This is a genomic window from Bacillus mycoides, from assembly GCF_018742245.1.
Classification (GTDB): Bacteria; Bacillota; Bacilli; order Bacillales; family Bacillaceae_G; genus Bacillus_A; species Bacillus_A cereus_U.
Window position 1 is genome coordinate 305,001 of the sequence record NZ_CP036132.1, and the last position, 57,671, is coordinate 362,671.

Here is a 57,671-nt window from a genome sequence, read left to right on the forward strand (position 1 = left end):
AAGCGACCTGGAAAGGTCCGTCACAGAGGGTAACAACCCCGTAGTCGAAACTTCGTTCTCTCTTGAATGTATCCTGAGTACGGCGGAACACGTGAAATTCCGTCGGAATCTGGGAGGACCATCTCCCAAGGCTAAATACTCCCTAGTGATCGATAGTGAACCAGTACCGTGAGGGAAAGGTGAAAAGCACCCCGGAAGGGGAGTGAAAGAGATCCTGAAACCGTGTGCCTACAAATAGTCAGAGCCCGTTAATGGGTGATGGCGTGCCTTTTGTAGAATGAACCGGCGAGTTACGATCCCGTGCGAGGTTAAGCTGAAGAGGCGGAGCCGCAGCGAAAGCGAGTCTGAATAGGGCGTTTAGTACGTGGTCGTAGACCCGAAACCAGGTGATCTACCCATGTCCAGGGTGAAGTTCAGGTAACACTGAATGGAGGCCCGAACCCACGCACGTTGAAAAGTGCGGGGATGAGGTGTGGGTAGCGGAGAAATTCCAATCGAACCTGGAGATAGCTGGTTCTCCCCGAAATAGCTTTAGGGCTAGCCTTAAGTGTAAGAGTCTTGGAGGTAGAGCACTGATTGAACTAGGGGTCCTCATCGGATTACCGAATTCAGTCAAACTCCGAATGCCAATGACTTATCCTTAGGAGTCAGACTGCGAGTGATAAGATCCGTAGTCAAGAGGGAAACAGCCCAGATCGCCAGCTAAGGTCCCAAAGTGTGTATTAAGTGGAAAAGGATGTGGAGTTGCTTAGACAACTAGGATGTTGGCTCAGAAGCAGCCACCATTTAAAGAGTGCGTAATAGCTCACTAGTCGAGTGACTCTGCGCCGAAAATGTACCGGGGCTAAATACACCACCGAAGCTGCGAATTGATACCAATGGTATCAGTGGTAGGGGAGCGTTCTAAGTGCAGTGAAGTCAGACCGGAAGGACTGGTGGAGCGCTTAGAAGTGAGAATGCCGGTATGAGTAGCGAAAGACGGGTGAGAATCCCGTCCACCGAATGCCTAAGGTTTCCTGAGGAAGGCTCGTCCGCTCAGGGTTAGTCAGGACCTAAGCCGAGGCCGACAGGCGTAGGCGATGGACAACAGGTTGATATTCCTGTACCACCTCTTTATCGTTTGAGCAATGGAGGGACGCAGAAGGATAGAAGAAGCGTGCGATTGGTTGTGCACGTCCAAGCAGTTAGGCTGATAAGTAGGCAAATCCGCTTATCGTGAAGGCTGAGCTGTGATGGGGAAGCTCCTTATGGAGCGAAGTCTTTGATTCCCCGCTGCCAAGAAAAGCTTCTAGCGAGATAAAAGGTGCCTGTACCGCAAACCGACACAGGTAGGCGAGGAGAGAATCCTAAGGTGTGCGAGAGAACTCTGGTTAAGGAACTCGGCAAAATGACCCCGTAACTTCGGGAGAAGGGGTGCTTTCTTAACGGAAAGCCGCAGTGAATAGGCCCAAGCGACTGTTTAGCAAAAACACAGGTCTCTGCGAAGCCGTAAGGCGAAGTATAGGGGCTGACACCTGCCCGGTGCTGGAAGGTTAAGGAGAGGGGTTAGCGTAAGCGAAGCTCTGAACTGAAGCCCCAGTAAACGGCGGCCGTAACTATAACGGTCCTAAGGTAGCGAAATTCCTTGTCGGGTAAGTTCCGACCCGCACGAAAGGTGTAACGATTTGGGCACTGTCTCAACCAGAGACTCGGTGAAATTATAGTACCTGTGAAGATGCAGGTTACCCGCGACAGGACGGAAAGACCCCGTGGAGCTTTACTGTAGCCTGATATTGAATTTTGGTACAGTTTGTACAGGATAGGCGGGAGCCATTGAAACCGGAGCGCTAGCTTCGGTGGAGGCGCTGGTGGGATACCGCCCTGACTGTATTGAAATTCTAACCTACGGGTCTTATCGACCCGGGAGACAGTGTCAGGTGGGCAGTTTGACTGGGGCGGTCGCCTCCTAAAGTGTAACGGAGGCGCCCAAAGGTTCCCTCAGAATGGTTGGAAATCATTCGTAGAGTGCAAAGGCATAAGGGAGCTTGACTGCGAGACCTACAAGTCGAGCAGGGACGAAAGTCGGGCTTAGTGATCCGGTGGTTCCGCATGGAAGGGCCATCGCTCAACGGATAAAAGCTACCCCGGGGATAACAGGCTTATCTCCCCCAAGAGTCCACATCGACGGGGAGGTTTGGCACCTCGATGTCGGCTCATCGCATCCTGGGGCTGTAGTCGGTCCCAAGGGTTGGGCTGTTCGCCCATTAAAGCGGTACGCGAGCTGGGTTCAGAACGTCGTGAGACAGTTCGGTCCCTATCCGTCGTGGGCGCAGGAAATTTGAGAGGAGCTGTCCTTAGTACGAGAGGACCGGGATGGACGCACCGCTGGTGTACCAGTTGTTCTGCCAAGGGCATAGCTGGGTAGCTATGTGCGGAAGGGATAAGTGCTGAAAGCATCTAAGCATGAAGCCCCCCTCAAGATGAGATTTCCCATAGCGTAAGCTAGTAAGATCCCTGAAAGATGATCAGGTTGATAGGTTCGAGGTGGAAGCATGGTGACATGTGGAGCTGACGAATACTAATAGATCGAGGACTTAACCATATAATATGAAGCAAATGTTATCTAGTTTTGAAGGAATATACCTTCATCAGTTTGGTGATGATGGCAGAGAGGTCACACCCGTTCCCATACCGAACACGGAAGTTAAGCTCTCTAGCGCCGATGGTAGTTGGGACCTTGTCCCTGTGAGAGTAGGACGTCGCCAAGCAACTTTAAGACGAGTCAGAATGACTCGTCTTTTTTGTGTTTAATAAAATAAGCTTGTTATCTATGGGTTTCTTTAGTCATAGATGACAAGCTTATTTGCGTAAAAGTAAAGGTATTACTTCTATTTATTATAGTTTCACTTTATTTTTTATATCGATAAGCTCAAAACGTTCACAAACGAGTAGTATATCTTCAGAAAAACCAAGGCCAAGCTCATGTAGTTCCTTTGTAAAGAACTGTATATGGGTGTCTCTCCAGTAATTATAAGTAAGATCGCCTTCACCCTCAGCTATAGCAAATGCTTCAGTTACTTCATTCATTGGTGTTACAGTTACTTCTATTGTTTTAATTATAGCTACAGGTTCATCTTGACTATTGAGTACAATACTATAATCATTGGTTGTTGGTAGCGGTTCGTTTTCTAATTCATAAAAAATATGGCAGGAGCATGTTGCGGTTTTCACACCATCAATGACTAGTTTAGCGAGATAATCAGGAGAATCACCAAATTGCCAAGCTGTAACAGATTTCGGTTTTTCATTGTTCCCCCAATAAGTATCCCAATATGTTTGTGCTAATGGATTCATTTGTATTTTTACCTCACTTTAGCTAAAGTTGATTTTCTTTATAAACCCTGGACAATTTGCTTATTTGTAATAGCTTTGTAGTCATTTGAAATTTGTATTACGGATTAATAAAGGTAATAGGCTGAATGAATAGGGTTTGTAAATACGTTCTGTCCATTTATGGCCATCATTCTCGTAGACGCCCATAGTAATAGACGGGATGTTTAATTTGCGGATTATTTCATATGGTAATGGATATAGTTGTTATGTAGTCTATTTGTGATTTGTGCTGCAATAAAATTAGGGTTAATGCCAGACAATGTATCGCCTACGTGTACTTCTCTTACGTAAATATAGAAACAAGGAAGAAGCTTGCTAGCAGTACCTGTATAAATGTAGCGCTGAGTATCTCCATCATATAAAAGTGTTATAAAATCATTGTTAATGGCCAAACGATACTGTAATTGTTTTTCTTGCTTTAGTCTTTCGAATTCGGTTAAGGCAGAGATAATCCCACGATGTTCTCCTTCTTCATCTCCAATGAATAAGAGTAGTAGATTTCCTATATGTTCTGAGAAGTATAGTATATTGGCTAGATGAATGGTAGCACCGCTTTTCATATCAAGAGAACCACGGCCAAACAACCACTCTCCAGATTTTGCGTCGGCTTGAACATTTGTATCACTTTTGTAGGTTTGAAAATATTGTTTTAGTGTTTCGGGAGAGAAAGCATGTTCTTTTAACGATCCGAAATCTTCAATGCTGACTGTATCTAGGTGTGAATGATAAATGATAGTAGAGGGGGGAGGCGTTTTTCTTTTAAAAATGCAAATATATTTTTTCTACCTATTGTATCATGAGGTACATATTGAATCCATACGTGTTCAGAGTGCTTTTTAAAATACTATATAGTTCATCTATAATACTGACCTTGCCATTGGTACCGTTAATACTATTAAATGAAACTAAATGCTTCGTCAACAATTCGATCTGCTTTTCTAATGGTAAAGCTTGCAGTTGTTTGTATATAGACATAGGATGAAACTTCCTTAAATCTTATAATGGGGAGTCTTTCGTAGAGAAGATAAGTGCAAGTGAAAAAACTATAGTACGATTACTTAAATACAAGGAAGTAGCGGTACAGAACATTCGTTCTATAGTGGTGTAATGGGCATATTCAATCAATTGAGGTGTTTATTTTTAATTCAGTATATGTGTTTAAAGAAGAAATGCTATTACTAGGTTCGGATTTCAAGTATAGCTTTTGATCTTATATATTTTAATAATTAGTTCAAAGAATATTTGGATTATTAATGGTGGTGTATTACCACTATGCCATATTGAAGTGAGTAATACTAGAGGTGAAATAGATAAAAACCGATATTCCTTGAATATCGGTTTAATAATATGTGGCTTATATGAAGCTATAGCAATACGAAAAGTGTAAATAAGATGGCTAACAAAATACGATAATATGCAAAAGGTTTTAAACCTATCTTTTCTAAAAGCTTCAGGAAAGTTACTACCGCTAGCATTGCTACTATAAAAGAGGTAATGAATCCTATAGCAAACATAGGAATATCATCCACACTTAAATACTTCCAACTTTTTAATAAGTCTAAGCCTGTAGCTCCAACCATTACAGGAAGGGCGATGAGAAAAGAGAACTCAGATGCAGCCTTATAATTTACTTTCGCTAATAGCCCTCCAGAAATAGTAGAGCCAGCTCTAGAGAAGCCAGGATATACTGCTAAGCATTGAAATAATCCAATTGTTAATGCTTGACGGTATGTTAAATCATCTAGTAAAAAAGCGGTTGCCTCTACCTTTTTTACTTCTGTAAAAATCATAAGAATTGCTCCTGCTACAAGTCCGATTACGACAGTATACGGCTGGAATAAGTATGTTTTAATAACATCATGTAATAATAAGCCAACAACTACTGCTGGGAATACACCGAGAAAAACATGTAATGCATTGAATTTTTTCTCTTTCCGTAGAAGGGGTTTAATATTACATAAAGAAACAAGGCGTTTATGATATAAAATCGCGATAGCTAAAATTGCCCCTAACTGTATGACAATTTCAAACGTTTTTGCCCTTTCTCCTTCAAAACCTAATAAATGTCCGACTAATATAAGATGGCCAGTAGAAGAGATGGGTAAAAATTCAGCTAACCCTTCTACAATGCCAAGTATGAAGGCATTGATAAGATCGCTCATAGTTTCACTCCTATAAATTAATGAATATCTACTCTTTTAAAATAGAATAGTGTTGTAATAAATCCGAAAATAGCTGTTACTGCAATGATGATATAAGAATACTCTGGTGGATAAGTCGGTTGTAATTCGTTATTTGCTATATCTAGAGTAGCGGTCCATGGGAATAGGTCTTTATGTTTTGAATTTACGATCATAAGGTTAGTCATTGTAATAATGATTGTTAATATAATAGGCGGTACATAGGTTTTCATTACAGCTTTTCCCGAACAAGAAAGCCCATTGCCTTTAGGCATGGGATGAAAGTGAGGTTGGATGCGGAGTACCACTAAAAATAGCAAGGTTCGTGGTACTTTAAGTATCCAAAGTATAGGTAGTTTCTTCAGGTATTTTTGTTGGAATATTCCGAAAATAAATGATATAACTAGAATAAATGATGATAGAAGAATGTTTCAAAGTGTTTGAGAGGAAAACCTCCTCGTTTCATACAGTTGTAAAGTTTATAAACACGTTCTGATTTTGTTCTGATTGCTAGAAATGTATCAAATGAACACGATGTTGAAAATCAAAAAACAAGGGGATGAAACGTATGTCACAGACCCTAACAGTGAAAGTGAAATTGATTCCAACAAAAGGACAAATCCGTTTATTGGAACAAAGCAGTCACGAATATATCAAAGTTATAAATACACTTGTATCGGAAATGGTGGAAGCAAAGAAAAGTACGAAAAAAAGCACAAAAGATATTGATGCAAATATCCCAAGTGCAGTGAAGAATCAAGCGATTAAAGACGCGAAAAGTTTGTTTGCTACAAAAGTAAAGAAAAGCCATTATACAATCATCCCGATTCTAAAGAGACCTGTTTGTGTATGGAACAATCAAAATTATTCATTTGATCCTACTTATATTTCAATCCCATTGAAGGTAAATGGAAAATCGACTCGTGTAAAAATCCGAGCTTTATTAAGCGATAAAAACAATCGTAATCTGAATCTGTTAAAACATAAATTAGGTACACTTCGCATCATAAAGAAATCGAATAAGTGGATAGCCCAAATATCTGTCACACTTTCTATCAATAAAAGGACAGGAATGAAAATTTTAGGAGTAGACTTAGGTCTCAAAGTCCCTGCGGTAGCAATCACAGATGATGATAAGGTTCGTTTCTTTGGGAGTGGTAGGCACAATAAATATAAGAAGCGTAAGTTTCGTAGTGTTCGTAAGAAGTTAGGAAAAGACAAAAAAGTGAAAGCCATTCGGCGAATGGATGATAAAGAGCAAAGATGGATGCAAGATAAAGATCACAAAATAAGTCGTGCAATTATTAATTTTGCGATTGCAAATCGTATTTCTGTCATTCGATTAGAACAATTAACGAATATAAGACAGACGGCAAGAACAAGCCGTAAAAACGAAAAAAATCTACACACTTGGTCATTCTATCGTTTGGCACAATTTATTGCCTATAAAGCAACGATAGCTGGTATTCAGATTGAATATGTGAATCCAGCTTATACAAGTCAAAGTTGTCCGAAATGTGCTGAAAAGAATAAGGCTCTAGATAGAAAATACAAGTGTCCATGTGGGTTTAAGACACATCGTGATATCGTTGGAGCGATGAATATTCGCTACGCAACTGTGATTGATGGTAACAGTCAATCAGCCTAAGCACCTTTATGGTCTGGTTTAGGAGGGGCAATGAGATACCCTTATCTTGAAGGCTGTTCAAAACAGAAATGGATTGCGAACGCTTAGTCATTCAAGAATCCCACCCGTAAATCCGTAAGGATTCGGGCTTGCGACTTTAGTCGTGGGAGTCTCAAAAGAGTTAGTAGTACAATAGGTGAAGATAAAAGAAAGAGAAGTCCACCACATATTAGAAATTTCACAAGAGAGCATAAAAGTAAGGCAGTGCTAAATCCAGGGAAGCTACCTATTAGCCCTAATAATAAAGTTAGCGCCCAAGCAACTAAAGTTAGCATCATAATCCAAAGGAATAGAAGGATAAACTTACTTATAATAAAGCTAATACGTGATACTGGGATAGTTAGCAAATTTTTTAATGTATCTTCCGTGTATTCGCGGGTAAATAGATAAGCGATTACAACTCCATATAAGGGGAATCCTATAACTAAAGTAGTATGCAAGTTAACTTCAGTGAATAATTGATGAAACAAAATAATGGGGGTAGGCTGTTTTGTTTTTATATGTATATAAGATGCTACAATTACTAGAAAAGGCGCGACACCTGCTCCGATAATACTAATCAAAAACATATTGGATCGTTTCAATTTTAATAGTTCTGTATAAAGCAGATTAACCAATTGTGCCACCCCCAACTAGTTTGGTGAAATAATCTTCTAGTCTATCTTCGCTCATCACAATTTTTAATACTTCAATATCGTTGCGAACTAGCGTTCTATTAATGTGTCCTTGCTGTCCAAAGTGGGAATAAACACGAATATTTCCTTCATCATGTACCTCATAATCAAAAATTTGAAAATGATTTTCTAATAGCATCGCAGCTTTATTATCATTATTTACTTGGAATTCTATGTACTTACGATTGGCTTTACGCAGTGTATCAAGAGAAACTTCTTCTAATAACCTTCCTTCATGAATAATTCCCATACGATCGACTAGTTGTTCCACCTCAGCTAATATATGACTAGAAATGAGTATCGTTATATTTCTGTCTTGAGCTAAAGATTTAATGAGTTTTCGCATTTCTTTAATACCGATTGGATCTAGTCCGTTAGTTGGTTCATCTAGTATGAGTAGTTCAGGATAATGGAGGAGAGCACGTGCAATTCCTAAGCGTTGCTTCATTCCTAAAGAGTATTTTCCTACTAATTTTTTTGTTTCGTGCTGCAAGCCTACAATTTCTAATGCTTCTTCAATTGCATTCCTTTTATGAACTCCAATTATCTTTGCATTAATTAATAAGTTCTCTCTTGCAGTTAAGTTTTCATAAAATCCTGGGACTTCAACGATAGAACCAATTCTTCTTAAAATGTCTTTTGGATTCCGAAGTAAATCCTCACCGAATATTTCTATATTTCCACTTGTAGGTTTTATAAGACTAAGCAGCATACGGATTGTAGTTGTTTTACCAGCACCGTTACGCCCTATGAATCCATAAATCTCTCCTTGCTGTACATTTATATTTAGATTATCTACTGACTTTTGGGTCCCATAAACTTTAGTAAGGTTTGTCGTTTTTATAATTGTATTTATAGGGGGCACCTACTTTCTATAAGTTCTTAATTACATAATAAAAAGGAAGGTTTAACTGCATATTAATCATTTCTTAACTATTTCTTAAAAGTAGTGTGTTTTGGGACGGAAAAACCAAAAGTAGTTCGGTCCCAGGGAATACTGTCAACCCATATATGCCCACCATTTTTTTCAACGAGCGCTTTAGAAATAGAAAGTCCGAGGCCACTACCACCATAAGAAGGATTTCTTGATTGTTCGCTTCGGTACATCCGCTTAAATACGTTTTGTAAATCATGTTTTGGAATACCAGGTCCCTTGTCCCAAATAAGAAGCTCATATTCTGTATTGGTTTCTAGTAGTTCGACTCCTACTATTTTCCCAGGTTTTCCGTAATGGATAGCATTTTTAATTAGATTACCTATAATTCGTATAAGGCTAAGGTGATCTGCAATAATAGGAGAAGTAGATTCTGGTATGAGAACTTGTAGTTCAATGTTATGTTTTGATAGCTCGGGTAAAAATTCGATTAATACTTCTCTAGTAACTTCAGAAAAATCGAGTTCTTCTTCTTTTAATGGAAATTCATCAGCATCTAGCTTGGCCATATTAAAGATTTCATCGACCAGATGTTTTAAGTCATTAGATTTCTTATAAAGTATTTCAAGATATTCTTGCTTTTCTACTTCAGAAGTAGCGACATCATCTTTTAAAGCATCAATATATCCAATAATAGAAGTGAGTGGTGTCCGGATATCATGTGAGATATTAGATAAAAGTTGTTTTCTAGCTTCTTGGGATTTCCTTGCTTCGATCTGACCCTTTTCTAATGCAGCTATTAATTCGTTTATTGAAAACACGATATTATTTAATGAACGGTCGTTATTTGTGAATAGCCTCGTTTGTAAATTCCCTTTAAGTGCACGGCTTAATTTAGTAACCATCGATTCGTTGCTTTGAATAAAGTGAACTCTTGAAAAGAAAAGGTATATTGTGATTATGATAAGAGCAATAAATAAAGATACTTTTACATGGTATCCCATATCTATATTTAAAAGTCCGCAAATGATAAGTTGTAATGAAATAAGAAAGAGGACCTTATCAATTTTCAACCTTTTCACCTACAAACTTATAACCGATTCCCCATACAGTCTGAATAAATTTTGGATTGGAAGAATCGATTTCTATTTTCCTTCTAAGCTTTCTAATATGCACCATAACGGTATTATCATCTTCTATATAATTATCGTCCCATACATTTCGAAAGAGTTGTGTTTTTGTAAATACTTGCTCTGGGTTTGAAGCGAAGAATTTTAATAGTTCAAGTTTTTTTCCAGTTAAGTTGATTTCTTTTCCGTTCGTATGGACTGTGTATTTTTTAAAATCGATAGTTAGTCCTTTAAATGTGAAAGCTGTTTTCTCTTGTACGTTAGTATTACTTCCAAGAACTAAAAAACGTCGCATAAGAGCTTTTACTCTTGCAACCACTTCGTGAATACTGAAAGGTTTCGTAATATAATCATCAGCACCTATGCTTAAGCCCAGAATTTTATCAACTTCGTGATCTTTAGCAGTTAGCATTAATATAGGAATGTTAGTTGTATCTCTAAGCTTTCTACATACTTCGATCCCATCTACTTTCGGCATCATAAGATCTAATATAAGGAGGTTATAGTTGTTTTGATTAAATAAGCGCAGACACAGTATCTACTATGTATAACTCTCGTTCTAAATATCTTTTTAATAAATCTCGGATTTCTTTATCATCGTCTGGTATAAGAATACATATATCTTTCGTATCGTCACCTGATTCTAATAGAATGGTTATTGATAGTACAATTTGATAAACAAAGGGGAATCGGGAGCAGTAATGAAAAATAAAGCAACTTTCTACTTATATACTATTAATCATTAAAATAAAGTTGCCAGTTTAGCTGAAAAGAATCAATCGTATAAGTTCGGTAAGATGGGGGAGCGAGTCCTTTGTAATAGAGAAGTGTCTAAATTGAATAGTATTTAGAAGAATAGATTAGTAAAGAAAAGTAGACGATGGTTTCTATTTTAATGAAATCTTTATAGGTCCTTATCTAGAGCTAAAAGAGTACGAAGGTATTAAATTAAATATCTTTATAAAAAGGTGTTGACGATTAGAGTATAGAGGTGTAATATAGAACAAGTCGCCGATAGCAACAACGCAGAAAGCGACAAAAGAAATAAAAAAACTTGGTTGACATTGAAATATGAAAATGTTAACATAAGGGAGTCGCAAATGAGCGGCAGACAAGTTCTTTGAAAACTGAACGAAACAAACAACGTGAACGTCAATTTTTATTTTTAGATGCTAGACAAACTAACTTTATTGGAGAGTTTGATCCTGGCTCAGGATGAACGCTGGCGGCGTGCCTAATACATGCAAGTCGAGCGAATGGATTAAGAGCTTGCTCTTATGAAGTTAGCGGCGGACGGGTGAGTAACACGTGGGTAACCTGCCCATAAGACTGGGATAACTCCGGGAAACCGGGGCTAATACCGGATAATATTTTGAACTGCATAGTTCGAAATTGAAAGGCGGCTTCGGCTGTCACTTATGGATGGACCCGCGTCGCATTAGCTAGTTGGTGAGGTAACGGCTCACCAAGGCAACGATGCGTAGCCGACCTGAGAGGGTGATCGGCCACACTGGGACTGAGACACGGCCCAGACTCCTACGGGAGGCAGCAGTAGGGAATCTTCCGCAATGGACGAAAGTCTGACGGAGCAACGCCGCGTGAGTGATGAAGGCTTTCGGGTCGTAAAACTCTGTTGTTAGGGAAGAACAAGTGCTAGTTGAATAAGCTGGCACCTTGACGGTACCTAACCAGAAAGCCACGGCTAACTACGTGCCAGCAGCCGCGGTAATACGTAGGTGGCAAGCGTTATCCGGAATTATTGGGCGTAAAGCGCGCGCAGGTGGTTTCTTAAGTCTGATGTGAAAGCCCACGGCTCAACCGTGGAGGGTCATTGGAAACTGGGAGACTTGAGTGCAGAAGAGGAAAGTGGAATTCCATGTGTAGCGGTGAAATGCGTAGAGATATGGAGGAACACCAGTGGCGAAGGCGACTTTCTGGTCTGTAACTGACACTGAGGCGCGAAAGCGTGGGGAGCAAACAGGATTAGATACCCTGGTAGTCCACGCCGTAAACGATGAGTGCTAAGTGTTAGAGGGTTTCCGCCCTTTAGTGCTGAAGTTAACGCATTAAGCACTCCGCCTGGGGAGTACGGCCGCAAGGCTGAAACTCAAAGGAATTGACGGGGGCCCGCACAAGCGGTGGAGCATGTGGTTTAATTCGAAGCAACGCGAAGAACCTTACCAGGTCTTGACATCCTCTGAAAACTCTAGAGATAGAGCTTCTCCTTCGGGAGCAGAGTGACAGGTGGTGCATGGTTGTCGTCAGCTCGTGTCGTGAGATGTTGGGTTAAGTCCCGCAACGAGCGCAACCCTTGATCTTAGTTGCCATCATTAAGTTGGGCACTCTAAGGTGACTGCCGGTGACAAACCGGAGGAAGGTGGGGATGACGTCAAATCATCATGCCCCTTATGACCTGGGCTACACACGTGCTACAATGGACGGTACAAAGAGCTGCAAGACCGCGAGGTGGAGCTAATCTCATAAAACCGTTCTCAGTTCGGATTGTAGGCTGCAACTCGCCTACATGAAGCTGGAATCGCTAGTAATCGCGGATCAGCATGCCGCGGTGAATACGTTCCCGGGCCTTGTACACACCGCCCGTCACACCACGAGAGTTTGTAACACCCGAAGTCGGTGGGGTAACCTTTATGGAGCCAGCCGCCTAAGGTGGGACAGATGATTGGGGTGAAGTCGTAACAAGGTAGCCGTATCGGAAGGTGCGGCTGGATCACCTCCTTTCTATGGAGAATTGATGAACGCAGTTCATCAATAAACGTTGACTTGTTTTGTTTCGTTCAGTTTTGAGAGAACTATCTCTCAAGTTTAAATGTATGTTCTTTGAAAACTAGATAACAGTGTAGCTCATATTTTTTTAATTTTAGTTTGGTTAAGTTAGAAAGGGCGCACGGTGGATGCCTTGACACTAGGAGTCGATGAAGGACGGGACTAACGCCGATATGCTTCGGGGAGCTGTAAGTAAGCTTTGATCCGAAGATTTCCGAATGGGGAAACCCACTATACGTAATGGTATGGTATCCTTACCTGAATACATAGGGTATGGAAGACAGACCCAGGGAACTGAAACATCTAAGTACCTGGAGGAAGAGAAAGCAAATGCGATTTCCTGAGTAGCGGCGAGCGAAACGGAATCTAGCCCAAACCAAGAGGCTTGCCTCTTGGGGTTGTAGGACATTCTATACGGAGTTACAAAGGAACGAGGTAGACGAAGCGACCTGGAAAGGTCCGTCACAGAGGGTAACAACCCCGTAGTCGAAACTTCGTTCTCTCTTGAATGTATCCTGAGTACGGCGGAACACGTGAAATTCCGTCGGAATCTGGGAGGACCATCTCCCAAGGCTAAATACTCCCTAGTGATCGATAGTGAACCAGTACCGTGAGGGAAAGGTGAAAAGCACCCCGGAAGGGGAGTGAAAGAGATCCTGAAACCGTGTGCCTACAAATAGTCAGAGCCCGTTAATGGGTGATGGCGTGCCTTTTGTAGAATGAACCGGCGAGTTACGATCCCGTGCGAGGTTAAGCTGAAGAGGCGGAGCCGCAGCGAAAGCGAGTCTGAATAGGGCGTTTAGTACGTGGTCGTAGACCCGAAACCAGGTGATCTACCCATGTCCAGGGTGAAGTTCAGGTAACACTGAATGGAGGCCCGAACCCACGCACGTTGAAAAGTGCGGGGATGAGGTGTGGGTAGCGGAGAAATTCCAATCGAACCTGGAGATAGCTGGTTCTCCCCGAAATAGCTTTAGGGCTAGCCTTAAGTGTAAGAGTCTTGGAGGTAGAGCACTGATTGAACTAGGGGTCCTCATCGGATTACCGAATTCAGTCAAACTCCGAATGCCAATGACTTATCCTTAGGAGTCAGACTGCGAGTGATAAGATCCGTAGTCAAGAGGGAAACAGCCCAGATCGCCAGCTAAGGTCCCAAAGTGTGTATTAAGTGGAAAAGGATGTGGAGTTGCTTAGACAACTAGGATGTTGGCTCAGAAGCAGCCACCATTTAAAGAGTGCGTAATAGCTCACTAGTCGAGTGACTCTGCGCCGAAAATGTACCGGGGCTAAATACACCACCGAAGCTGCGAATTGATACCAATGGTATCAGTGGTAGGGGAGCGTTCTAAGTGCAGTGAAGTCAGACCGGAAGGACTGGTGGAGCGCTTAGAAGTGAGAATGCCGGTATGAGTAGCGAAAGACGGGTGAGAATCCCGTCCACCGAATGCCTAAGGTTTCCTGAGGAAGGCTCGTCCGCTCAGGGTTAGTCAGGACCTAAGCCGAGGCCGACAGGCGTAGGCGATGGACAACAGGTTGATATTCCTGTACCACCTCTTTATCGTTTGAGCAATGGAGGGACGCAGAAGGATAGAAGAAGCGTGCGATTGGTTGTGCACGTCCAAGCAGTTAGGCTGATAAGTAGGCAAATCCGCTTATCGTGAAGGCTGAGCTGTGATGGGGAAGCTCCTTATGGAGCGAAGTCTTTGATTCCCCGCTGCCAAGAAAAGCTTCTAGCGAGATAAAAGGTGCCTGTACCGCAAACCGACACAGGTAGGCGAGGAGAGAATCCTAAGGTGTGCGAGAGAACTCTGGTTAAGGAACTCGGCAAAATGACCCCGTAACTTCGGGAGAAGGGGTGCTTTCTTAACGGAAAGCCGCAGTGAATAGGCCCAAGCGACTGTTTAGCAAAAACACAGGTCTCTGCGAAGCCGTAAGGCGAAGTATAGGGGCTGACACCTGCCCGGTGCTGGAAGGTTAAGGAGAGGGGTTAGCGTAAGCGAAGCTCTGAACTGAAGCCCCAGTAAACGGCGGCCGTAACTATAACGGTCCTAAGGTAGCGAAATTCCTTGTCGGGTAAGTTCCGACCCGCACGAAAGGTGTAACGATTTGGGCACTGTCTCAACCAGAGACTCGGTGAAATTATAGTACCTGTGAAGATGCAGGTTACCCGCGACAGGACGGAAAGACCCCGTGGAGCTTTACTGTAGCCTGATATTGAATTTTGGTACAGTTTGTACAGGATAGGCGGGAGCCATTGAAACCGGAGCGCTAGCTTCGGTGGAGGCGCTGGTGGGATACCGCCCTGACTGTATTGAAATTCTAACCTACGGGTCTTATCGACCCGGGAGACAGTGTCAGGTGGGCAGTTTGACTGGGGCGGTCGCCTCCTAAAGTGTAACGGAGGCGCCCAAAGGTTCCCTCAGAATGGTTGGAAATCATTCGTAGAGTGCAAAGGCATAAGGGAGCTTGACTGCGAGACCTACAAGTCGAGCAGGGACGAAAGTCGGGCTTAGTGATCCGGTGGTTCCGCATGGAAGGGCCATCGCTCAACGGATAAAAGCTACCCCGGGGATAACAGGCTTATCTCCCCCAAGAGTCCACATCGACGGGGAGGTTTGGCACCTCGATGTCGGCTCATCGCATCCTGGGGCTGTAGTCGGTCCCAAGGGTTGGGCTGTTCGCCCATTAAAGCGGTACGCGAGCTGGGTTCAGAACGTCGTGAGACAGTTCGGTCCCTATCCGTCGTGGGCGCAGGAAATTTGAGAGGAGCTGTCCTTAGTACGAGAGGACCGGGATGGACGCACCGCTGGTGTACCAGTTGTTCTGCCAAGGGCATAGCTGGGTAGCTATGTGCGGAAGGGATAAGTGCTGAAAGCATCTAAGCATGAAGCCCCCCTCAAGATGAGATTTCCCATAGCGTAAGCTAGTAAGATCCCTGAAAGATGATCAGGTTGATAGGTTCGAGGTGGAAGCATGGTGACATGTGGAGCTGACGAATACTAATAGATCGAGGACTTAACCATATAATATGAAGCAAATGTTATCTAGTTTTGAAGGAATATACCTTCATCAGTTTGGTGATGATGGCAGAGAGGTCACACCCGTTCCCATACCGAACACGGAAGTTAAGCTCTCTAGCGCCGATGGTAGTTGGGACCTTGTCCCTGTGAGAGTAGGACGTCGCCAAGCAAAAACCTAAGTCGTTTCGACTTAGGTTTTTTTGTGTATATTTTTATTTACTGAATGTTAAAATCCATAAATTTAATAAGCCTAAAAACGAAAAAATAATGAAATAGAAACGGTATAAATAAAATTTGGATATTAAAGTGATAAGAAGGTTATAAAGTAATACGTTTAAATATTAATTGAAGGTAAGGATTACCTTTTTATGTTAATTTAGTTGTAGAATAAACAATAATGTTTTTGATCTAATATGAAAAGGTTATGCGAAAAATGGCTGGATGGCTATTTTTCGCATAACCTTTTTGTGGTTTTAAAGGATTTTACTTAAGAAAAAATCTATAATTAAGGTAGTTAACATATATTTTTTGATGGGTGTGGGGGATTATGAAAGAAATATGCATGTTATTAGTGGCTGTTATATTATGGGGGACGGCAATTGCGCCAACGAAATGGGCATTAGAATCTATTCAACCATTTACTTTGTTATTTATTCGTCTTTTCTTCGCAGGGGGAATTTGTATGCTTTTTTCATATGTCCAACTTCAAAAAGCGATCGTACATAAACATATTCCATGGAAAAGAATGAGTTTGCTATCTTTTACTGGTGTAGCTGGGTATTTTATGTTCACATCTTACGGGATTTCTTTAACAAGTGGATTACATGTTAGTATCATTGATGCTGCATTGCCATTAGTTACAATTCTTTTTTCAACGTTCTTTTTGAGAGAGAAAATTCAGCCGAATTATTGGATTGGGATTATATTTGGGGCTATAGGGGTACTTCTTATTACAATTTCATCTAATAATGCTGATCAAGAGGTATCTTTAATAGGAGATATCCTTATTTTATTAAGCACCTTCTTGTTTGCTTTCTATACAGTATTGTTAAAACAGCCGAAACAGGAACAGTATCTATCAAACAAGGTTTTTACAACATTAACTTTAATTATTGGATCGGTTATTTTATTGCCATTTGCAATGGTAGAAACTTTTTATTACGGTTTCCCAAAGATTGAAACCTGGAAGACTGGACTTAGTGTAATGTATCTTGTTATTGGAGCGACAATTTTAGCATATTGGTTTTGGAATAAAGCACTAGAGAGAGTTTCAGCATCAGTAAGTGGATTATATTTAAATGCATTGCCGCTAATAAGTATTGTTGCTTCAATTGTTCTATTAAATGAATCTTTAACGTGGAGAATAGTAATGGGCGGCGGCTTAGTTTTATTTGGAGTGGTATGGGCGGATAAAAGTAAATTAATTGATCTATTTATCATTTCCCGACAGAAAAGTTCCGCCTCAAGGAATGAGTAGGACGATAGTTTAAATGGAGTTCAAAAGTTTAAAGAGTGCATGTATATAATGTGTAATTAAAAGGACGTCTTGTATGTAATGGGACGTCCTTTTTTATTATTTTCATTGAAATAGAGAAATAGGATAACTGAAATTAATATAGAAAATACCTTTGGGAATTATTTTTATTATTAATTGAATAAAAGGTGTTGACGATTAGCCTATAGAGGTGTAGTATAGAACAAGTCGCCGATAGCAATAACGCAGAAAGCGACAAAAGAAATAAAAAAACTTGGTTGACATTGAAATATGAAAATGTTAACATAAGGGAGTCGCAAATGAGCGGCAGACAAGTTCTTTGAAAACTGAACGAAACAAACAACGTGAACGTCAATTTTTATTTTTAGATGCTAGACAAACTAACTTTATTGGAGAGTTTGATCCTGGCTCAGGATGAACGCTGGCGGCGTGCCTAATACATGCAAGTCGAGCGAATGGATTAAGAGCTTGCTCTTATGAAGTTAGCGGCGGACGGGTGAGTAACACGTGGGTAACCTGCCCATAAGACTGGGATAACTCCGGGAAACCGGGGCTAATACCGGATAATATTTTGAACTGCATAGTTCGAAATTGAAAGGCGGCTTCGGCTGTCACTTATGGATGGACCCGCGTCGCATTAGCTAGTTGGTGAGGTAACGGCTCACCAAGGCAACGATGCGTAGCCGACCTGAGAGGGTGATCGGCCACACTGGGACTGAGACACGGCCCAGACTCCTACGGGAGGCAGCAGTAGGGAATCTTCCGCAATGGACGAAAGTCTGACGGAGCAACGCCGCGTGAGTGATGAAGGCTTTCGGGTCGTAAAACTCTGTTGTTAGGGAAGAACAAGTGCTAGTTGAATAAGCTGGCACCTTGACGGTACCTAACCAGAAAGCCACGGCTAACTACGTGCCAGCAGCCGCGGTAATACGTAGGTGGCAAGCGTTATCCGGAATTATTGGGCGTAAAGCGCGCGCAGGTGGTTTCTTAAGTCTGATGTGAAAGCCCACGGCTCAACCGTGGAGGGTCATTGGAAACTGGGAGACTTGAGTGCAGAAGAGGAAAGTGGAATTCCATGTGTAGCGGTGAAATGCGTAGAGATATGGAGGAACACCAGTGGCGAAGGCGACTTTCTGGTCTGTAACTGACACTGAGGCGCGAAAGCGTGGGGAGCAAACAGGATTAGATACCCTGGTAGTCCACGCCGTAAACGATGAGTGCTAAGTGTTAGAGGGTTTCCGCCCTTTAGTGCTGAAGTTAACGCATTAAGCACTCCGCCTGGGGAGTACGGCCGCAAGGCTGAAACTCAAAGGAATTGACGGGGGCCCGCACAAGCGGTGGAGCATGTGGTTTAATTCGAAGCAACGCGAAGAACCTTACCAGGTCTTGACATCCTCTGAAAACTCTAGAGATAGAGCTTCTCCTTCGGGAGCAGAGTGACAGGTGGTGCATGGTTGTCGTCAGCTCGTGTCGTGAGATGTTGGGTTAAGTCCCGCAACGAGCGCAACCCTTGATCTTAGTTGCCATCATTAAGTTGGGCACTCTAAGGTGACTGCCGGTGACAAACCGGAGGAAGGTGGGGATGACGTCAAATCATCATGCCCCTTATGACCTGGGCTACACACGTGCTACAATGGACGGTACAAAGAGCTGCAAGACCGCGAGGTGGAGCTAATCTCATAAAACCGTTCTCAGTTCGGATTGTAGGCTGCAACTCGCCTACATGAAGCTGGAATCGCTAGTAATCGCGGATCAGCATGCCGCGGTGAATACGTTCCCGGGCCTTGTACACACCGCCCGTCACACCACGAGAGTTTGTAACACCCGAAGTCGGTGGGGTAACCTTTATGGAGCCAGCCGCCTAAGGTGGGACAGATGATTGGGGTGAAGTCGTAACAAGGTAGCCGTATCGGAAGGTGCGGCTGGATCACCTCCTTTCTATGGAGAATTGATGAACGCAGTTCATCAATAAACGTTGACTTGTTTTGTTTCGTTCAGTTTTGAGAGAACTATCTCTCAAGTTTAAATGTATGTTCTTTGAAAACTAGATAACAGTGTAGCTCATATTTTTTTAATTTTAGTTTGGTTAAGTTAGAAAGGGCGCACGGTGGATGCCTTGACACTAGGAGTCGATGAAGGACGGGACTAACGCCGATATGCTTCGGGGAGCTGTAAGTAAGCTTTGATCCGAAGATTTCCGAATGGGGAAACCCACTATACGTAATGGTATGGTATCCTTACCTGAATACATAGGGTATGGAAGACAGACCCAGGGAACTGAAACATCTAAGTACCTGGAGGAAGAGAAAGCAAATGCGATTTCCTGAGTAGCGGCGAGCGAAACGGAATCTAGCCCAAACCAAGAGGCTTGCCTCTTGGGGTTGTAGGACATTCTATACGGAGTTACAAAGGAACGAGGTAGACGAAGCGACCTGGAAAGGTCCGTCACAGAGGGTAACAACCCCGTAGTCGAAACTTCGTTCTCTCTTGAATGTATCCTGAGTACGGCGGAACACGTGAAATTCCGTCGGAATCTGGGAGGACCATCTCCCAAGGCTAAATACTCCCTAGTGATCGATAGTGAACCAGTACCGTGAGGGAAAGGTGAAAAGCACCCCGGAAGGGGAGTGAAAGAGATCCTGAAACCGTGTGCCTACAAATAGTCAGAGCCCGTTAATGGGTGATGGCGTGCCTTTTGTAGAATGAACCGGCGAGTTACGATCCCGTGCGAGGTTAAGCTGAAGAGGCGGAGCCGCAGCGAAAGCGAGTCTGAATAGGGCGTTTAGTACGTGGTCGTAGACCCGAAACCAGGTGATCTACCCATGTCCAGGGTGAAGTTCAGGTAACACTGAATGGAGGCCCGAACCCACGCACGTTGAAAAGTGCGGGGATGAGGTGTGGGTAGCGGAGAAATTCCAATCGAACCTGGAGATAGCTGGTTCTCCCCGAAATAGCTTTAGGGCTAGCCTTAAGTGTAAGAGTCTTGGAGGTAGAGCACTGATTGAACTAGGGGTCCTCATCGGATTACCGAATTCAGTCAAACTCCGAATGCCAATGACTTATCCTTAGGAGTCAGACTGCGAGTGATAAGATCCGTAGTCAAGAGGGAAACAGCCCAGATCGCCAGCTAAGGTCCCAAAGTGTGTATTAAGTGGAAAAGGATGTGGAGTTGCTTAGACAACTAGGATGTTGGCTCAGAAGCAGCCACCATTTAAAGAGTGCGTAATAGCTCACTAGTCGAGTGACTCTGCGCCGAAAATGTACCGGGGCTAAATACACCACCGAAGCTGCGAATTGATACCAATGGTATCAGTGGTAGGGGAGCGTTCTAAGTGCAGTGAAGTCAGACCGGAAGGACTGGTGGAGCGCTTAGAAGTGAGAATGCCGGTATGAGTAGCGAAAGACGGGTGAGAATCCCGTCCACCGAATGCCTAAGGTTTCCTGAGGAAGGCTCGTCCGCTCAGGGTTAGTCAGGACCTAAGCCGAGGCCGACAGGCGTAGGCGATGGACAACAGGTTGATATTCCTGTACCACCTCTTTATCGTTTGAGCAATGGAGGGACGCAGAAGGATAGAAGAAGCGTGCGATTGGTTGTGCACGTCCAAGCAGTTAGGCTGATAAGTAGGCAAATCCGCTTATCGTGAAGGCTGAGCTGTGATGGGGAAGCTCCTTATGGAGCGAAGTCTTTGATTCCCCGCTGCCAAGAAAAGCTTCTAGCGAGATAAAAGGTGCCTGTACCGCAAACCGACACAGGTAGGCGAGGAGAGAATCCTAAGGTGTGCGAGAGAACTCTGGTTAAGGAACTCGGCAAAATGACCCCGTAACTTCGGGAGAAGGGGTGCTTTCTTAACGGAAAGCCGCAGTGAATAGGCCCAAGCGACTGTTTAGCAAAAACACAGGTCTCTGCGAAGCCGTAAGGCGAAGTATAGGGGCTGACACCTGCCCGGTGCTGGAAGGTTAAGGAGAGGGGTTAGCGTAAGCGAAGCTCTGAACTGAAGCCCCAGTAAACGGCGGCCGTAACTATAACGGTCCTAAGGTAGCGAAATTCCTTGTCGGGTAAGTTCCGACCCGCACGAAAGGTGTAACGATTTGGGCACTGTCTCAACCAGAGACTCGGTGAAATTATAGTACCTGTGAAGATGCAGGTTACCCGCGACAGGACGGAAAGACCCCGTGGAGCTTTACTGTAGCCTGATATTGAATTTTGGTACAGTTTGTACAGGATAGGCGGGAGCCATTGAAACCGGAGCGCTAGCTTCGGTGGAGGCGCTGGTGGGATACCGCCCTGACTGTATTGAAATTCTAACCTACGGGTCTTATCGACCCGGGAGACAGTGTCAGGTGGGCAGTTTGACTGGGGCGGTCGCCTCCTAAAGTGTAACGGAGGCGCCCAAAGGTTCCCTCAGAATGGTTGGAAATCATTCGTAGAGTGCAAAGGCATAAGGGAGCTTGACTGCGAGACCTACAAGTCGAGCAGGGACGAAAGTCGGGCTTAGTGATCCGGTGGTTCCGCATGGAAGGGCCATCGCTCAACGGATAAAAGCTACCCCGGGGATAACAGGCTTATCTCCCCCAAGAGTCCACATCGACGGGGAGGTTTGGCACCTCGATGTCGGCTCATCGCATCCTGGGGCTGTAGTCGGTCCCAAGGGTTGGGCTGTTCGCCCATTAAAGCGGTACGCGAGCTGGGTTCAGAACGTCGTGAGACAGTTCGGTCCCTATCCGTCGTGGGCGCAGGAAATTTGAGAGGAGCTGTCCTTAGTACGAGAGGACCGGGATGGACGCACCGCTGGTGTACCAGTTGTTCTGCCAAGGGCATAGCTGGGTAGCTATGTGCGGAAGGGATAAGTGCTGAAAGCATCTAAGCATGAAGCCCCCCTCAAGATGAGATTTCCCATAGCGTAAGCTAGTAAGATCCCTGAAAGATGATCAGGTTGATAGGTTCGAGGTGGAAGCATGGTGACATGTGGAGCTGACGAATACTAATAGATCGAGGACTTAACCATATAATATGAAGCAAATGTTATCTAGTTTTGAAGGAATATACCTTCATCAGTTTGGTGATGATGGCAGAGAGGTCACACCCGTTCCCATACCGAACACGGAAGTTAAGCTCTCTAGCGCCGATGGTAGTTGGGACCTTGTCCCTGTGAGAGTAGGACGTCGCCAAGCAAAAACCTAAGTCGTTTCGACTTAGGTTTTTTTGTGCTTATTTTTATTTACCGAAGGTTAAAATCCATAAATTTAATAACGCTAAAGACGAAAAAAGAATGAAATAGAGGCTGTTTAAAATAATGGCAATGATTTTTTGTACTCCTGATTTTCCGAATGCTCCTAAAATAATCCCTAAGATAGGAAAGATTATTTCTATCATAAGTGTATATTTTAAATAATGAGAGTAGAAAAAATGGGATGATATAAATAAGTATTCAATAATTACAGCAATTACTGCGATGGAGAAAAATAAATAGGAAAATAACACAGTTATTTTTTTCACGGTTATTCCTCCTTAGAAATTAAATCGTTATAATATAAGTTCTATTGATGTATAGAACACAAGAGTGTATATATTTTAATTAAAACATTCTGAAGTACCATATAAACAGTTATACGTAAAATAGATCTCTAGAAATATATATTCTAATTCCCTTTCCTTCTTGTATATAGTTGCAATTCTTCTTTTGAATATAACTAAAACACGAACGTTATCGATGACTAATAAAAAAACATTCGATTATTTATTGACATTGTTTATGAAATATTGTTAATATAGCCATAGAAACAATAATATATAAGACCTCATATAATCGCGGGGATATGGCCTGCAAGTCTCTACCTAACGACCGTTATTCGTTAGACTATGAGGGAAAGTCACTCGGTATTTTTCTATTCACAAGGGATACGTATGCCTGAGTAGAGCGCTTTCTCTCATAGTAAAAGAGAAACTGTTCTATTTCAGGCTTTTTTTATTTGAATCGGGGGGATTCTAATATGAAATCACTAGTTGGAGTCATAATGGGAAGCACGTCAGACTGGGAAACAATGAAATATGCTTGTGACATTTTAGATGAATTAAATATACCGTATGAGAAAAAAGTTGTATCCGCTCATCGGACTCCAGATTATATGTTTGAATATGCAGAAACAGCTCGTGAACGTGGATTAAAAGTTATTATTGCTGGAGCTGGTGGAGCAGCACATTTACCAGGAATGGTTGCAGCGAAGACAAATCTTCCTGTAATCGGTGTCCCAGTTCAATCAAAAGCGTTAAACGGCCTAGATTCGTTATTATCCATTGTCCAAATGCCAGGAGGAGTTCCAGTTGCAACTGTTGCAATTGGTAAGGCTGGTTCAACAAATGCTGGATTGCTTGCTGCACAAATACTTGGATCATTTCATGATGACATACATGATGCATTAGAATTGAGACGAGAGGCTATTGAGAAAACTGTGCGTGAAGGTAGTGAGCTAGTATGACGAGAATCATCTTACCTGGAAAAACAATCGGCATTATTGGAGGCGGCCAGCTTGGAAGAATGATGGCACTGGCAGCTAAGGAGATGGGTTATAAAATTGCTGTTTTAGATCCTACAAAGCATTCACCATGTGCACAAGTTGCTGATATTGAGATTGTTGCATCTTATGACGATCTAAAAGCAATTCAGCATTTAGCAGAGATAAGCGACGTTGTCACATATGAATTTGAGAATATTGATTATAGATGTTTACAATGGCTTGAGAAACATGCGTATTTACCACAAGGTAGTCAATTATTAAATAAAACGCAAAATCGTTTTACTGAAAAGAATGCAATTGAAAAAGCGGGGTTACCGGTAGCATCGTATAGATTGGTTCAAAATCAAGATCAACTTACAGAAGCAATTAAAGAGTTATCTTTCCCTTCTGTCTTAAAAACAACGACAGGTGGATACGATGGTAAAGGGCAAGTGGTTTTAAAGAGTGCAGCTGATGTTGTGAGAGCAAAAGAGCTTACTAATAAAGCAGAATGCATTCTTGAAAAATGGGTACCTTTTGAAAAAGAAATATCAGTTATTGTAACTCGTAGTGTAAGTGGTGAAACGAAAGTATTTCCCGTAGCGGAAAATATTCATGTAAATAACATTTTGCATGAATCTATCGTTCCAGCTCGCATTACAGAGGAACTTTCTCAAAAAGCAATTGCTTATGCAAAAGTGCTCGCGGATGAACTAGAACTTGTGGGAACACTAGCGGTAGAGATGTTTGCTACAGCTGACGGTGAGATTTACATTAATGAATTAGCACCAAGACCTCACAATTCAGGACACTATACACAGGATGCATGTGAAACGAGTCAATTTGGTCAACATATTCGAGCAATCTGTAATTTACCTCTTGGAGAAACAAATTTGTTAAAACCAGTTGTCATGGTAAACATTTTAGGCGAACATATAGAAGGGGTCCTAGGACAAGTGAATAGACTAACCGGGTGCTATTTACACTTGTATGGAAAAGAAGAAGCAAAAGCGCAGCGGAAAATGGGGCATGTTAATATTTTAAATGATAATATTGAAGTCGCTCTAGAAAAAGCGAAGAGTTTGCATATTTGGGACCATCAAGAACAACTGTTGGAGGGAAAAAGATGATTAATCGTTATACACGCCCTGAAATGGGTGCGATTTGGACGGAAGAGAACAAATTTAAAGCGTGGTTAGAAGTTGAGATTTTAGCTTGTGAAGCATGGGCTGAGCTTGGCGATATTCCAAAAGAAGATGTTAAAAAAATTCGGGAGCATGCATCATTTGATATTGATCGTATTTATGAAATTGAAAAAGAAACACGTCATGACGTAGTTGCTTTCACTCGTGCTGTATCAGAAACACCAACATTAGGTGAAGAACGTAAATGGGTTCATTACGGTCTAACATCTACAGACGTAGTAGATACAGCTTTATCTTACATCTTAAAACAAGCAAATGAAATCTTGTTAAAAGACTTAGAAAACTTCGTTAGCATTTTAGCTAACAAAGCGAAAGAGCATAAATACACGATTATGATGGGAAGAACGCACGGTGTTCATGCAGAACCAACGACATTTGGTTTAAAACTTGGTCTTTGGTATGAAGAAATGAAACGTAACGTAGAGCGTTTCAAACAAGCTGCTGATACAGTTCGCGTTGGTAAATTATCTGGTGCGGTTGGTACATATGCAAATATTGATCCATTCGTAGAAAAGTATGTTTGTGAAAACTTAGGATTAGAAGCAGCACCAATTTCAACACAAACATTGCAACGTGATCGTCATGCACATTACATGTCAACACTTGCACTAATCGCAACATCTGTTGAGAAGATGGCAGTTGAGATTCGTGGTTTACAAAAGAGTGAAACACGTGAAGTTGAAGAGGCTTTCGCAAAAGGTCAAAAAGGTTCTTCTGCAATGCCGCATAAACGTAATCCAATTGGATCTGAAAATATGACTGGTTTAGCTCGTGTTATCCGCGGTTATATGATGACAGCTTACGAGAATGTTCCGTTATGGCATGAGCGTGATATCTCTCACTCTTCTGCAGAACGCGTAATTTTACCAGATGCTACAATCGCGTTAAATTACATGTTAAATCGCTTTGGTAATATCGTTAAAAATTTAACTGTATTCCCAGAGAATATGAAACGCAATATGACAAGAACATACGGATTAATTTACTCTCAACGCGTAATGCTTACACTAATTGACAAAGGTCTGGTACGTGAAGAAGCTTATGATATCGTACAGCCTAAAGCAATGGAAGCTTGGGAAACACAAGTGCAATTTAAAGAGCTTGTAGAAGCTGACGAGCGTATTACAAGTAAGTTAACGCAAGAGGAAATTAACGAATGTTTCAATTATGAACATCATATGCAACACGTTGATACAATCTTTGAACGCCTTGGATTAAACGAAGCGTAAAATTTTATATGGCACAGAATAGAGTCATTCTGTGCCATTCTTTATAAAAATATTATTCACATTTTTCAAACTACAGGGGGCTTGCGAAATGCAAAAGCTAGAATTGCTGTATGAAGGTAAGGCAAAAAGAATTTATCGTACAGAATCAGCAGATATGGTTTGGGTAGAGTACAAAGATAGTGCGACTGCTTTCAATGGGGAGAAAAAAGAGACGATTACAGGAAAAGGTCGTTTGAACAATGAGATTACAACTTTATTGTTCAGAATGTTACAAGAAGTAGGAATAAAAACACATTTTGTTGAGAAGTTATCTGAAACAGAGCAACTTGTAAAAAAAGTGAGTATTATTCCTTTAGAAGTTGTCACAAGAAATGTAATTGCAGGAAGCCTTTCAAAACGATTAGGAATGGAAGAGGGAACTGTACTTGCAGAACCAATCGTAGAATTTTACTTCAAAGATGATGATTTAGGAGATCCGCTTGTAACGGAAGATCATATTCGTGTATTAAACGTTGCGTCACCAGAGCAAGTAAGCGTATTAAGAGATATGGCTCTACAAATCAATCAAGTATTGATTGAGCATTTCGCAAGCTGTCGTGTAAGATTAATAGATTTTAAATTAGAGTTTGGTGTAACGGAAGAAGGAGAAATCATATTAGCGGATGAGATTTCACCAGATACTTGCCGTTTATGGGATGAAACGAGCAATGAAAAGTTTGATAAAGACGTATTCCGTCGCGATCTTGGAAATTTAACAGAAGCTTATGAAGAGATTTTAAAACGTTTAGGGGGAATTTCACATGTATAAAGTTAAGGTATATGTAACGTTAAGAGAAAGCGTATTAGATCCACAAGGAACAGCAGTAAAAGGGGCACTTCATAGTCTTTCGTTCACAGAAGTACAAGACGTTCGAATCGGAAAATATATGGAATTAACAATTGATAAATCAGTATCTGACCTTGACGCAAAGGTAAAAGAAATGTGTGAAAAACTATTAACAAACGTTGTAATGGAAGACTTCCGTTATGAAGTTGAGGAGGTTGTCGCACAGTGAAATTTGCAGTCATAGTATTCCCAGGTTCGAACTGTGATGTCGATATGTTCCATGCAATTAAAGATGAGCTTGGTGAAGAAGTAGATTACGTTTGGCACGATAGAGAGAATTTAGATGAGTACGATGCGATTCTACTACCAGGTGGATTCTCTTACGGTGACTACTTACGATGTGGGGCTATTTCTCGCTTTGCTAATGCAATGAAAGCAGTGCAAAAAGCTGCTGAGCAAGGAAAACCAATTTTAGGGGTGTGTAATGGATTCCAGATTCTTGTTGAATCAGGATTACTACCAGGAGCACTAATGAGAAATGAAAATTTAAAATTTATGTGTCGCACTGTTCAGTTACGTGTTGAAAATAACGAAACGATGTTTACATCACAATATGAAAAAGATGAAGTAATCAATATTCCAATTGCACATGGTGAAGGGAATTACTATTGTGATGAAGCGACTCTTAAACAATTAGAAGAGAATAATCAAATCGCATTCCGTTATGTAGAAAATCCGAACGGTAGCGTTTCAGATATTGCTGGTATTGTAAATGAAAAGGGAAATGTACTTGGTATGATGCCACACCCAGAGCGTGCTGTAGATGAATTGCTTGGTGGTGCTGAAGGGTTAAAAGTCTTTCAATCTATCTTAAAACAGTGGAGGGAAACATATGTCGTTAATGCTTGAACCAAATCCAACACAAATTAAAGAAGAGCGTATATATGCGGAAATGGGGCTAACAGACGAAGAGTTTGCCATGGTTGAAAAGATTCTAGGCCGTTTGCCGAATTATACAGAAACGGGACTATTCTCTGTTATGTGGTCTGAACATTGTAGTTATAAAAATTCAAAGCCAGTTCTTCGTAAGTTTCCAACGACAGGTGAGCGTGTCTTACAAGGACCTGGAGAAGGCGCTGGAATTGTAGATATCGGTGATAATCAAGCGGTTGTATTTAAAATGGAAAGTCATAACCATCCTTCTGCAATTGAGCCATATCAAGGGGCGGCAACAGGTGTCGGCGGTATTATTCGCGATGTATTCTCTATGGGCGCACGTCCGGTAGCTCTATTAAACTCACTTCGTTTCGGTGAATTACAATCACCACGTGTGAAATATTTATTCGAAGAAGTAGTAGCAGGAATAGCAGGATACGGTAACTGCATCGGGATTCCTACTGTTGGTGGAGAAGTACAGTTTGATCCATGTTATGAAGGAAATCCACTTGTAAATGCAATGTGCGTAGGTTTAATTAACCATGAAGATATTAAAAAAGGGCAAGCGCATGGTGCTGGTAATACAGTAATGTACGTAGGAGCATCAACTGGTCGTGATGGTATTCACGGTGCAACATTCGCATCTGAAGAGCTATCTGAAAGCTCAGAAGCGAAACGTCCGGCAGTTCAAGTAGGAGATCCATTTATGGAGAAACTTCTTATTGAAGCTTGCTTAGAACTTATTCAGTCGGATGCACTTGTTGGAATTCAAGATATGGGAGCTGCTGGTTTAACTTCATCTTCTGCAGAAATGGCAAGTAAAGCAGGTATGGGTATTGAAATGTACTTAGATGATGTACCACAGCGTGAAACGGGAATGACACCATATGAAATGATGCTATCTGAATCACAAGAGCGTATGTTAATTGTTATAAAAAAAGGTAGAGAGCAAGAAATAGTAGATTTATTTGAGAAGTATGGTCTTGCAGCAGTTACGATGGGGAAAGTAACGGAAGACAAAATGCTTCGTTTATTCCATAAAGATGTAATGGTAGCTGAAGTACCAGCAGATGCTCTTGCAGAAGAAGCACCAATTTATTATAAGCCATCAAAAGAAGCAGCATACTTTGCTGAGTTCCAGCAGATGAAAATGGAAACACCAAAAGTAGAAGACTATAAAGAAACGTTATTCGCTTTGCTACAACAACCGACAATTGCAAGTAAAGAGTGGGTATATGATCAATATGATTATCAAGTACGCACAAGCACAGTTGTTACACCAGGTTCAGATGCAGCGGTTGTACGTGTACGCGGTACAGAAAAAGGATTAGCAATGACGACGGATTGTAACTCTCGCTACATTTATTTAGATCCAGAAGTGGGCGGTAAAATTGCAGTAGCAGAGGCAGCACGTAATATCGTATGTTCTGGCGGAGAACCACTTGCAATTACAGATTGCTTAAACTTTGGTAACCCAGAAAAACCAGAAATCTTCTGGCAAATTGAGAAATCAGTAGACGGTATGAGTGAAGCATGTCGCACACTACAAACGCCAGTTATCGGCGGGAATGTATCAATGTATAACGAGCGTAGCGGTGAAGCTGTATATCCAACACCAACTGTTGGGATGGTTGGTCTTGTACATGATTTAAAACACGTAACAACACAAGAATTTAAGCAAGCTGGCGATTTAGTTTACGTAATCGGAGAGACGAAAGCTGAGTTTGGTGGAAGTGAATTACAGAAAATGGTCCACGGCAAAATTTTCGGCCAATCACCAAGTATCGATCTAGATGTAGAATTAAAACGTCAAAAACAAGTATTAGAAGCAATTCAAGCTGGCCTTGTTCAATCTGCACATGATGTTGCTGAAGGTGGTTTAGCAGTTGCAATTTCTGAAAGTGCAATTGGTGCTAACGGTTTAGGTGCTACTGTGAAATTAGACGGAGAAGCAACGGCGGTATTATTTGCGGAATCACAATCTCGCTTCGTTCTAACTGTAAAACGTGAAAATAAAGAAGCGTTCGAGAAAGTCGTTGAAGCAATTCAAGTTGGAGAAGTAACAAATACAAATGAAGTAACAATTCATAATGAAGAAAATGAAGTATTACTTACAGCAAATGTAGATGAAATGAGAAAGGCTTGGAAAGGGGCAATCCCATGCTTGCTGAAATAAAGGGGTTAAATGAAGAATGTGGCGTTTTCGGAATTTGGGGGCATGAAAATGCAGCACAAGTTTCGTACTACGGATTGCACAGTTTGCAGCATCGTGGACAAGAGGGCGCAGGCATTGTTGTAAATAATGGGGAAAAGATCATCGGTCACAAGGGGTTAGGTTTAATATCAGAAGTGTTTTCAAGAGGTGAGCTAGAAGGATTAAACGGAAAATCAGCAATCGGACACGTACGATATGCGACAGCTGGTGGAAGTGAAGTTGCTAACGTTCAGCCATTATTATTCCGTTTTTCTGATCACAGTATGGCGCTAGCTCATAACGGAAATTTAATTAACGCAAAAATGCTTCGCCGTGAATTAGAGGCAGAGGGAAGTATTTTTCAAACAAGTTCAGATACAGAAGTACTTTTACATCTCATTAAACGTAGTACGAAAGATTCTTTAATTGAAAGTGTAAAAGAAGCTCTAAATAAAGTGAAAGGTGCGTTCGCATATCTTTTACTAACTGGAAATGAAATGATTGTTGCGCTAGATCCGAACGGGTTCCGTCCTCTTTCAATTGGAAAGATGGGGGATGCTTACGTTGTAGCATCAGAAACATGTGCTTTCGATGTAGTAGGTGCAACATTCATTCGTGATGTAGAACCTGGTGAATTACTTATCATCAATGATGAAGGAATTCACGTAGATCGTTTTACAAATGAAGTAGATCATGCAATTTGTAGTATGGAGTATATTTACTTTGCACGTCCGGATTCTAATATTGCAGGTATTAACGTTCATGCAGCACGTAAAAACATGGGGAAACGCTTAGCGGCAGAAGCTCCTATTGAAGCTGATGTTGTTACTGGTGTACCAGACTCTAGTATTTCAGCTGCGATCGGCTATGCGGAGGCAACAGGCATTCCGTATGAGTTAGGATTAATTAAAAATCGTTACGTTGGACGTACATTTATTCAACCTTCTCAAGAACTGCGCGAGCAAGGGGTAAAGATGAAGCTTTCCGCAGTAAGAGGTGTAGTTGAAGGGAAACGAGTTGTTATGATTGACGACTCTATCGTAAGAGGAACGACAAGTAAACGAATTGTTCGTATGCTTCGTGAGGCTGGAGCGACAGAGGTTCATGTAAGAATTGCTTCACCGCCTCTTAAGTATCCATGTTTCTATGGCATTGATATTCAAACGAGAAAAGAATTAATTGCAGCAAATAATACAGTAGAAGAAATCCGTGAAATAATCGGAGCAGACTCTTTAACATTTTTAAGCGAAGATGGATTAGTAGATGCAATTGGACGTCCATATGAAGGGAAATATGGCGGTCTATGTATGGCTTACTTCAATGGAGACTATCCAACAGCTCTTTATGATTATGAGCAAGAGCTTTTAGAAAGTATGAAATAAGAAAGTGAAAAAAGCTTCTACTTCTTTTGATGTAGAAGCTAGCTTCTTTCTTAAAACGGCCGCCCTGGATGGGGAGAAATTAAAAGACGAGGTGTAAATAACGATGGCGAATGCATATAAGCAAGCAGGAGTAGATATTGAAGCTGGATATGAAGCGGTATCTCGCATGAAAAAACACGTACAAACAACAATGAGAAAAGAAGTACTAGGCGGTTTAGGCGGTTTTGGGGGTATGTTTGATCTATCAAAATTTGCATTAGAAGAACCTGTATTAGTATCTGGAACAGATGGCGTGGGAACGAAATTGATGCTCGCTTTTATGGCAGATAAACATGACACTATTGGTATTGATGCAGTAGCAATGTGTGTAAATGATATTGTTGTCCAAGGGGCAGAGCCGCTTTTCTTCCTTGATTATATTGCTTGTGGTAAAGCTGAACCTAGTAAAATTGAAAACATCGTCAAAGGTATATCAGAGGGCTGTCGCCAAGCTGGTTGTGCATTAATTGGTGGAGAAACAGCTGAAATGCCAGGTATGTATTCTACGGAAGAATACGATTTAGCTGGTTTTACAGTTGGGATTGTTGATAAAAAGAAAATTGTAACGGGTGAAAAGATTGAAGCTGGTCACGTATTAATTGGCTTAGCATCTAGCGGTATTCATAGTAATGGTTACTCTTTAGTACGAAAAGTGTTACTAGAAGATGGAGAACTATCTTTAGATCGTATTTATGGACGCTTAGAACTACCTCTTGGTGAGGAGTTATTAAAACCAACGAAAATTTATGTCAAACCTATTTTAGAACTATTGAAAAAACATGAAGTATACGGTATGGCGCATATTACAGGTGGCGGATTCATTGAAAATATTCCACGTATGTTGCCAGAAGGAATCGGTGCGGAAATTGAACTAGGAGCTTGGGAAATTCAGCCGATCTTCAGTTTACTTCAAGAAGTTGGGAAACTAGAAGAGAAAGAAATGTTCAATATTTTTAACATGGGTATTGGTATGGTAGTAGCGGTGAAGGAAGAAGATGCAAAAGATATTGTTCGTCTTCTTGAAGAGCAAGGAGAAACAGCTCGTATTATTGGACGTACTGTACAAGGGGCTGGCGTTACCTTCAATGGGGGCACAGCACTATGAGTAGATTAGCAGTTTTTGCTTCTGGAAGCGGATCTAACTTTCAATCTCTCGTTAATGCGGTAGAAGAAAAAAGATTGGATGCAGATATTAGTTTATTAGTATGTGATAAACCAGAGGCGCGCGTTATTGGACGGGCACATTATCATCATGTTCCGTGTTTCGCTTTTTCAGCGAAAGCATATGATTCAAAAGAATCATTTGAAAAAGAGATATTAAAGAAGCTAGAAGAGTATGAAATTGATTATGTTATTTTAGCTGGATATATGCGTTTAATTGGGCCAACTTTACTAGAAGCGTACGGCGGGAAGATTATTAACATTCATCCATCATTACTACCGAGTTTCCCAGGTAAAGATGCTGTTGGTCAAGCGTTAGAAGCGGGTGTGAAAGTAACTGGAGTAACGATTCATTATGTAGATGCAGGTATGGATACAGGTCCAATTATTGCGCAAGAAGCAGTAGTTGTTTCTGAAGGGGATACGAGAGAAAGCTTACAAAAGAAAATTCAACAAGTTGAACATAAATTATACGTAAATACAGTGAATCAAATTGTTCAGTCTGTGAAAAAAACAACTGTTAACTAACATACAACCAGGGGTGAAGGATAAATGAAAAAGCGTGCATTAGTAAGTGTTTCAGATAAAACAGGAGTAGTAGAATTTGTTAAAGGTTTACTTGAACAAGGGATTGAAGTTATTTCAACAGGTGGTACGAAAAAATTATTAGAAGAAAACGGCTTACAAGTAATTGGTATTTCTGAAGTAACTGGTTTCCCGGAAATTATGGATGGCCGTGTAAAAACATTACATCCAAATATTCATGGTGGTCTATTAGCAGTTCGTGATAATGAAACGCATGTAGCGCAAATGAATGAATTAGGTATTCAACCAATTGACTTTGTTGTTGTTAACTTATACCCATTTAAAGAAACAATCGCTAAGCCTGATGTAACATTTGCTGATGCAATTGAAAATATTGATATCGGTGGCCCAACAATGATTCGCTCTGCTGCGAAAAATCATAAATTTGTATCGGTAATTGTAGATCCAGTAGATTATGATGTTGTATTAGCAGAACTGAAAGAGAATGGTGAAGTAACAGAGGACACGAAACGTAAATTAGCAGCGAAAGTATTCCGTCATACAGCGGCATATGATGCGTTAATTTCTAACTACTTAACAGAGCAAATGGGCGAAGAAAGCCCAGAAACATTAACGGTGACATTTGAGAAAAAACAAGATTTACGCTATGGCGAAAATCCACATCAAAAAGCAACGTTCTATAAAGCGCCATTCGCAGCAACTTCTTCTGTTGCATATGCAGAACAATTGCACGGTAAAGAATTATCTTACAACAATATCAACGATGCGGATGCAGCGCTTAGCATCGTGAAAGAATTTACAGAACCGGCAGTAGTAGCGGTAAAACATATGAATCCATGTGGCGTTGGGGTAGGCACGGATATTCATGAAGCATACACACGTGCTTATGAAGCGGATCCAGTATCAATCTTCGGCGGTATTATTGCAGCAAATCGTGAAATTGATAAAGCTACAGCTGAAAAGTTACATGAAATTTTCTTAGAAATTATTATTGCACCTTCGTTTTCACAAGAAGCTTTAGACGTGTTGCAAAGTAAGAAAAACTTGCGCATACTAACTGTAAATATTGAAAAGGCAACGACTGCAAGCAAAAAGCTAACTTCTGTACAAGGTGGTCTTCTTGTTCAAGAGGAAGATACGTTATCATTAGATGAAAGTGCAATTTCAATTCCAACGAAACGTGAACCATCAGAACAAGAATGGAAAGATTTAAAGCTAGCTTGGAAAGTTGTAAAACATGTGAAATCAAATGCAATTGTTTTAGCGAATGATAACATGACAGTTGGTGTAGGCGCGGGACAGATGAACCGTGTAGGTTCTGCAAAAATCGCAATTACACAAGCTGGCGAAAAAGCACAAGGTAGCGCACTTGCATCTGATGCTTTCTTCCCAATGCCAGATACAGTAGAAGAAGCAGCAAAAGCTGGAATTACAGCGATCATTCAACCAGGCGGATCGATTCGTGATGAAGATTCTATTAAAATGGCAGACGCGTATGGGATTACGATGGTGTTCACTGGCGTACGTCATTTTAAACATTAATAGAGTAATTTTAGAAATAACAAACTAGGAGCATAGCTTCTAGTTTGTACTTATTTAATTATTGGGGGATGAAATATGAATGTTTTAGTAATCGGCCGCGGTGGACGTGAGCATGCTTTAGCTTGGAAGTTTGCACAATCTGAAAAGGTAGAAAAAGTATATGTAGCGCCAGGTAATGAAGGTATGCGAGATGTTGCAACACCAGTTGATATTGATGAGAATGATTTTGATGCACTAGTCTTATTTGCAAAAGAGAATAATGTAGGCTTAACTTTCGTTGGACCAGAAATTCCACTTATGAATGGGATCGTTGATCGTTTTAAGGAAGAGGGACTTCGTGTATTTGGGCCTAATAAAGCGGCTGCTGTTATTGAAGGTAGTAAAGCTTTTACAAAAGAATTGATGAAAAAGTATGATATTCCAACTGCGGCATATGAAACTTTTACAGACTATGAAGAGGCAGTAAAGTACATTCAAAAAGTTGGTGCGCCGATCGTAATTAAGGCAGATGGGTTAGCTGCTGGTAAAGGTGTAACGGTAGCAATGACGCTTGAAGAGGCATTGCAAGCTGTGAAAGAAATGCTACAAGATGTGAAATTCGGCGCAGCAAGCAAGAAGGTCGTTATTGAAGAGTTTTTAGATGGACAAGAGTTTTCATTAATGGCATTTGTAAATGGAACAACTGTACATCCGATGGTAATTGCTCAAGATCATAAACGAGCTTTTGACGGTGATAAAGGTCCTAATACAGGCGGAATGGGCGCATATTCTTCAGTACCGCAAATTCCGGAGTCAGCGGTTCAAGAAGCGATTCAAACAGTATTACATCCAACTGCTAAAGCGATGATCCAAGAAAATCGTTCGTTTACAGGAATTTTATATGCGGGGCTTATTTTAACGAATGATGGTCCAAAGGTAATTGAGTTCAATGCACGCTTTGGTGATCCTGAAACGGAAGTTGTATTACCACGCTTAGAAAATGATTTAGTTGATGTATGTAACGCTGTATTAGATGAAAGTGAATTAACGTTACAATGGTCAAAGGAAGCAGTTATTGGTGTCGTACTTGCTTCGAAAGGATATCCAGAAGCATATAAAAAAGGTGAAATTATTAACGGATTAGATGCACTGCAAGATGTGATTGTTTTCCATGCGGGTACAGCGATGAAACATGGTGACTTTGTAACAAACGGTGGCCGTGTATTATTTGTTGCTTGTAAGGCGAATAGTTTACAAGAAGCGAAAGATAAGGTCTATAAAGAAATCGGTAAAATTGAGAGCGATGGTTTATTTTACCGAAGTGATATAGGATATCGTGCAATTGGTCATGAGATGACGAGAAGCTAATGTATAAAAAATCCCGCTGATTTCTCAGCGGGATTTTTATGCATCTTTATCTTTTTTTAATTTCCCTTTTTGCTTTGCCATTTCTCGAAGTAAATACTCGATGTGTGCATTGACGCTACGAAACTCATCATTCGCCCATTTTTCGATGACTGCGTGTAATTCAGGATCAATACGTAATGGAAAGCTTTTCTTTTTGGCCATAATCACTTACAACCTTTAGTATAGGCTTCCTGTATTAATAACTGGTTGCGCACCTTTATCTGAAACGATGGCAACTAATAAATTGTTCACCATATTTGCTTTACGCTCGTCATCGAGTTCCAGTACGCCTTCTTCATCTAACATATGGATTGAATCTTTCGCCATCTTCACAGCACCTTCAACAATCTCTTTTCTAGCAGCTAATACTGCTTTTGCTTGTTGACGTTGGAGCATTGCATGGGCAATTTCTGTTGCGTAAGCTAAATGTGTTAAACGAGTTTCTAATACTTCTACGCCAGCGATTTCAAGGCGTGCTTCTAACTCACGCTTTAATTCTTCAGAGATTTCTTCAGTATTTCCTCGTAACGTGATACAAGTTTCATCTTGGAAATTATCATAAGGATATTTTGTAGCAACGTGGCGAATTGCTGTTTCACTTTGAATTTCTACGAATCGATCGTAATGCTCAACACCAAACATTGCTTTTGCAGAATCAACAACTTTATATACGATAACAGCTGCAATTTCAATTGGATTTCCCTCAACATCGTTTACTTTTAATTTTTTACTGTTAAAGTTTTCTACACGTAAAGATACAGTTTGACGAAACGCGAATGGAATTGTTAAAAATAAACCATTTTGACGAATTGTTCCTAAATAACTACCGAAAAACGTAATTACTTTTGCTTGGTTGGGTTGAACGATACCAATACCTGTCGCGAGAACCGCGGCTAAAATAATAGTTAATGCTGCTACTATGAAAATTTCTTGTACAAGGCAAAATGCACCGATAGCGGCTAAAATTAAAATCCCGATAATACCGAGAAAACCATTTACATAAAATACTTGTTTTTCTTTCATATGATCGCCTCCTGATATAAAAATGATATCACTTTTATATCATTACATGCAAGGTTTTTATACCTAATTTTCTGAATTTTATTAATTGATTTATGTACGTTTTAGGGATGAAACTCCAAAAAGATAAGAATATACGTTCTGTTTTGTGATAAAATAAAGAAGACTTAGCCGCCCACTGCAGCAGCTAAGTCTCTTTGAGAGCATCTTGCATCGTGACAAATGATTCAAAGCGGTTTTGCCAGGATTAATTCTTCAATCGCTGACTCAATCTCTTTGTCAGAAGTGTCATAACTTCCATTTGACTTTGGTTTGTCATGACTGGAAGCTTGCTTAACTTCCTCTTTATTATGGCCTTTTTCAGTAAAGTTCATGCTAGGCATTTTAAATGCGCTCATATTCATATATTTTCCAAACTTACAGGCTTGAACAATAGGGCAGAAACGAACGATTCCCTCCGCAATTTTCATGGCACCAATCCATAGCAAAACTTTAGACCAAGTGCACCAAGGTTTACGTACGAGTTTAGCTGTACTACAACCGAAGAGGATAAGTCCGAGTGTAATTCGAATTAGAGCACTAATTGTGCCGATGTTTTGCTTCATTAGAAAAACACTCCTTTTTGATGAACTTCGAAATAGAAATACTATTTCATTTGTTAGTATTCCGTATAAGCTTTTTGATATGTAATCCAACATTTGACGTTGAAAAAGATGTTGGATTAGGCGTGTGTGTAGGTAGCTTTTTTTGTTATAATGAAAGAATGCGTAAAAGGAAGTTCAAAAAGTCCGGTAAAGATAGCTGTCGCATTTCATCGTTGCATGCGCCAGTCCGGTACTCATGTAGGAAAAACTACATTCCGTTCCTCCTGGCGAATGCGCCTCGACCTGCTCGGCTCTCTATATCCTCCTTTTTGAACAAATATAGTAAGGAAGTTCAAAAAGTCCGGTAAAGATAGCCATCGCATTTCATCGTTGCATGCGCCAGTCCGGTAAAGATATAGCAAGGAATTTAAAAACTCCTGATAAAAATTAACTGTTATTTTGAACAGAAATATAGATATAACTAGAGAAAAGAAAGGGTGTTTTCATGTACGATATTTCCAAATGGAAACATGTATTTAAGCTTGATCCAAATAAGGAGTTAAGTGACGAACATTTAGAAATGATTTGTGAATCTGGAACGGATGCTGTTATTGTCGGCGGAAGTGATGGAGTTACAATTGATAACGTATTACACATGCTAGTTAGCATTCGTAGATATGCAGTTCCTTGTGTGTTAGAGGTTTCTGATTTGGAAGCAATTACACCGGGATTTGATTTTTATTACATCCCAAGTGTTTTAAATAGCCGAAAAGTAGAATGGGTAACAGGTGTTCATCATGAGGCATTGAAAGAATTTGGGGATATTATGGACTGGGACGAGATTTTCATGGAAGGGTATTGTGTTTTAAATCCAGAAGCGAAAGTAGCCCAGCTTACAGATGCAAAATGTGATTTAACAGAAGATGATGTTATTGCATATGCACGTTTAGCAGACAAGTTATTACATTTGCCTATATTCTATTTAGAATATAGCGGGACGTATGGAGATATTGAACTTGTTAAAAATGTAAAAGCAGAATTGAAGCAAGCTAAGCTATATTATGGCGGTGGTATTTCAAATGCAGAACAAGCGAAAGAAATGGCACAGTATGCTGATACAGTAGTTGTTGGAAATGTTATTTATGATGATATAAAAGCTGCGTTAAAAACAGTTAAAGCAGTAAAAGGAGAGTAGGTGCAGGCGCATATGAGTACGACAGATAGGTTATTAAATGGTTTAAATCCGCAGCAACAAAAAGCAGTACAAACAACAAATGGACCACTTCTATTAATGGCAGGCGCAGGTAGTGGGAAAACACGTGTGTTAACACACCGTATTGCGTATTTACTTGGTGAAAAAGGTGTGGCGCCATGGAATGTACTAGCAATTACATTTACAAATAAAGCTGCTCGTGAAATGCGTGAGCGTATTGATAAACTTGTTGGACCAGAGGCAGAAGATATTTGGATTTCTACGTTCCACTCTATGTGTGTACGTATTTTACGACGTGATATTGACCGCATTGGGATTAATCGTAACTTCACGATTTTAGATGCAGGTGATCAGTTAACTGTAGTAAAGAAAATTATGAAGGAGCGCAATATTGACCCGAAGAAGTTTGAGCCGCGCTCTATTTTAGCGGGTATTAGTAATGCGAAAAATGAACTGTTATCTGCAGATAAATATGCAAAAAAAATTACAATGGCTGATCCATATGAAAAATTAACGAGCGATGTATATACAGAATATCAAAAACGTCTTTTGAAAAATAACTCATTAGATTTTGATGATTTAATTATGACGACGATTCAGCTATTTGAACGTGTTCCAGAAGTACTAGAGTTCTATCAGCGTAAGTTCCAATATATTCACGTTGATGAGTATCAAGATACGAACAAAGCCCAGTACCTTCTTGTTAAACATTTGGCATCACGTTTTAAAAACCTTTGTGTTGTTGGTGATTCGGATCAGTCTATTTACCGCTGGCGCGGGGCTGACATTTCTAACATTTTGTCATTCGAAAAAGACTATGAGAATGCACAAGTTATTCTGTTAGAACAAAACTATCGTTCATCACAAAATATTTTAAATGCAGCTAATGCCGTAATTGAAAAAAATTCAAACCGTAAACCGAAGAAATTATGGACAGACAATCAAATTGGAAGCAAAATCTCGTATTATCGTGCTGCAACCGAAAAGGACGAAGCGTATTTTGTTGCGAAAAAAATTCGTGACGATATTCAAATGGGGAACCGAAAATATACTGATTTTGCAGTGTTATATCGTACAAATGCCCAGTCTCGTATGATTGAGGAGATTTTCCTAAAATCTAATATCCCTTACAAAATTGTCGGCGGTACTAAGTTCTATGATCGTAAAGAGATTAAAGACATTTTGGCGTACTTACGTTTAATTGGGAATCCAGATGATGAGATTAGTTTCGCGCGTATTATTAACATGCCAAAGCGCGGGATTGGTGCGACTTCTATCGATAAAATTATTAATTATGGTGTGCAAAACGGAATCTCATTAACTGCTGTATTTGATGAGATTGAGCATGTTGGTGTAAGTGCAAAAATAACAAAAGCAGTAAAAGAATTCGCAAGTTTATTACACAACTGGGTAAATATGCAAGAGTATTTATCTGTTACAGAATTAGTAGAAGAAGTTATTGAAAAGACAGGCTATCGCGATATGCTGAAAAATGAGCGTTCTTTAGAAGCAGAAGGTCGTTTAGAAAACTTAGACGAGTTTTTATCTGTTACACAAACATTTGAATCTCAAAGCGAAGATAAGAGCCTTGTTGCATTCTTAACAGACTTAGCTCTTGTTGCTGATATTGATCGTGTAGATGAAGATCCAACTGCTGGTGAAGAAGTTATTTTAATGACTATGCACTCAGCAAAAGGGTTAGAGTTCCCAGTTGTCTTTATTGTTGGCTTAGAGGAAGGGATATTCCCGCATACTCGTTCTCTTATGGAAGAGGATGAAATGCAAGAAGAGCGTCGTCTTGCCTATGTAGGTATTACTCGTGCAGAGGAAGAATTATATTTATCCAATGCGCAAATGCGTACTTTATTTGGTAGAACAAGTATGAATGCAGCATCCCGATTTATTACAGAAATCCCGGCAGAACTAGTAGAACCATTAAATGAAACAGCACCGAAGCGTGAAACTTCGTTTGGTGCAAAAGGAAGAACGACAAGCGCAACGACAACACGTTCTCGCTCAGCTTTCGTGCGTCCGGCTGTTAAGACGACAGGTGGCGAGCAAATTGGATGGGCAGTAGGCGATAAAGCTTCCCACCAAAAATGGGGAGTCGGTACAGTTGTAAGTGTGAAAGGTGAAGGTGATGCAAAGGAATTAGATATTGCGTTCCCAAGCCCAATTGGTGTTAAACGTTTATTAGCAAAATTTGCACCTGTGACGAAACAATAGGAAAGGACTGAGGATATGTCAAAAGAGATAACCAAAAAACGTATAGAAGAACTGCGTGATTTGTTAAATACATTTAACTATCAATATCACGTATTAGACAATCCTTCTGTTTCTGATGCGGAATATGACCGTGATATGCAGGAGCTTATGAAATTAGAAGCAGAGAACCCTGAATTTGTAACGGAAGACTCCCCCTCTATTCGAGTTGGGGGAGCTGTACTTGATATATTTGAAAAGGTAACGCATAAATCACCGATGTTAAGTTTAGGTAACGCATTTAATGAAGGAGATTTGCGTGATTTTGACCGAAGAGTACGTCAAGGAATTGATGATACGAATGTAAGATATATATGCGAATTAAAAATTGACGGACTTGCTGTTTCACTTCATTATGAAAAAGGACGCTTTATTCAAGGTGCAACACGTGGTGATGGTGTAACGGGTGAAGATATTACCCAGAACTTGAAAACGATTAAAGCGATTCCACTTCGATTAAATGAAGAAGTAACGTTAGAAGCGCGAGGCGAGGCTTATATGCCGAAGCGTTCATTCGTTAAATTAAATGAGGAAAAAGAGCAAAATGGTGAAGATGTATTTGCGAATCCACGTAATGCGGCAGCAGGATCGATACGCCAACTTGATCCGAAAATTGCAGCGAAGCGTAACTTATCTATGTTTGTGTATGGTCTTGCTAATGTAGAAGAAAAAACAATTCCATCCCACAGTGAATCGCTGGATTTCTTAGGTGAGCTTGGATTTAAGACGAATCCAAATCGTCGTACATGTGAAACAATTGAGGATGTAATAACGTATGTAGCAGAGTGGCAAGAAAAACGTCCGCATCTTGATTATGAGATTGATGGAATCGTTATAAAAGTAGACGATGTTGCTATTCAAGAAAGCTTAGGAACTACAGCAAAGAGTCCAAGATGGGCAATAGCTTATAAATTCCCAGCTGAAGAAGTTTTGACGAGATTAACAGGGATTGAATTAAGTGTCGGCCGCACAGGGGTTGTAACACCAACTGCGGAGCTCGAGCCAGTTAGAGTGGCTGGTACTATCGTTCGTCGTGCTTCTTTACATAACGAAGATTTAATTCGTGAAAAGGATATTCGAATTGGTGACTACGTTGTTGTGAAAAAGGCTGGCGATATCATTCCTGAAGTTGTGAACGTTATTTTTGATAAGCGTACTGGTGAGGAAGAAGAATATCATATGCCAACGCATTGTCCAGCATGTGAGAGTGAACTTGTTCGTTTAGAAGAAGAAGTAGCACTTCGATGTATAAATCCGACTTGTCCAGCTCAAATTCGTGAAGGATTAATCCATTTCGTTTCAAGAAATGCAATGAATATTGATGGACTTGGAGAACGTGTAATTACACAACTCTTTGATGCGGATTATATTCGTACGTTTGCTGATTTATATTCATTGACGAAAGAGCAATTATTACAACTAGAACGTTTCGGTGAAAAATCAGCAACAAATTTAGTACAAGCAATTGAGAATTCTAAGGAAAACTCATTAGAGCGATTATTATTCGGTCTTGGTATTCGCCACGTCGGTGCGAAAGCCGCACGTACATTTGCTGAGCATTTCGAAACGATGGATGAGCTTGTGAAAGCAACGGAAGAAGAACTAAAAACAATTAACGAGATTGGTGAAAAAATGGCTCAATCCGTTGTAACGTATTTCGATAATGAAGACGTATTAGAGCTATTACAACAATTTAAAGAGTATGGCGTGAACATGGCATACAAAGGTATAAAAGTTACTGATCTACAAAATGTTGAATCGTACTTTGCAGGAAAAACTGTCGTCTTAACAGGGAAATTAGAAGTTATGGGACGCAGTGAAGCAAAGAAGAAGATTGAGGCATTAGGTGGAAAAGTAACAGGAAGTGTTAGTAAAAGTACGGATTTAGTTGTTGCTGGTGAAGCTGCTGGTTCGAAATTAGTGCAAGCAGAGAAGCACAATGTTGAAGTTTGGAATGAAGAGAGGTTCTTACAAGAGCTGAATAAGTAAGAGGTGCAAACTTACGATGAAAAAAATAGCGTTAGCGGTATTAAGTCTTAGCCTACTTGTAAGTGGGTGTAGTATGGGTTCCAATAAAGATGAAAAAGCAGTTGAGAAATCGGGGAAAGCGAAAGAACAAGCAGTTATCCCGAAATACTCCATTTCGGATGAATATTATAAGACAACGGTTCCGTTTGATCCAGGTAAAGCACGTGGTTTAGTTGTACAAGGTTTAAATAGTCGTCTAGATATAGATGAATTTGAAACAGGACTAATGCGCATTGCCAAAGAATCATTTAGTACGAAAGATTATTTCTTTAAAGGCGGAAAGGTTCTAGATGCTCAAACTATACAAATGCTTGTAAAAAGGAAGCGTACAGATGCTGAACAAAAAGAGCTAGAGGATAAGTTGAAAAAAGATGCAGTTAAATTTCCGAATATCGGACTGAATCCAGCCTTAAGTGAAGGTTCGGAGTCACTAGAAGTGAAAAATAAAAAAAATCCAATGTATATCTCAAATATTTTAGAGCATGATTACTACGTACAAAAAGGTGGGAACGATGTTGAACCTGATGGCATTGTAATTGGATTAGCGATGAATTCTATTCAATATTATGAGGAAGAGCATGGGTATCCACGTGAAGCTGCAATCCCAGATGAAAAAATGTTAGCTGAAGGGAAAAGAATGGCACAAGAAATCTTGAAAGTCATGCATCAAAAAAACGCTAACACAAAAAATGTTCCGATAACATTTGCAATTTATCGTCAAGGTCCAAAGTCTTCACTTGTGCCAGGGAATTTTGTTTCTTATGCTAAGGTAGAAAAAGGTAGTGAAACGGTTGAGGATTGGAAAGCAATCAATGAGAAATATTATTTGTTCCCGTCTGAACAAGCAAAAGCGGATAATAAACGTGAAGACCTTGCAAGGGTGTCAAACTTTAAAGCGAAGTTAAGTGAGTATTTCCAAGGTGATTATACAGCTGTTATCGGTACTGGAATGTATAGAGATGATGAATTAAAAGAAATGAAGCTCGATATTCCTGTCCAATTCAATGGGAAAGCTGAAGTAATTGGTTTTACACAATATGTAGCTGGACTTGTTATGGAATACTTCCCGAATTATATGAAAGTACAAGTAACAATTAAATCTGTAGAACGTCCAGAAGCAATTATTATACGTGAAGCGAAGCAAGATGAACCATTTGTGAAAATTTTAGATTAAAGATGAGAGCTGTCCATAAAGGAACAGCTTTTTTTTCTGAAAAATTTTGTTATAATTTTAAATGTTATAAATAAAGGGGTAAGGGGCAAAATCATGGAAGAACTAAGCTTTCAAGTCATTATTTTATTAATTGCATTCGGGTTTTTAGCTGCTTTTATTGATTCGGTTGTTGGAGGGGGAGGGCTAATTTCGCTTCCTGCACTTATGTTTGTTGGTTTATCACCAGCTTCGGCAATCGCAACGAATAAATTAGCTGCAACGATGGGGACGCTTACGAGTACAATTTATTTTATTCGATCAGGCAAGGTGGATTTTCGGATTGTAGGAAAGTTAATCCCGTTAACTATTATTGGAGCAGTCGCAGGTGCTTTAGTAGTAAAGTTTATTCCGCCTGATATTTTGCGTCCACTAGTACTCGTAATGTTGGTTTTTATTGCTATTTTTATTATTGCAAAAAAAGATTGGGGAAGTGCATCTACCTATAAAAAGATGACAAAAGGAAAAACATTAATATTTTTCTTAGTTATTTTAATGATAGGGTTTTATGATGGTTTTTTTGGACCGGGGACAGGATCCTTTTTAATTTTTGCATTTTTATTAATTGGTTTGGATTTTATTCAAGCGGCAGCATCTGGAAAACTTTTGAACTTCGTTAGTAATATCGTATCTTTAATTACTTTTTTATTTTTAGATGTGATTCATTTTGAATACGGTATTATTATGGGGTTATCAATGATTTTAGGTGCTTATTTTGGATCGAAGTTTGCGGTTCAAAAAGGTGTTGGATATGTAAGGACTTTATTTTTATTAGTTACTATTTTATTAATCGGGAAAAATGTTTTGGAATATACTCATATTTTGTAGATTCATACGTATGTATGAATCTCTTTTTTTTATTATATTTTAAAAATTTATTAATTTTTAAAATATAAGTCTAGGAATATTTGAATAAATCTAAATTATCGTGTAGAATAATGTTGTAAAATGTAAACGTTTTTCTAAGGGGAGGCTAAAAAGATGGTAGTAGCATACAAACATGAGCCATTTACAGATTTTTCAGTAGAGGCTAACAAATTAGCGTTTGAAGAGGGTTTAAAGAAAGTAGAATCTTATCTTGGACAAGACTATCCATTAATTATCGGGGGAGAAAAAATCACTACAGAAGACAAAATTGTTTCTGTAAACCCTGCAAATAAAGAGGAACTTGTTGGTCGCGTTTCAAAAGCAAGCCGTGAATTAGCTGAAAAAGCAATGCAAGTAGCGGATGCAACATTCCAAACTTGGAGAAAGTCAAAACCAGAAATGCGTGCAGACATTTTATTCCGTGCTGCAGCAATCGTTCGTCGTAGAAAACATGAATTCTCTGCTATTCTTGTAAAAGAAGCAGGTAAACCATGGAATGAGGCAGATGCTGATACAGCAGAAGCAATCGATTTTATGGAATATTATGCTCGTCAAATGTTGAAATTAAAAGACGGTATGCCAGTAGAAAGCCGTCCAATTGAATATAATCGTTTCTCTTACATTCCATTAGGAGTAGGTGTTATCATTTCTCCTTGGAACTTCCCATTCGCAATTATGGCAGGTATGACAACAGCTGCTTTGGTTTCTGGTAACACAGTATTACTAAAACCAGCTAGTACAACTCCTGTAGTAGCAGCGAAATTTATGGAAGTATTAGAAGAAGCTGGTTTACCAGCTGGCGTAGTAAACTTCGTTCCAGGTAATGGTTCTGAAGTTGGTGACTACTTAGTAGATCACCCTCGTACACGTTTCGTTAGCTTCACTGGATCTCGCGATGTAGGTATTCGTATTTACGAACGTGCAGCAAAAGTAAATCCAGGACAAATTTGGTTAAAACGTGTTATCGCTGAAATGGGCGGTAAAGATACAATCGTTGTTGATAAAGAGGCAGATCTTGAATTAGCAGCTAAATCTATCGTTGCATCAGCATTCGGATTCTCAGGACAAAAATGTTCTGCATGTTCTCGTGCAGTAATCCATGAAGATGTATACGATCATGTATTAAATCGTGCTGTTGAATTAACAAAAGAATTAACAGTAGGTAACCCAGATGCAAAAGATATCAACATGGGACCTGTTAATGACCAAGCTGCATTCGATAAAGTAATGAGCTATGTTGCAATTGGTAAAGAAGAAGGTAAAATCGTATCAGGTGGCGAAGGAGACGATTCTAAAGGCTGGTTCATCCAACCAACAATCGTTGCTGACGTTGCAGAAGATGCTCGTTTAATGAAAGAAGAAATCTTCGGACCAGTAGTAGCATTCTGTAAAGCAAAAGACTTTGATCATGCACTTGCAATTGCAAACAATACAGAATACGGTTTAACAGGAGCAGTTGTTACTAACAACCGTGACCATATTGAAAAAGCACGCGAAGACTTCCACGTTGGTAACTTATACTTCAACCGTGGATGTACTGGTGCAATCGTAGGTTACCAACCATTCGGTGGCTTTAACATGTCTGGTACAGACTCTAAAGCTGGTGGCCCTGACTACTTAGCACTTCACATGCAAGCAAAAACTACTTCTGAAACTTTATAAGAAATAGTAGAAGAGATCTTCACATACTGTGAAGATCTCTTCTTTTTGAGAAAATCTTTATAATAGAAGCTAGTTAATTTGAATCGAGAAATAATTACTAAATATTACTATTTATTCTTTGGAACTAGCTAAACCCTATTAATATCGGGATAAACATGAAAATAGAAACAAAACAACGAGAAAAATTGACTTATTAGTCATATTTTTTAGTATTCATTTTGAGGATTTCCTGTATAATACAATTTGAAAGAAAATCTATGGTTTGACAAGAGAACACTCCTTTCGGTTTTGCTCACTGAAAGGAGTGTTTTTTTTAGGTCGCTAAAAACTCTTCTGTACTCATTATATTAGCGTATACTCCATTTAAACTTGCCAAAATTGTATTATGAATATAAACAGCTGGTATAGTAGCATTCTTAAATGAAAGATCTTTTGTAGCACAAGCATCGTGTATTACGGTACAGTGAAGGCCAAAATCAAAAGCAGCCCTTACCGTAGCATCAATACACATATGGGTCATCATCCCGCAGATTACGACGTGCTCAATTCCTGAACGTTGTAATCGTTCTAGAAGATCAGTTTCTCGGAAGCTATTTGGAGAATGTTTAAGGATAACGGATTCCTCTCTAAGTGGACGGACATTTTCGTGAATATGGACACCTTCTGTATTGGGTAGGAAAAAAGTAGCGCTATCTTTTATAGCTACATGTTGGATATGAAAAATAGGTTCGTTTCTAATTCTAAAATGTTGTAGTAGCTGACTAGCATATTCACTTGCTTCTACTGGATTACGTAATTCCATCTTGCCATTTGGAAAATAATCATTTTGAATATCGACGAGCAAAAGGGCTGTTTTCATATATTTATCTTCCTCCGAATTCATATTCAAATACTGTTATTCAATTAGTATCGAAGATTCTCCTTTTTAAAAGTATGAGTGAGGAGGATTTTACATAACTATAAAAATTACTATTGTATTGTGATTTTTTATTTGAAAATTTTAATAGAGGAATAATTAATTTTTTTCTGAAAAATGTATTGACTCTTATTATTCTGAGTTCTATAATGAGAATTAATTAAATGACAATTAAATCGATACACTCTTATCCAGAGAGGTGGAGGGACTGGCCCTACGATACCTCAGCAACGGGTTTTTTAATACCGTGCTAATTCCAGCAAGCTTAAAGTAGGCTTGGAAGATAAGAAGATGTGAACGAGTACATAAAAGTGCTCTCCTTCTTATCTTTTACAAGTGATAAGAAGGAGAGCACTTTTTATTTTACCTCGAAAGCTCTACTTCAAGTTTTACAGCATATAGGAGGGAAGAAAATGATTTCTTTTAATAATGTAAGTAAAGTATATGAATCAGGTGGACAATCCGTTCATGCCGTGGAGGATGTAACGTTGTCAGTTGAAAAAGGCGAAATTTTTGGCATTATTGGATTTAGTGGTGCTGGAAAGAGTACGTTATTACGTCTAGTAAACATGTTAGAAAGGCCAACTGCGGGAACGATTTCAATAGATGATAGAGATATTACATCATTAACAACAAAAGAATTAAGAAAGCTAAGACAAGGAATTGGAATGATTTTCCAAAGTTTTAATCTATTTAATTCAAGAACAGTGTTTGGGAACATTGCTTATCCATTAAGGTTAGCGAAATTGCCGAAGAATGAGATAAAAGAAAGAGTGAATGAACTACTAAAATTTGTTGGTTTAGAAGATAAAGCGAACTATTATCCAGAACAGTTATCAGGTGGGCAAAAGCAACGTGTTGGGATTGCAAGAGCTCTTGCGACATCACCAGATATTCTCATATGTGATGAGGCAACATCGGCTTTAGATCCGGAAACAACAACAGAAATTTTAAATTTATTAAAGAAAGTAAATAGAGAGTACAATTTAACGATTCTACTTATTACACATGAAATGCACGTTGTGAAAGAAATTTGTCACCGTGTAGCTGTTATGGAAAAAGGAAAAGTAATTGAAGAAGGAAAACTGTTTGATGTTTTCACACAACCAAAAACAAAGACAACTCAAAATTTTGTACGCTCTGTTATTAATGATCACTTACCAGAAAGTGTTCTAGCGAAAATTCAAAACGGGGGTCAGATTTATCGCCTGACTTTTACTGGTGAAGAGACAGGGCAGCCTGTACTATCATATATTGCGAAAAACTATAACGTCGATGTAAATGTTCTTTATGGAAATATTATTGAACTCCAAAATGTGCTATTTGGAAATCTTCTTGTAGAACTAGAAGGTGAACAGAAAGAAATTCAAAAAGCATTACAACATCTAAGACTGCAAGTGCAGCTGAAGGAGGTAGAAGCACATGCGAGTTGATTGGAGTATATTTTGGCCTCGCATATTAGATGCGACGGGGGATACCCTCTTAATGGTAATTGTAACCCTTATATTTGCTACAATTCTTGGTATACCTCTAGGTTTACTTTTATACGTAACGAGAAAAGGAAACTTTTTAGAAAATAAATGGGTCTTTTCTATTCTTAATATCGTAATTAATACAATTCGTCCGGTTCCATTCATTATCTTTTTAGTAGCTTTAAGTCCGGTAACAAGAAGCGTTATTGGAACGACAATTGGAACGGCAGCAGCAATCTTCCCAATGACGTTAGTTGCTTCAATTGGTATTGCGAGAATGGTTGAAACAAATCTTGTTTCTGTTCCGAAAGGAGTAATTGAAGCAGCACAAGCAATGGGGGCTTCACCACTTAGAATTGTTTTTGAAATCCTCGTGCCAGAAGCGTTAGCGCCATTAATCTTAGGTGTAACGTTTATGACAGTTGGTTTAATTGAATTTTCTGCAGTTGCTGGGCTTGTCGGTGGTGGCGGTCTTGGTGACTTAGCGATGACATACGGTTATCAACGCTTTGATACCTCAGTTATGTTTGTAACGGTCGTTTTACTTATTATTCTTGTACAGGTAGCTCAAAATTTAGGGAATTACTTTGCGAAAGTCTTTTTACGCAGATCATAAAAAGGAAGAGGGGAAAAGAAAATGAAGAAAATTTTAGCATTTGCATTATCAGCGATTGTAGGGATTTCGGCATTAAGCGGCTGCTCAGGTGGAGACACAGGTGCAGGAGCGAAAGAGAAAGTAGTTCGTGTTGGTGTAACTGGAACGGATGGAGACGCTTGGGAAATCTTAAAGAAAAAAGCTGAAAAAGAAGGGATTAAGATTAAACTGGTTGAGTTCTCTGATTACACAACGCCCAACAAAGCGTTAGCTGATGGAGATATTGAACTAAACTCATTCCAGCACATTGCTTTCTTAGAGCAATTTAAAAAGGAGCATAAGTTAGATATTACAGCTGTTGGTACAACGCAAATTGCACCGATGGGCTTATACTCTGAAAAATATAAGAAAGCAAATGAAATCCCAGATGGTTCAGAAATTGCTATTCCAAATGATCCAACGAACCAAGCGCGTGCGTTAAAACTTCTTGATGCAGCTGGATTATTAAAGCTTAAGAAAGATTTCGGTCTATTTGGAGATCCAAGCGGCATTGCTGAAAATCCGAAGAAGTTAAAAATTACACCGGTTATCGCACAGCAAACACCTCGTGTGCTAAAAGATGTAGCGGCTTCAGTTATTAATAACGGTGTTGCTGGTCAGGCTGGATTAGACCCGGCGAAGGATCCAATTTTCTTAGAGGATCCAAATAATGAAAATGCAAAGGCCTATATTAATATTTTTGCAGCTCGTACGAAAGATAAAAATGATCCAACACTGAAAAAAGTAATTGAGTTATATCATTCAAAAGAAGTAACAGATGCAATTAAGAAAGAAACAAATGATGGTTCAATTTCAGTAGATCTTTCACTTGATGAGCTTGAAAAAATCGTAAAATAATTATTGGGTTTAACGACTAACAGTAGGAACCCCTCCGCTGTTAGCTCGTTCAACATATAATCTACTTAACAAACAAAACCCTAATTCTGTACCTTCTAATTTTGTATAACATAGAATCCAATGTTTGTTAAGTAGAGTGATGGACCAGGAGTTTTCCTGGTCCTTTTTTAATTAAAGCAGCTAGCTAATAATAAGGAAATCCAAATTATGATTGGATAAGAGATTAAACTAAAAATGAGTGTACTTGCTAATTTCTTTTTAGGGATTAATAGTTTCTTTGATGAAAATAAGAAAAGAGAAAATAGGATAATGATAGATGCTGAGATTACTCCGGGATTATAAGAACGATAAATGAAATACAAGATAATATGCTGAACGGCGTTAAAGAAGATACAGCCCTGTATAAAAATGATCAAGTAAATAGAAGATATGATGCTTAATTGATATAGAATGACTATGATTAAGACGAAGGTTGTTAATATGGAAATTGCAATGAAAAATTGTTTGTTAGTTATAAAATGGATCGAAAATTGATTAGCAAGATATTGTGGCATTTGGAAAGCCTCTTCAAGGTTATGAAAGAAGAATAGAAGGGGGATTAGCCAGATCGTACGAGTAGTAACATGTCTTGCAGAAGATGTTTTCATCAATTTGCATCAGCTCCAATAAAGGGATAGAAAGCCTATAAGAAAAGGCTTTCTACAAGGGTATAGTTATTCAATTATGATGCTTTTTAAATTACTCTCAGGTTGCGGTTGTTCTTCCGCATAAGAGGAGAGCTCCTCTTGCAAAATATTTAGTATTTTCTTAGCTGATTGCTGAATCGGATTCGGTAGCTCTTCTAATACACGCATACCGACTTTTATTTTTGTACGAATTACCTTTCTTAGTAGTTCATCATGCATGTACTACACCTCCAAACCGAATGTTTAGTACATCATCTTCAAACTTAGCTCCTTGAATAGAAAGGTGCGTTAATGTTTTTGGCAATGTGATATTTCGCTTCGCAGAACCAGCTCGAATAATAAGCTCATCACCTTTTTGATTTAATGAAAGTTCATTTTTGTTTGAGAAGGGAATGGATAGAACGAAAATATACTCATCGCCATCTTTTTTCACATATTGTGTGCGACCATTAAATTTCACTTCAGTAGGACAAGGGTCAGTTTTAAATAAAGCGTCTCCTACACGTTCTAACATAGACAAACCAACAACTTCTTGTTCAAACATCGGAGCTTCGTAAATAGGAAGTGGCTGAAAACTATCTTGAATTAATGTTTTATATTTCTTTTGTGTATCTTTCCATGCCTGAAAATAAGGATCGGTGACAGTGTTAGGGATGACGCGGTTAATCATAATGGCATCAACGTTATAATCGTATAAGTTTAAATACGTAAAGCTGCGCTGGGCTTCTTTAATGACCATTTTTTCAGGATTTACAACAACGCGAATGCTTGTTACCTCTCGGTTTGATAAAATATCTCTCATTTCTCCGAGCTGCTCAAGTGTATTTGTTAATTCGTCCATAATATCGTCTGTTGGGAGAGGGACGCCGAGAAGTGGTTGTGCTACAGGACGGACGACTTTTAAAACCTTTCTTTTAATAGGAAAGAGTTTTTCCATCCACCAGCCGAGCATGTCTGGAAAGCTAAGCATTGCTAAAGTTTCTCCAGTCGGTGCGCAATCAATAATGATGACGTCGTAAGTGTTGTGTTTATAGTAATCGAGTACTCGAAGTAAGCTAATTAAATCTTCCATACCAGGGAACATCGTTAATTCTTCTGTTGTGATATCATCGGCTGCTTTGGAAGTGAAGAGTAGTGTAATATATTTCTGCAATTTCCCCCAGCCTTTTTCCATTTCATAAATAGTATTAATTTCTTGTGCCCATAAGTTTTCGCGAATTTCTAATGGTTCAGAAGATAGTTTTATACCAAATGAATCTCCTAAACTATGAGCAGGATCTGTGCTCATTACTAATGTTTTTAATCCTTGTTTTGCACTTTGAAGTGCTGTTGCTGCTGAAATGCTAGTTTTCCCTACGCCGCCTTTACCTGTATACAGAATAATTCTCATCATTAATATCCCCTTTGTTTCGAATGTCGAATATTACGAGTGTCGAAGTAAATAGTTGAATAAAAACCCAGTTAGGGCTTTATTCAATCGGAATATTTTTCATTTTAGGTGTAGAAACCTTCTCTTCTGTTTTTTGCTGTGACGTAGCGATGTGATTCATAATCTTTTGGAAGATTTGTAGTAAGAATGCTTTTTCTTCTTCTGACAATGCTTCCGTCACTAGGCTAAAGTAATGGGCCGCATTTTGTTTCACTTCTTGAACGAGCATTACGCCGTTTTCTGTTAAACGAATTAATACAATACGTCGATCGCTTTCATCGCGGTAGCGTTCAATATATCCCTTTTTTACAAGGCGATTTACAACGCCTGTCGTTGTACTCATCGGTATATCAAGAAGGTCAGCAATTTTTGTCATTGTAATATCTGTATTTCGCTCCATCCAAAGTAAACAAAATACTTCTGTCTTGGAAAGTGTTAAATCAAGGCTTACCCATTCTTCAGGATAGAAAAGTTTCTTGGCGTTATCTAGCAGTAAGTCTAAAAAATGTTCATATTGCAACAGTTATTTCCACTCCCGTATATTTCGAGATTCGTAATATTTGTTTTTATTTTATGTGAAATTGAAATAAATGTCAATGTTTTTGGTTGTTTTTTCAGATTAGAAAGAAAATTATCTTCAAAATAGCAATTTTTTGTGATAGATTAATAAATAGAAAAAAGAAAATTTACATAAAAATCCATTGTGATAAATATATTTATCTATAATGGGTGTACAGCTAACGAGGGGGAGAACGATGAGAAGACGAAATACGCAAGCGTTCACGTTTTTAGCATGGACTTCATTTGTTTGTGCGCTGTCAGGAATGCTAATTGGGATTTACACGTTAGATGAAACGCTTAGTGTAAAAGGGTACTATTTAATAGGAACATTATTTTTAACGATGTCTTGTTTTGTATTACAAAAAACAATTCGTGATAATGAGGAAGATAATGAAAGATTTCCGAAAAATAAATCGTTAGATAAAGAGTAAATTGTAAAGAAAGGCACTTGCCTTTCTTTTTTTATGTAAAAATGCCGTAAGTGCCGTGTGTTGACTTGCTTGAAGTACTGGAAATTTGGTATCATCAATAGTATTGTAGATTGAACGATATATTATGGAGGTGGCCTAGCCGTGTCAAGAATTTCCGTTGAGAATGTAAAGCACGTAGCACATTTAGCACGTCTTGCAATTACTGATCAAGAAGCAGAAAAATTTCAAAAACAACTAGATGCAATTGTTACATTTGCAGAACAGTTAAATGAATTAGATACAACTGATGTAAAACCAACAACTCATGTATTAACTATGAAAAATGTTATGCGTGAAGATGTGCCAGAAAAAGGTTTACCAGTAGAAGAAGTATTAAAAAATGCACCGGATCACAAAGATAATCAAATCCGTGTTCCAGCAGTATTAGAATAGAGGAGGGAATTTCGATGTCATTATTTGATCATTCTGTATCAGAGTTACATAAGAAGTTAAACAACAAAGAAATTTCCGTTACGGATTTAGTAGAAGAATCTTACAAACGTATTTCGGATGTTGAAGATAACGTAAAAGCTTTTCTTACATTAGATGAAGAAAATGCACGCGCGAAAGCGAAAGAATTAGATGCAAAGATTGGTGCTGAGGATAATGGTTTATTATTCGGTATGCCAATCGGTGTAAAAGATAACATTGTAACTAACGGTCTTCGTACAACTTGTGCGAGCAAAATGTTAGCAAACTTCGATCCAATTTACGATGCGACAGTTGTACAAAAGCTAAAAGCTGCTGACACAGTTACAATCGGTAAATTAAATATGGACGAGTTCGCAATGGGTTCTTCAAATGAAAACTCAGGCTTCTACGCTACAAAAAATCCATGGAACTTAGATTACGTTCCAGGCGGATCTAGTGGTGGTTCTGCAGCAGCAGTAGCAGCAGGAGAAGTATTATTCTCTCTAGGTTCTGATACGGGTGGTTCTATCCGTCAGCCAGCTGCATATTGCGGCGTTGTAGGTTTAAAACCAACTTACGGACGCGTATCTCGTTACGGATTAGTAGCATTCGCATCTTCACTTGACCAAATCGGACCGATTACACGTACAGTAGAAGACAATGCATACTTATTACAAGCTATTTCAGGTATTGACCGTATGGATGCAACTTCTGCAAACGTTGAAGTAGGAAACTACTTAGCTGGTTTAACAGGCGATGTTAAAGGTTTACGTATTGCTGTACCGAAAGAATACTTAGGCGAAGGTGTTGGCGAAGAAGCTCGTGAGTCAGTACTAGCTGCTTTAAAAGTGTTAGAAGGTATGGGCGCAACTTGGGAGGAAGTATCTCTTCCGCACTCTAAATACGCTCTAGCAACGTATTACTTATTATCTTCTTCTGAAGCATCTGCTAACCTTTCACGCTTTGATGGCGTACGTTACGGTGTTCGTTCTGATAATGTAAATAATTTATTAGATCTTTACAAAAACACACGTAGCGAAGGCTTCGGTGATGAAGTAAAACGTCGTATTATGCTTGGTACATTTGCTCTTAGCTCTGGTTACTATGATGCATATTACAAAAAAGCACAACAAGTACGTACATTAATTAAAAATGACTTTGAAAATGTATTTGCTAACTACGATGTTATTATTGGACCAACAACGCCAACTCCAGCATTTAAAGTGGGCGAAAAAGTGGACGATCCAATGACAATGTATGCAAATGACATTTTAACAATTCCAGTAAACTTAGCGGGTGTTCCAGCGATTTCTGTTCCATGTGGATTCGGTGCTAACAACATGCCACTTGGTTTACAAATCATTGGTAAACACTTCGATGAAGCGACAATTTACCGCGTTGCACATGCGTTTGAGCAAGCAACAGACTATCATACAAAAAAAGCAAGTCTGTAAGGAGGCGAGCATAGATGAATTTAGAAACAATTATTGGTTTAGAGGTTCACGTTGAGTTAAAAACAAATTCGAAGATTTTCTCTGCGAGTCCAACAGAATTCGGAGCGGAGCCAAATACACAAACAAGTGTAATTGACTTAGGATACCCAGGGGTACTTCCTACTTTAAATAAGGAAGCAGTTAACTTTGCAATGAAAGCTGCAATGGCATTAAACTGTGAAATCGCAACGGAAACGAAGTTCGACCGTAAAAACTATTTCTACCCAGATAATCCGAAAGCTTACCAAATCTCTCAATTTGATAAGCCAATTGGTGAAAATGGTTGGATTGAAATCGAAGTAGACGGTAAAAAGAAACGTATCGGTATTACACGTCTTCATTTAGAAGAAGATGCTGGTAAATCAACGCATACAGCTGAAGGTTCATTAGTAGATTACAACCGTCAAGGTATGCCTTTAATCGAGATCGTATCTGAGCCAGATATGCGTACTCCAGAAGAAGCATATGCGTACTTAGAGAAGTTAAAATCAATCATTCAATATACAGGTGTATCTGATTGTAAGATGGAAGAAGGTTCTCTTCGTTGTGATGCGAATATTTCACTTCGTCCAGTTGGACAAGAGAAGTTCGGTACAAAAGCAGAACTGAAAAACTTAAACTCTTTCACTTACGTGCAAAAAGGTCTTGAGCATGAGCAAGTGCGCCAAGAGAAAGAATTATTATCTGGCGGTATCATCCAACAAGAAACACGTCGTTATGATGAAGCAACGAAGAAAACAATCTTAATGCGTATAAAAGAAGGATCTGACGATTACCGTTACTTCCCAGAGCCAGACTTAGTTGAGCTTTACATCGACGATGAGTGGAAAGAAGAAATTCGTGCTTCTATTCCAGAACTTCCAGATGTACGTAAAGCTCGCTATGTTGAAGAAATTGGCTTACCGGTTTATGATGCACACGTATTGACATTAACGAAAGAGATGTCTGATTTCTTTGAAGCAACAATTGTAGATGGTGCTGATGCGAAATTAACATCAAACTGGTTAATGGGTGAAGTACTTGCATACTTAAACAAACAACAAAAAGAATTAAAAGACGTTGCGTTAACGCCTGCTGGTTTATCTAAAATGGTTCAATTAATTGAAAAAGGTACAATTTCTTCTAAAATCGCGAAGAAAGTATTTAACGAATTAATTGAAAAAGGTGGAGACCCAGAAGAAATCGTTAAAGCGAAAGGGCTTGTTCAAATTTCTGACGAAGGAACACTTCGTAAGGTTGTAACAGAAATTCTTGATAATAATGAGCAATCTATTGAAGACTTTAAAAACGGTAAAGACCGTGCAATTGGCTTCTTAGTTGGTCAAATTATGAAAGCTACAAAAGGACAAGCAAATCCACCGCTTGTTAACAAAATCTTACTTGAAGAGATTAATAAGCGCTAAAATAGTATAGATTCTTAAAGATTAAACAGAAAAAACACCCGTATTTGGGTGTTTTTTCTGAGTTAATCAAACGTTTGTTTAAATGGTGAAAAATAATTTAAACAAACGTTTGATTAACTGTCAAAAGTGAAAAAATGTTTCTATAGCAACTATGGTATGATAGTTGCAAAAAGGTGGGAATAATGATAAATCTAGACATAGAGGTTTTTTTTCATCTCATGAAATAATAGATAATTATTATTCATTATATGTAAATTGATGTGAGAGAATGGATAGACATAAAGTGAAACTTTAATCAGTGGTGGTTTTGTTCATCCCCCACTGATTATTAGCCT

At 39.5% G+C, this 57,671-nt stretch carries 40 protein-coding genes, 8 rRNA genes, 4 pseudogenes and 2 riboswitches (1 of these 54 only partly in view); of the genes and pseudogenes, 35 read left to right on the plus strand and 17 right to left on the minus strand.

Going from position 1 to position 57,671, the window contains the following annotated elements:
* Both EXW56_RS01650 and rrf (EXW56_RS01655) read left to right on the plus strand, forming a co-directional pair.
* Nucleotides 1–2,581: ribosomal RNA gene (locus EXW56_RS01650) — 23S ribosomal RNA — on the plus strand; it begins 341 nt to the left of the window's first position.
* A 50-nt stretch (nt 2,582–2,631) separates the two neighbouring features.
* Nucleotides 2,632–2,747 (plus strand): 5S ribosomal RNA (gene rrf / locus EXW56_RS01655).
* Between the two features lie 127 nt (nt 2,748–2,874).
* Here the strand turns inward: rrf (EXW56_RS01655) and EXW56_RS01660 are convergent.
* From EXW56_RS01660 to EXW56_RS01675, 4 genes and pseudogenes are all read right to left on the minus strand, one after another.
* A complete protein-coding gene (locus EXW56_RS01660; RefSeq protein ID WP_002201983.1) occupies nt 2,875–3,333 on the minus strand; it encodes an ASCH domain-containing protein in 459 nt (152 codons plus the stop codon).
* Between the two features lie 239 nt (nt 3,334–3,572).
* Nucleotides 3,573–4,171: pseudogene (locus EXW56_RS28035) on the minus strand (M20/M25/M40 family metallo-hydrolase); the annotation flags it as partial.
* A gap of 565 nt (nt 4,172–4,736) precedes the next feature.
* Nucleotides 4,737–5,534 carry an undecaprenyl-diphosphate phosphatase UppP gene (gene uppP, locus EXW56_RS01670; protein ID WP_215597140.1) on the minus strand — a complete coding sequence of 266 codons (798 nt, stop codon included), beginning with the start codon at nt 5,532–5,534 and terminating at the stop codon, nt 4,737–4,739.
* A 17-nt stretch (nt 5,535–5,551) separates the two neighbouring features.
* Nucleotides 5,552–5,788, minus strand: a pseudogene (locus EXW56_RS01675) (ABC transporter permease); the annotation flags it as partial.
* Nucleotides 5,789–6,120: 332 nt separating this feature from the next.
* Here EXW56_RS01675 and EXW56_RS01680 point away from each other — a divergent pair.
* Complete coding sequence (locus EXW56_RS01680) at nt 6,121–7,200, plus strand: RNA-guided endonuclease TnpB family protein (RefSeq protein WP_002201980.1); 1,080 nt, start codon at nt 6,121–6,123, stop codon at nt 7,198–7,200.
* Between the two features lie 152 nt (nt 7,201–7,352).
* On the opposite strand, the pseudogene EXW56_RS01685 reads toward EXW56_RS01680, so the two are convergent.
* From EXW56_RS01685 to EXW56_RS01700, 4 genes and pseudogenes are all read right to left on the minus strand, one after another.
* Nucleotides 7,353–7,856 (minus strand): annotated as a pseudogene (locus EXW56_RS01685) (ABC transporter permease); the annotation flags it as partial.
* Complete coding sequence (locus tag EXW56_RS01690) at nt 7,849–8,778, minus strand: ABC transporter ATP-binding protein (protein ID WP_215597141.1); 930 nt, start codon at nt 8,776–8,778, stop codon at nt 7,849–7,851. The pseudogene EXW56_RS01685 and the gene EXW56_RS01690, both read right to left, overlap by 8 nt.
* Before the next feature lie 68 nt (nt 8,779–8,846).
* A complete protein-coding gene (locus EXW56_RS01695) occupies nt 8,847–9,860 on the minus strand; it encodes a sensor histidine kinase (protein WP_002201977.1) in 1,014 nt (337 codons plus the stop codon).
* Nucleotides 9,850–10,570, minus strand: a pseudogene (locus EXW56_RS01700) (response regulator transcription factor). Before EXW56_RS01700 ends, EXW56_RS01695 begins: the two are co-directional and overlap by 11 nt.
* A gap of 534 nt (nt 10,571–11,104) precedes the next feature.
* On the opposite strand from EXW56_RS01700, the gene EXW56_RS01705 reads away from it, so the two are divergent.
* The 7 genes from EXW56_RS01705 (at nt 11,105) to rrf (EXW56_RS01735) (ending at nt 22,388) form a co-directional block, all read left to right on the plus strand.
* A 16S ribosomal RNA gene (locus tag EXW56_RS01705) occupies nt 11,105–12,656 on the plus strand.
* Between the two features lie 146 nt (nt 12,657–12,802).
* Nucleotides 12,803–15,724: ribosomal RNA gene (locus EXW56_RS01710) — 23S ribosomal RNA — on the plus strand.
* A gap of 50 nt (nt 15,725–15,774) precedes the next feature.
* Nucleotides 15,775–15,890: ribosomal RNA gene (rrf, locus tag EXW56_RS01715) — 5S ribosomal RNA — on the plus strand.
* A gap of 378 nt (nt 15,891–16,268) precedes the next feature.
* Nucleotides 16,269–17,198, plus strand: coding sequence for a DMT family transporter (locus tag EXW56_RS01720; protein ID WP_002201975.1), 930 nt, complete (start codon nt 16,269–16,271; stop codon nt 17,196–17,198).
* 404 nt (nt 17,199–17,602) lie between these two features.
* Nucleotides 17,603–19,154, plus strand: a 16S ribosomal RNA gene (locus tag EXW56_RS01725).
* A 146-nt stretch (nt 19,155–19,300) separates the two neighbouring features.
* Nucleotides 19,301–22,222, plus strand: a 23S ribosomal RNA gene (locus tag EXW56_RS01730).
* A 50-nt stretch (nt 22,223–22,272) separates the two neighbouring features.
* A 5S ribosomal RNA gene (gene rrf, locus EXW56_RS01735) occupies nt 22,273–22,388 on the plus strand.
* Together the 16S, 23S and 5S rRNA genes form the textbook arrangement of a ribosomal RNA operon.
* A gap of 43 nt (nt 22,389–22,431) precedes the next feature.
* On the opposite strand, the gene EXW56_RS01740 is transcribed toward rrf (EXW56_RS01735), so the two are convergent.
* Entirely contained in the window at nt 22,432–22,713 is a 282-nt protein-coding gene (locus EXW56_RS01740; RefSeq protein ID WP_098988278.1) for a hypothetical protein, read from the minus strand.
* Nucleotides 22,714–22,995: 282 nt separating this feature from the next.
* A riboswitch (purine riboswitch) is annotated at nt 22,996–23,097 on the plus strand.
* Nucleotides 23,098–23,207: 110 nt separating this feature from the next.
* On the opposite strand from EXW56_RS01740, the gene purE reads away from it, so the two are divergent.
* From purE to purD, 12 genes are all read left to right on the plus strand, one after another.
* On the plus strand, nt 23,208–23,693 hold the full coding sequence (purE, locus tag EXW56_RS01745; RefSeq protein WP_002010008.1) for a 5-(carboxyamino)imidazole ribonucleotide mutase: 486 nt from the start codon (nt 23,208–23,210) through the stop codon (nt 23,691–23,693).
* Nucleotides 23,690–24,841: a 5-(carboxyamino)imidazole ribonucleotide synthase gene (purK, locus tag EXW56_RS01750; protein ID WP_215597142.1), complete on the plus strand. Its 1,152-nt coding sequence runs from the start codon at nt 23,690–23,692 to the stop codon at nt 24,839–24,841. The genes purE and purK overlap by 4 nt, the downstream gene beginning before the upstream one ends.
* Nucleotides 24,838–26,145, plus strand: coding sequence for an adenylosuccinate lyase (gene purB, locus EXW56_RS01755; RefSeq protein WP_002091361.1), 1,308 nt, complete (start codon nt 24,838–24,840; stop codon nt 26,143–26,145). Before purK ends, purB begins: the two co-directional genes overlap by 4 nt.
* Before the next feature lie 88 nt (nt 26,146–26,233).
* Complete coding sequence (gene purC, locus EXW56_RS01760; RefSeq protein ID WP_002113472.1) at nt 26,234–26,953, plus strand: phosphoribosylaminoimidazolesuccinocarboxamide synthase; 720 nt, start codon at nt 26,234–26,236, stop codon at nt 26,951–26,953.
* Entirely contained in the window at nt 26,946–27,200 is a 255-nt protein-coding gene (purS, locus tag EXW56_RS01765; protein ID WP_000278821.1) for a phosphoribosylformylglycinamidine synthase subunit PurS, read from the plus strand. The genes purC and purS overlap by 8 nt, the downstream gene beginning before the upstream one ends.
* Nucleotides 27,197–27,880 (plus strand): phosphoribosylformylglycinamidine synthase subunit PurQ, encoded by a 684-nt coding sequence (gene purQ, locus EXW56_RS01770; protein ID WP_000666771.1) that lies wholly within the window; start codon nt 27,197–27,199, stop codon nt 27,878–27,880. Before purS ends, purQ begins: the two co-directional genes overlap by 4 nt.
* Nucleotides 27,864–30,083 carry a phosphoribosylformylglycinamidine synthase II gene (purL, locus tag EXW56_RS01775; protein WP_098988280.1) on the plus strand — a complete coding sequence of 740 codons (2,220 nt, stop codon included), beginning with the start codon at nt 27,864–27,866 and terminating at the stop codon, nt 30,081–30,083. The genes purQ and purL overlap by 17 nt, the downstream gene beginning before the upstream one ends.
* On the plus strand, nt 30,068–31,483 hold the full coding sequence (gene purF, locus EXW56_RS01780; RefSeq protein ID WP_002201971.1) for an amidophosphoribosyltransferase: 1,416 nt from the start codon (nt 30,068–30,070) through the stop codon (nt 31,481–31,483). Before purL ends, purF begins: the two co-directional genes overlap by 16 nt.
* A gap of 103 nt (nt 31,484–31,586) precedes the next feature.
* The gene (purM, locus tag EXW56_RS01785; RefSeq protein WP_002063551.1) at nt 31,587–32,627 is read left to right on the plus strand and encodes a phosphoribosylformylglycinamidine cyclo-ligase; all 1,041 of its coding nucleotides are present in this window, start codon (nt 31,587–31,589) and stop codon (nt 32,625–32,627) included.
* Nucleotides 32,624–33,211, plus strand: a complete 588-nt coding sequence (gene purN / locus EXW56_RS01790) for a phosphoribosylglycinamide formyltransferase (protein WP_002201969.1) — start codon at nt 32,624–32,626, stop codon at nt 33,209–33,211. Before purM ends, purN begins: the two co-directional genes overlap by 4 nt.
* A 24-nt stretch (nt 33,212–33,235) precedes the next feature.
* Nucleotides 33,236–34,771, plus strand: coding sequence for a bifunctional phosphoribosylaminoimidazolecarboxamide formyltransferase/IMP cyclohydrolase (gene purH, locus EXW56_RS01795; RefSeq protein WP_002113481.1), 1,536 nt, complete (start codon nt 33,236–33,238; stop codon nt 34,769–34,771).
* Nucleotides 34,772–34,846: 75 nt separating this feature from the next.
* On the plus strand, nt 34,847–36,118 hold the full coding sequence (purD, locus tag EXW56_RS01800; protein WP_098988281.1) for a phosphoribosylamine--glycine ligase: 1,272 nt from the start codon (nt 34,847–34,849) through the stop codon (nt 36,116–36,118).
* A 36-nt stretch (nt 36,119–36,154) separates the two neighbouring features.
* On the opposite strand, the gene EXW56_RS01805 is transcribed toward purD, so the two are convergent.
* From EXW56_RS01805 to EXW56_RS01815, 3 genes are all read right to left on the minus strand, one after another.
* Nucleotides 36,155–36,319 carry a type II toxin-antitoxin system antitoxin gene (locus EXW56_RS01805; protein ID WP_001085171.1) on the minus strand — a complete coding sequence of 55 codons (165 nt, stop codon included), beginning with the start codon at nt 36,317–36,319 and terminating at the stop codon, nt 36,155–36,157.
* 15 nt (nt 36,320–36,334) lie between these two features.
* Nucleotides 36,335–37,180 carry an SPFH domain-containing protein gene (locus EXW56_RS01810; RefSeq protein ID WP_002113483.1) on the minus strand — a complete coding sequence of 282 codons (846 nt, stop codon included), beginning with the start codon at nt 37,178–37,180 and terminating at the stop codon, nt 36,335–36,337.
* Between the two features lie 224 nt (nt 37,181–37,404).
* Nucleotides 37,405–37,782 (minus strand): YgaP family membrane protein, encoded by a 378-nt coding sequence (locus EXW56_RS01815; RefSeq protein ID WP_002201967.1) that lies wholly within the window; start codon nt 37,780–37,782, stop codon nt 37,405–37,407.
* Between the two features lie 484 nt (nt 37,783–38,266).
* Between EXW56_RS01815 and EXW56_RS01820 the strand changes: the two genes are divergently transcribed.
* The 6 genes from EXW56_RS01820 (at nt 38,267) to pruA (ending at nt 47,003) form a co-directional block, all read left to right on the plus strand.
* Nucleotides 38,267–38,956, plus strand: coding sequence for a heptaprenylglyceryl phosphate synthase (locus tag EXW56_RS01820; protein WP_002113485.1), 690 nt, complete (start codon nt 38,267–38,269; stop codon nt 38,954–38,956).
* A gap of 12 nt (nt 38,957–38,968) precedes the next feature.
* Nucleotides 38,969–41,200: a DNA helicase PcrA gene (gene pcrA, locus EXW56_RS01825; protein ID WP_002113486.1), complete on the plus strand. Its 2,232-nt coding sequence runs from the start codon at nt 38,969–38,971 to the stop codon at nt 41,198–41,200.
* 15 nt (nt 41,201–41,215) lie between these two features.
* On the plus strand, nt 41,216–43,225 hold the full coding sequence (ligA, locus tag EXW56_RS01830) for an NAD-dependent DNA ligase LigA (protein WP_002201966.1): 2,010 nt from the start codon (nt 41,216–41,218) through the stop codon (nt 43,223–43,225).
* Nucleotides 43,226–43,241: 16 nt separating this feature from the next.
* A complete protein-coding gene (locus tag EXW56_RS01835) occupies nt 43,242–44,438 on the plus strand; it encodes a CamS family sex pheromone protein (protein WP_002201965.1) in 1,197 nt (398 codons plus the stop codon).
* Nucleotides 44,439–44,531: 93 nt separating this feature from the next.
* Nucleotides 44,532–45,302 (plus strand): TSUP family transporter, encoded by a 771-nt coding sequence (locus tag EXW56_RS01840; RefSeq protein WP_002159490.1) that lies wholly within the window; start codon nt 44,532–44,534, stop codon nt 45,300–45,302.
* A gap of 153 nt (nt 45,303–45,455) precedes the next feature.
* The gene (gene pruA, locus EXW56_RS01845) at nt 45,456–47,003 is read left to right on the plus strand and encodes an L-glutamate gamma-semialdehyde dehydrogenase (protein WP_002159489.1); all 1,548 of its coding nucleotides are present in this window, start codon (nt 45,456–45,458) and stop codon (nt 47,001–47,003) included.
* 313 nt (nt 47,004–47,316) lie between these two features.
* Here the strand turns inward: pruA and EXW56_RS01850 are convergent, their stop codons facing one another.
* Nucleotides 47,317–47,862 (minus strand): cysteine hydrolase family protein, encoded by a 546-nt coding sequence (locus EXW56_RS01850; protein ID WP_215597143.1) that lies wholly within the window; start codon nt 47,860–47,862, stop codon nt 47,317–47,319.
* A gap of 241 nt (nt 47,863–48,103) precedes the next feature.
* Nucleotides 48,104–48,209, plus strand: a riboswitch (SAM riboswitch).
* Nucleotides 48,210–48,332: 123 nt separating this feature from the next.
* On the opposite strand from EXW56_RS01850, the gene EXW56_RS01855 reads away from it, so the two are divergent.
* The 3 genes from EXW56_RS01855 to EXW56_RS01865 are packed head-to-tail and all read left to right on the plus strand — an operon-like array spanning nt 48,333 to nt 50,883.
* A complete protein-coding gene (locus EXW56_RS01855; RefSeq protein ID WP_215597144.1) occupies nt 48,333–49,352 on the plus strand; it encodes a methionine ABC transporter ATP-binding protein in 1,020 nt (339 codons plus the stop codon).
* Complete coding sequence (locus EXW56_RS01860; protein ID WP_070127852.1) at nt 49,342–50,007, plus strand: methionine ABC transporter permease; 666 nt, start codon at nt 49,342–49,344, stop codon at nt 50,005–50,007. Before EXW56_RS01855 ends, EXW56_RS01860 begins: the two co-directional genes overlap by 11 nt.
* Nucleotides 50,008–50,028: 21 nt before the next feature.
* Nucleotides 50,029–50,883 (plus strand): MetQ/NlpA family ABC transporter substrate-binding protein, encoded by an 855-nt coding sequence (locus tag EXW56_RS01865; protein ID WP_002201961.1) that lies wholly within the window; start codon nt 50,029–50,031, stop codon nt 50,881–50,883.
* A gap of 167 nt (nt 50,884–51,050) precedes the next feature.
* Here the strand turns inward: EXW56_RS01865 and EXW56_RS01870 are convergent, their stop codons facing one another.
* The 4 genes from EXW56_RS01870 to EXW56_RS01885 form a co-directional block, all read right to left on the minus strand.
* Complete coding sequence (locus EXW56_RS01870) at nt 51,051–51,533, minus strand: HXXEE domain-containing protein (RefSeq protein WP_002201960.1); 483 nt, start codon at nt 51,531–51,533, stop codon at nt 51,051–51,053.
* Between the two features lie 63 nt (nt 51,534–51,596).
* Nucleotides 51,597–51,788: a DUF3926 domain-containing protein gene (locus EXW56_RS01875; RefSeq protein ID WP_098988283.1), complete on the minus strand. Its 192-nt coding sequence runs from the start codon at nt 51,786–51,788 to the stop codon at nt 51,597–51,599.
* Nucleotides 51,781–52,962, minus strand: a complete 1,182-nt coding sequence (locus tag EXW56_RS01880) for an ArsA family ATPase (RefSeq protein ID WP_215597145.1) — start codon at nt 52,960–52,962, stop codon at nt 51,781–51,783. Before EXW56_RS01880 ends, EXW56_RS01875 begins: the two co-directional genes overlap by 8 nt.
* A gap of 76 nt (nt 52,963–53,038) precedes the next feature.
* The gene (locus EXW56_RS01885; protein ID WP_002113502.1) at nt 53,039–53,521 is read right to left on the minus strand and encodes a MarR family winged helix-turn-helix transcriptional regulator; all 483 of its coding nucleotides are present in this window, start codon (nt 53,519–53,521) and stop codon (nt 53,039–53,041) included.
* Nucleotides 53,522–53,753: 232 nt separating this feature from the next.
* On the opposite strand from EXW56_RS01885, the gene EXW56_RS01890 reads away from it, so the two are divergent.
* The 4 genes from EXW56_RS01890 to gatB all read left to right on the plus strand — a co-directional run bounded on the left by EXW56_RS01890 (nt 53,754) and on the right by gatB (nt 57,336).
* Nucleotides 53,754–53,990 (plus strand): YiaA/YiaB family inner membrane protein, encoded by a 237-nt coding sequence (locus EXW56_RS01890; RefSeq protein ID WP_002029490.1) that lies wholly within the window; start codon nt 53,754–53,756, stop codon nt 53,988–53,990.
* Nucleotides 53,991–54,131: 141 nt separating this feature from the next.
* The gene (gene gatC / locus EXW56_RS01895; protein ID WP_000086999.1) at nt 54,132–54,422 is read left to right on the plus strand and encodes an Asp-tRNA(Asn)/Glu-tRNA(Gln) amidotransferase subunit GatC; all 291 of its coding nucleotides are present in this window, start codon (nt 54,132–54,134) and stop codon (nt 54,420–54,422) included.
* 14 nt (nt 54,423–54,436) lie between these two features.
* Nucleotides 54,437–55,894 (plus strand): Asp-tRNA(Asn)/Glu-tRNA(Gln) amidotransferase subunit GatA, encoded by a 1,458-nt coding sequence (gene gatA / locus EXW56_RS01900; RefSeq protein ID WP_002113505.1) that lies wholly within the window; start codon nt 54,437–54,439, stop codon nt 55,892–55,894.
* A gap of 14 nt (nt 55,895–55,908) precedes the next feature.
* Entirely contained in the window at nt 55,909–57,336 is a 1,428-nt protein-coding gene (gene gatB / locus EXW56_RS01905; protein ID WP_002113506.1) for an Asp-tRNA(Asn)/Glu-tRNA(Gln) amidotransferase subunit GatB, read from the plus strand.
* Nucleotides 57,337–57,671 lie beyond the last annotated feature (335 nt).

What these genes read in the sequence shown, in the direction of transcription:
- EXW56_RS01660 (WP_002201983.1), bottom strand. Translation starts at nt 3,333, where the DNA reads ATGAATCCATTAGCACAAACATATTGGGATACTTATTGGGGGAACAAT.
- uppP (WP_215597140.1), bottom strand. Translation starts at nt 5,534, where the DNA reads ATGAGCGATCTTATCAATGCCTTCATACTTGGCATTGTAGAAGGGTTA.
- EXW56_RS01680 (WP_002201980.1), top strand. Translation starts at nt 6,121, where the DNA reads ATGTCACAGACCCTAACAGTGAAAGTGAAATTGATTCCAACAAAAGGA.
- EXW56_RS01720 (WP_002201975.1), top strand. Translation starts at nt 16,269, where the DNA reads ATGAAAGAAATATGCATGTTATTAGTGGCTGTTATATTATGGGGGACG.
- purE (WP_002010008.1), top strand. Translation starts at nt 23,208, where the DNA reads ATGAAATCACTAGTTGGAGTCATAATGGGAAGCACGTCAGACTGGGAA.
- purK (WP_215597142.1), top strand. Translation starts at nt 23,690, where the DNA reads ATGACGAGAATCATCTTACCTGGAAAAACAATCGGCATTATTGGAGGC.
- purB (WP_002091361.1), top strand. Translation starts at nt 24,838, where the DNA reads ATGATTAATCGTTATACACGCCCTGAAATGGGTGCGATTTGGACGGAA.
- purC (WP_002113472.1), top strand. Translation starts at nt 26,234, where the DNA reads ATGCAAAAGCTAGAATTGCTGTATGAAGGTAAGGCAAAAAGAATTTAT.
- purS (WP_000278821.1), top strand. Translation starts at nt 26,946, where the DNA reads ATGTATAAAGTTAAGGTATATGTAACGTTAAGAGAAAGCGTATTAGAT.
- purL (WP_098988280.1), top strand. Translation starts at nt 27,864, where the DNA reads ATGTCGTTAATGCTTGAACCAAATCCAACACAAATTAAAGAAGAGCGT.
- purF (WP_002201971.1), top strand. Translation starts at nt 30,068, where the DNA reads ATGCTTGCTGAAATAAAGGGGTTAAATGAAGAATGTGGCGTTTTCGGA.
- purM (WP_002063551.1), top strand. Translation starts at nt 31,587, where the DNA reads ATGGCGAATGCATATAAGCAAGCAGGAGTAGATATTGAAGCTGGATAT.
- purN (WP_002201969.1), top strand. Translation starts at nt 32,624, where the DNA reads ATGAGTAGATTAGCAGTTTTTGCTTCTGGAAGCGGATCTAACTTTCAA.
- purH (WP_002113481.1), top strand. Translation starts at nt 33,236, where the DNA reads ATGAAAAAGCGTGCATTAGTAAGTGTTTCAGATAAAACAGGAGTAGTA.
- purD (WP_098988281.1), top strand. Translation starts at nt 34,847, where the DNA reads ATGAATGTTTTAGTAATCGGCCGCGGTGGACGTGAGCATGCTTTAGCT.
- EXW56_RS01805 (WP_001085171.1), bottom strand. Translation starts at nt 36,319, where the DNA reads ATGGCCAAAAAGAAAAGCTTTCCATTACGTATTGATCCTGAATTACAC.
- EXW56_RS01810 (WP_002113483.1), bottom strand. Translation starts at nt 37,180, where the DNA reads ATGAAAGAAAAACAAGTATTTTATGTAAATGGTTTTCTCGGTATTATC.
- EXW56_RS01815 (WP_002201967.1), bottom strand. Translation starts at nt 37,782, where the DNA reads ATGAAGCAAAACATCGGCACAATTAGTGCTCTAATTCGAATTACACTC.
- EXW56_RS01820 (WP_002113485.1), top strand. Translation starts at nt 38,267, where the DNA reads ATGTACGATATTTCCAAATGGAAACATGTATTTAAGCTTGATCCAAAT.
- pcrA (WP_002113486.1), top strand. Translation starts at nt 38,969, where the DNA reads ATGAGTACGACAGATAGGTTATTAAATGGTTTAAATCCGCAGCAACAA.
- ligA (WP_002201966.1), top strand. Translation starts at nt 41,216, where the DNA reads ATGTCAAAAGAGATAACCAAAAAACGTATAGAAGAACTGCGTGATTTG.
- EXW56_RS01835 (WP_002201965.1), top strand. Translation starts at nt 43,242, where the DNA reads ATGAAAAAAATAGCGTTAGCGGTATTAAGTCTTAGCCTACTTGTAAGT.
- EXW56_RS01840 (WP_002159490.1), top strand. Translation starts at nt 44,532, where the DNA reads ATGGAAGAACTAAGCTTTCAAGTCATTATTTTATTAATTGCATTCGGG.
- pruA (WP_002159489.1), top strand. Translation starts at nt 45,456, where the DNA reads ATGGTAGTAGCATACAAACATGAGCCATTTACAGATTTTTCAGTAGAG.
- EXW56_RS01850 (WP_215597143.1), bottom strand. Translation starts at nt 47,862, where the DNA reads ATGAAAACAGCCCTTTTGCTCGTCGATATTCAAAATGATTATTTTCCA.
- EXW56_RS01855 (WP_215597144.1), top strand. Translation starts at nt 48,333, where the DNA reads ATGATTTCTTTTAATAATGTAAGTAAAGTATATGAATCAGGTGGACAA.
- EXW56_RS01860 (WP_070127852.1), top strand. Translation starts at nt 49,342, where the DNA reads ATGCGAGTTGATTGGAGTATATTTTGGCCTCGCATATTAGATGCGACG.
- EXW56_RS01865 (WP_002201961.1), top strand. Translation starts at nt 50,029, where the DNA reads ATGAAGAAAATTTTAGCATTTGCATTATCAGCGATTGTAGGGATTTCG.
- EXW56_RS01875 (WP_098988283.1), bottom strand. Translation starts at nt 51,788, where the DNA reads ATGCATGATGAACTACTAAGAAAGGTAATTCGTACAAAAATAAAAGTC.
- EXW56_RS01880 (WP_215597145.1), bottom strand. Translation starts at nt 52,962, where the DNA reads ATGATGAGAATTATTCTGTATACAGGTAAAGGCGGCGTAGGGAAAACT.
- EXW56_RS01890 (WP_002029490.1), top strand. Translation starts at nt 53,754, where the DNA reads ATGAGAAGACGAAATACGCAAGCGTTCACGTTTTTAGCATGGACTTCA.
- gatA (WP_002113505.1), top strand. Translation starts at nt 54,437, where the DNA reads ATGTCATTATTTGATCATTCTGTATCAGAGTTACATAAGAAGTTAAAC.
- gatB (WP_002113506.1), top strand. Translation starts at nt 55,909, where the DNA reads ATGAATTTAGAAACAATTATTGGTTTAGAGGTTCACGTTGAGTTAAAA.